The organism is Qipengyuania sp., from assembly GCF_043423005.1.
Lineage (GTDB): Bacteria > Pseudomonadota > Alphaproteobacteria > Sphingomonadales > Sphingomonadaceae > Qipengyuania.
Map to the genome: position 1 here is coordinate 55,978 of NZ_JBHWMI010000011.1, position 56,259 is coordinate 112,236.

General features: G+C 65.8%; 50 protein-coding genes and 1 tRNA gene (2 of these 51 cut by a window edge). 28 read left to right on the plus strand and 23 right to left on the minus strand.

Annotated features, from left to right (window positions below; translation table 11 throughout):
* Positions 1-243, minus strand: partial view of an MATE family efflux transporter gene (locus ACHFFA_RS02350; protein WP_394269225.1) — the start only. 1,149 nt of this gene lie to the left of the window's left edge; 243 of the gene's 1,392 nt are visible here — the first part of the coding sequence; the start codon lies at positions 241-243; its stop codon lies beyond the left edge, outside the window.
* A gap of 233 nt (positions 244-476) precedes the next feature.
* Here ACHFFA_RS02350 and ACHFFA_RS02355 point away from each other — a divergent pair, with 233 nt between their 5' ends.
* Positions 477-1,190, plus strand: a complete 714-nt coding sequence (locus ACHFFA_RS02355; protein ID WP_394269226.1) for a helix-turn-helix domain-containing protein — start codon at positions 477-479, stop codon at positions 1,188-1,190.
* 132 nt (positions 1,191-1,322) lie between these two features.
* Here ACHFFA_RS02355 and rplL read toward each other — a convergent pair whose 3' ends face one another.
* The 5 genes from rplL to ACHFFA_RS02380 all read right to left on the minus strand — a co-directional run bounded on the left by rplL (position 1,323) and on the right by ACHFFA_RS02380 (position 3,699).
* Positions 1,323-1,703, minus strand: a complete 381-nt coding sequence (gene rplL, locus ACHFFA_RS02360) for a 50S ribosomal protein L7/L12 (RefSeq protein ID WP_394269227.1) — start codon at positions 1,701-1,703, stop codon at positions 1,323-1,325.
* Between the two features lie 75 nt (positions 1,704-1,778).
* A complete protein-coding gene (gene rplJ, locus ACHFFA_RS02365) occupies positions 1,779-2,294 on the minus strand; it encodes a 50S ribosomal protein L10 (RefSeq protein WP_394269228.1) in 516 nt (171 codons plus the stop codon).
* 329 nt (positions 2,295-2,623) lie between these two features.
* Positions 2,624-2,911: a hypothetical protein gene (locus tag ACHFFA_RS02370; RefSeq protein ID WP_394269229.1), complete on the minus strand. Its 288-nt coding sequence runs from the start codon at positions 2,909-2,911 to the stop codon at positions 2,624-2,626.
* 76 nt (positions 2,912-2,987) lie between these two features.
* On the minus strand, positions 2,988-3,311 hold the full coding sequence (locus ACHFFA_RS02375; protein WP_394269230.1) for a hypothetical protein: 324 nt from the start codon (positions 3,309-3,311) through the stop codon (positions 2,988-2,990).
* A 103-nt stretch (positions 3,312-3,414) separates the two neighbouring features.
* Complete coding sequence (locus ACHFFA_RS02380; protein WP_394269231.1) at positions 3,415-3,699, minus strand: hypothetical protein; 285 nt, start codon at positions 3,697-3,699, stop codon at positions 3,415-3,417.
* Positions 3,700-4,123: 424 nt separating this feature from the next.
* Here ACHFFA_RS02380 and rpoB point away from each other — a divergent pair, with 424 nt between their 5' ends.
* The 4 genes from rpoB (at position 4,124) to ACHFFA_RS02400 (ending at position 16,724) form a co-directional block, all read left to right on the plus strand.
* Positions 4,124-8,323: a DNA-directed RNA polymerase subunit beta gene (gene rpoB / locus ACHFFA_RS02385; RefSeq protein WP_394269232.1), complete on the plus strand. Its 4,200-nt coding sequence runs from the start codon at positions 4,124-4,126 to the stop codon at positions 8,321-8,323.
* Between the two features lie 140 nt (positions 8,324-8,463).
* Complete coding sequence (gene rpoC / locus ACHFFA_RS02390; protein ID WP_394269233.1) at positions 8,464-12,792, plus strand: DNA-directed RNA polymerase subunit beta'; 4,329 nt, start codon at positions 8,464-8,466, stop codon at positions 12,790-12,792.
* A 181-nt stretch (positions 12,793-12,973) separates the two neighbouring features.
* A complete protein-coding gene (locus tag ACHFFA_RS02395; RefSeq protein WP_394269234.1) occupies positions 12,974-15,313 on the plus strand; it encodes a putative bifunctional diguanylate cyclase/phosphodiesterase in 2,340 nt (779 codons plus the stop codon).
* 43 nt (positions 15,314-15,356) lie between these two features.
* Complete coding sequence (locus ACHFFA_RS02400; protein WP_394269235.1) at positions 15,357-16,724, plus strand: glutamate--tRNA ligase; 1,368 nt, start codon at positions 15,357-15,359, stop codon at positions 16,722-16,724.
* On the opposite strand, the gene ACHFFA_RS02405 is transcribed toward ACHFFA_RS02400, so the two are convergent.
* The gene (locus ACHFFA_RS02405; RefSeq protein ID WP_394269236.1) at positions 16,721-16,957 is read right to left on the minus strand and encodes a GlsB/YeaQ/YmgE family stress response membrane protein; all 237 of its coding nucleotides are present in this window, start codon (positions 16,955-16,957) and stop codon (positions 16,721-16,723) included. The two genes, ACHFFA_RS02400 and ACHFFA_RS02405, sit on opposite strands and share 4 nt — an antisense overlap.
* A 98-nt stretch (positions 16,958-17,055) precedes the next feature.
* Here ACHFFA_RS02405 and ACHFFA_RS02410 point away from each other — a divergent pair, with 98 nt between their 5' ends.
* The 5 genes from ACHFFA_RS02410 to ACHFFA_RS02430 all read left to right on the plus strand — a co-directional run bounded on the left by ACHFFA_RS02410 (position 17,056) and on the right by ACHFFA_RS02430 (position 21,541).
* Positions 17,056-17,952: an alpha/beta fold hydrolase gene (locus ACHFFA_RS02410; protein WP_394269237.1), complete on the plus strand. Its 897-nt coding sequence runs from the start codon at positions 17,056-17,058 to the stop codon at positions 17,950-17,952.
* 367 nt (positions 17,953-18,319) lie between these two features.
* On the plus strand, positions 18,320-20,365 hold the full coding sequence (locus ACHFFA_RS02415) for a ribonucleoside-diphosphate reductase subunit alpha (RefSeq protein WP_394269238.1): 2,046 nt from the start codon (positions 18,320-18,322) through the stop codon (positions 20,363-20,365).
* 30 nt (positions 20,366-20,395) lie between these two features.
* Positions 20,396-20,782, plus strand: coding sequence for a membrane protease subunit (locus ACHFFA_RS02420; protein ID WP_394269239.1), 387 nt, complete (start codon positions 20,396-20,398; stop codon positions 20,780-20,782).
* A gap of 93 nt (positions 20,783-20,875) precedes the next feature.
* On the plus strand, positions 20,876-21,100 hold the full coding sequence (locus ACHFFA_RS02425; protein ID WP_394269240.1) for a hypothetical protein: 225 nt from the start codon (positions 20,876-20,878) through the stop codon (positions 21,098-21,100).
* Positions 21,101-21,169: 69 nt separating this feature from the next.
* On the plus strand, positions 21,170-21,541 hold the full coding sequence (locus ACHFFA_RS02430; protein WP_394269241.1) for a DUF4440 domain-containing protein: 372 nt from the start codon (positions 21,170-21,172) through the stop codon (positions 21,539-21,541).
* A gap of 118 nt (positions 21,542-21,659) precedes the next feature.
* Here ACHFFA_RS02430 and ACHFFA_RS02435 read toward each other — a convergent pair whose 3' ends face one another.
* Entirely contained in the window at positions 21,660-22,046 is a 387-nt protein-coding gene (locus ACHFFA_RS02435) for a hypothetical protein (RefSeq protein WP_394269242.1), read from the minus strand.
* Positions 22,047-22,248: 202 nt separating this feature from the next.
* On the opposite strand from ACHFFA_RS02435, the gene ACHFFA_RS02440 reads away from it, so the two are divergent.
* From ACHFFA_RS02440 to ACHFFA_RS02450, 3 genes are all read left to right on the plus strand, one after another.
* Positions 22,249-23,307: a ribonucleotide-diphosphate reductase subunit beta gene (locus tag ACHFFA_RS02440; RefSeq protein WP_394269243.1), complete on the plus strand. Its 1,059-nt coding sequence runs from the start codon at positions 22,249-22,251 to the stop codon at positions 23,305-23,307.
* Positions 23,308-23,311: 4 nt separating this feature from the next.
* Positions 23,312-24,349, plus strand: coding sequence for a hypothetical protein (locus ACHFFA_RS02445; protein WP_394269244.1), 1,038 nt, complete (start codon positions 23,312-23,314; stop codon positions 24,347-24,349).
* 194 nt (positions 24,350-24,543) lie between these two features.
* Positions 24,544-24,843 (plus strand): DUF1294 domain-containing protein, encoded by a 300-nt coding sequence (locus ACHFFA_RS02450; RefSeq protein ID WP_394269245.1) that lies wholly within the window; start codon positions 24,544-24,546, stop codon positions 24,841-24,843.
* Between the two features lie 6 nt (positions 24,844-24,849).
* Here ACHFFA_RS02450 and ACHFFA_RS02455 read toward each other — a convergent pair whose 3' ends face one another.
* Complete coding sequence (locus tag ACHFFA_RS02455; protein WP_394269246.1) at positions 24,850-25,437, minus strand: hypothetical protein; 588 nt, start codon at positions 25,435-25,437, stop codon at positions 24,850-24,852.
* A 131-nt stretch (positions 25,438-25,568) separates the two neighbouring features.
* On the opposite strand from ACHFFA_RS02455, the gene ACHFFA_RS02460 reads away from it, so the two are divergent.
* From ACHFFA_RS02460 to ACHFFA_RS02495, 8 genes are all read left to right on the plus strand, one after another.
* Complete coding sequence (locus tag ACHFFA_RS02460) at positions 25,569-25,823, plus strand: YdcH family protein (RefSeq protein ID WP_394269247.1); 255 nt, start codon at positions 25,569-25,571, stop codon at positions 25,821-25,823.
* Positions 25,824-25,958: 135 nt separating this feature from the next.
* Positions 25,959-26,240: a hypothetical protein gene (locus ACHFFA_RS02465; protein ID WP_394269248.1), complete on the plus strand. Its 282-nt coding sequence runs from the start codon at positions 25,959-25,961 to the stop codon at positions 26,238-26,240.
* A 69-nt stretch (positions 26,241-26,309) separates the two neighbouring features.
* Entirely contained in the window at positions 26,310-27,215 is a 906-nt protein-coding gene (argB, locus tag ACHFFA_RS02470) for an acetylglutamate kinase (RefSeq protein WP_394269249.1), read from the plus strand.
* A 120-nt stretch (positions 27,216-27,335) separates the two neighbouring features.
* A complete protein-coding gene (locus ACHFFA_RS02475) occupies positions 27,336-27,623 on the plus strand; it encodes a YggT family protein (protein ID WP_394269250.1) in 288 nt (95 codons plus the stop codon).
* The gene (folD, locus tag ACHFFA_RS02480; RefSeq protein WP_394269251.1) at positions 27,623-28,516 is read left to right on the plus strand and encodes a bifunctional methylenetetrahydrofolate dehydrogenase/methenyltetrahydrofolate cyclohydrolase FolD; all 894 of its coding nucleotides are present in this window, start codon (positions 27,623-27,625) and stop codon (positions 28,514-28,516) included. The genes ACHFFA_RS02475 and folD overlap by 1 nt, the downstream gene beginning before the upstream one ends.
* 104 nt (positions 28,517-28,620) lie before the next feature.
* Positions 28,621-29,349, plus strand: a complete 729-nt coding sequence (locus ACHFFA_RS02485) for a DUF4440 domain-containing protein (RefSeq protein WP_394269252.1) — start codon at positions 28,621-28,623, stop codon at positions 29,347-29,349.
* Between the two features lie 76 nt (positions 29,350-29,425).
* Entirely contained in the window at positions 29,426-30,088 is a 663-nt protein-coding gene (locus ACHFFA_RS02490; protein WP_394269253.1) for a hypothetical protein, read from the plus strand.
* Positions 30,089-30,092: 4 nt separating this feature from the next.
* Positions 30,093-30,734 (plus strand): MarC family protein, encoded by a 642-nt coding sequence (locus ACHFFA_RS02495; protein ID WP_394269283.1) that lies wholly within the window; start codon positions 30,093-30,095, stop codon positions 30,732-30,734.
* On the opposite strand, the gene ACHFFA_RS02500 is transcribed toward ACHFFA_RS02495, so the two are convergent.
* Positions 30,721-31,332: an LON peptidase substrate-binding domain-containing protein gene (locus ACHFFA_RS02500; protein WP_394269254.1), complete on the minus strand. Its 612-nt coding sequence runs from the start codon at positions 31,330-31,332 to the stop codon at positions 30,721-30,723. The two genes, ACHFFA_RS02495 and ACHFFA_RS02500, sit on opposite strands and share 14 nt — an antisense overlap.
* 7 nt (positions 31,333-31,339) lie before the next feature.
* Positions 31,340-32,254, minus strand: coding sequence for a tetratricopeptide repeat protein (locus ACHFFA_RS02505; RefSeq protein ID WP_394269284.1), 915 nt, complete (start codon positions 32,252-32,254; stop codon positions 31,340-31,342).
* Between the two features lie 169 nt (positions 32,255-32,423).
* Here ACHFFA_RS02505 and ACHFFA_RS02510 point away from each other — a divergent pair.
* Positions 32,424-32,498 (plus strand) — tRNA-Gly (locus ACHFFA_RS02510).
* Between the two features lie 145 nt (positions 32,499-32,643).
* Positions 32,644-34,791, plus strand: a complete 2,148-nt coding sequence (locus tag ACHFFA_RS02515; protein ID WP_394269255.1) for a TonB-dependent receptor — start codon at positions 32,644-32,646, stop codon at positions 34,789-34,791.
* Between the two features lie 3 nt (positions 34,792-34,794).
* Here ACHFFA_RS02515 and ACHFFA_RS02520 read toward each other — a convergent pair whose 3' ends face one another.
* From ACHFFA_RS02520 to ACHFFA_RS02535, 4 genes are all read right to left on the minus strand, one after another.
* Complete coding sequence (locus ACHFFA_RS02520; protein ID WP_394269256.1) at positions 34,795-35,289, minus strand: DoxX family protein; 495 nt, start codon at positions 35,287-35,289, stop codon at positions 34,795-34,797.
* 64 nt (positions 35,290-35,353) lie between these two features.
* Complete coding sequence (gene dcd / locus ACHFFA_RS02525) at positions 35,354-35,908, minus strand: dCTP deaminase (RefSeq protein ID WP_394269257.1); 555 nt, start codon at positions 35,906-35,908, stop codon at positions 35,354-35,356.
* Between the two features lie 79 nt (positions 35,909-35,987).
* Positions 35,988-37,943, minus strand: a complete 1,956-nt coding sequence (locus ACHFFA_RS02530; RefSeq protein WP_394269258.1) for a hypothetical protein — start codon at positions 37,941-37,943, stop codon at positions 35,988-35,990.
* Positions 37,940-38,389, minus strand: a complete 450-nt coding sequence (locus tag ACHFFA_RS02535; protein ID WP_394269259.1) for a hypothetical protein — start codon at positions 38,387-38,389, stop codon at positions 37,940-37,942. Before ACHFFA_RS02535 ends, ACHFFA_RS02530 begins: the two co-directional genes overlap by 4 nt.
* Positions 38,390-38,456: 67 nt before the next feature.
* Here ACHFFA_RS02535 and ACHFFA_RS02540 point away from each other — a divergent pair, with 67 nt between their 5' ends.
* Entirely contained in the window at positions 38,457-39,728 is a 1,272-nt protein-coding gene (locus ACHFFA_RS02540) for a glycosyltransferase family 4 protein (RefSeq protein ID WP_394269260.1), read from the plus strand.
* Here ACHFFA_RS02540 and ACHFFA_RS02545 read toward each other — a convergent pair.
* The 5 genes from ACHFFA_RS02545 to ACHFFA_RS02565 all read right to left on the minus strand — a co-directional run bounded on the left by ACHFFA_RS02545 (position 39,725) and on the right by ACHFFA_RS02565 (position 44,902).
* Positions 39,725-40,966 (minus strand): WcaI family glycosyltransferase, encoded by a 1,242-nt coding sequence (locus ACHFFA_RS02545; RefSeq protein ID WP_394269261.1) that lies wholly within the window; start codon positions 40,964-40,966, stop codon positions 39,725-39,727. The two genes, ACHFFA_RS02540 and ACHFFA_RS02545, sit on opposite strands and share 4 nt — an antisense overlap.
* A gap of 155 nt (positions 40,967-41,121) precedes the next feature.
* Positions 41,122-41,739, minus strand: a complete 618-nt coding sequence (locus tag ACHFFA_RS02550; RefSeq protein WP_394269262.1) for a hypothetical protein — start codon at positions 41,737-41,739, stop codon at positions 41,122-41,124.
* Positions 41,740-41,818: 79 nt separating this feature from the next.
* The gene (locus ACHFFA_RS02555) at positions 41,819-43,426 is read right to left on the minus strand and encodes a carboxyl transferase domain-containing protein (protein ID WP_394269263.1); all 1,608 of its coding nucleotides are present in this window, start codon (positions 43,424-43,426) and stop codon (positions 41,819-41,821) included.
* A gap of 10 nt (positions 43,427-43,436) precedes the next feature.
* Positions 43,437-43,694 carry an alkylphosphonate utilization protein gene (locus ACHFFA_RS02560; protein ID WP_394269285.1) on the minus strand — a complete coding sequence of 86 codons (258 nt, stop codon included), beginning with the start codon at positions 43,692-43,694 and terminating at the stop codon, positions 43,437-43,439.
* Positions 43,695-43,738: 44 nt separating this feature from the next.
* Complete coding sequence (locus ACHFFA_RS02565; RefSeq protein ID WP_394269264.1) at positions 43,739-44,902, minus strand: acyl-CoA dehydrogenase family protein; 1,164 nt, start codon at positions 44,900-44,902, stop codon at positions 43,739-43,741.
* A 255-nt stretch (positions 44,903-45,157) separates the two neighbouring features.
* On the opposite strand from ACHFFA_RS02565, the gene ACHFFA_RS02570 reads away from it, so the two are divergent.
* Complete coding sequence (locus ACHFFA_RS02570; RefSeq protein ID WP_394269265.1) at positions 45,158-46,609, plus strand: sensor histidine kinase; 1,452 nt, start codon at positions 45,158-45,160, stop codon at positions 46,607-46,609.
* Positions 46,610-46,661: 52 nt separating this feature from the next.
* Here the strand turns inward: ACHFFA_RS02570 and ACHFFA_RS02575 are convergent, their stop codons facing one another.
* A complete protein-coding gene (locus ACHFFA_RS02575) occupies positions 46,662-47,699 on the minus strand; it encodes a class I SAM-dependent methyltransferase (protein ID WP_394269266.1) in 1,038 nt (345 codons plus the stop codon).
* Positions 47,696-48,607, minus strand: a complete 912-nt coding sequence (lgt, locus tag ACHFFA_RS02580) for a prolipoprotein diacylglyceryl transferase (RefSeq protein ID WP_394269267.1) — start codon at positions 48,605-48,607, stop codon at positions 47,696-47,698. Before lgt ends, ACHFFA_RS02575 begins: the two co-directional genes overlap by 4 nt.
* A 182-nt stretch (positions 48,608-48,789) precedes the next feature.
* Here lgt and ACHFFA_RS02585 point away from each other — a divergent pair, with 182 nt between their 5' ends.
* From ACHFFA_RS02585 to ACHFFA_RS02595, 3 genes are all read left to right on the plus strand, one after another.
* Positions 48,790-50,490, plus strand: a complete 1,701-nt coding sequence (locus ACHFFA_RS02585) for a class I adenylate-forming enzyme family protein (protein WP_394269268.1) — start codon at positions 48,790-48,792, stop codon at positions 50,488-50,490.
* A complete protein-coding gene (locus ACHFFA_RS02590) occupies positions 50,487-53,240 on the plus strand; it encodes a [protein-PII] uridylyltransferase (RefSeq protein WP_394269269.1) in 2,754 nt (917 codons plus the stop codon). Before ACHFFA_RS02585 ends, ACHFFA_RS02590 begins: the two co-directional genes overlap by 4 nt.
* A 207-nt stretch (positions 53,241-53,447) precedes the next feature.
* Complete coding sequence (locus ACHFFA_RS02595; RefSeq protein ID WP_394269270.1) at positions 53,448-55,790, plus strand: TonB-dependent receptor; 2,343 nt, start codon at positions 53,448-53,450, stop codon at positions 55,788-55,790.
* Between the two features lie 57 nt (positions 55,791-55,847).
* On the opposite strand, the gene ACHFFA_RS02600 is transcribed toward ACHFFA_RS02595, so the two are convergent.
* Positions 55,848-56,259, minus strand: partial view of a YggS family pyridoxal phosphate-dependent enzyme gene (locus tag ACHFFA_RS02600; protein ID WP_394269271.1) — the 3' portion only. The gene runs 257 nt beyond the window's last position; 412 of the gene's 669 nt are visible here — the last part of the coding sequence; its start codon lies off the right edge, out of view; its stop codon occupies positions 55,848-55,850.

The following is a 56,259-nucleotide window of genomic DNA, read 5'->3' on the forward strand; positions in this document are numbered from 1 at the left end:
GGCGGCGATGACCGGGGCAACGGCACCGGTCATTCCGCTCAGCGCCCAGAGGACGAGGCCGAACAGGGCGACGGTCAGCGCCGAGGCGGCAAGTTCCTGCTCGCCCAGCCGGGCGATGAAGATCACGTCCACCGCATAGGTCAGCATCTGTAACAGGTTCGCGCCGGCAAGCGGCCAGCTCAGCCGAACCGTTTCGCGCAGTTCGCGGCGCCTCAGATGGCGAGTAGGCGGGGGCGCGGGCATCGACGGCGGCGGGGCAGGGTTCTGCGGCATTGCGGCCCGCGCATTAGCGCTGTCTGGTGTACCGGGTAAGGGTCTGCCCGCCAAACGTTCAACATATGTGCAGAAAACGTCCGGAAGCGCAGAAATCCGCCATTTTTTCCGACCAATGACATTGCACCGCCGGGATGCGGCCCCTAGGTCGAAGAGGTGCACACTTATTGAAGGCCCGTATGATGCATGCACCCCAGCCGCAGGTGAAAGACGAAATGCAGATCGTCGTCCCGGCCCGTTTCGATCGCCCGTCCGGCGATGGTTCCCGGCGCGGCGAACCCCGGCGGCGGCTGGCCCTGTCGACCACGGCGCAGCAGGGCGCGGGCGGCCCGGCAGTCGATATCCTCAACCTTTCACCCGGCGGCCTGCTGCTGCGGACGGGCGAGGGACTCGACATGAGCGAGGCGCTGACGGTCGCCCTGCCGGAAGCAGGTGACAAGACGGCGGAGATCGTGTGGCATTCGGGCGATCTTTACGGCTGCCGTTTCGCCGAACCGCTGAGCCGTGGCGAATTCAGTGCCGCCCAGCTCGCCGCCCGCCACGCGGCGCAGGATAACGAGGATGCGGCCGCCGCCGGACCAGCGGGCGAAGGGGAAAGCTTTGGCCAGCGCCTCAAGCGGCTGCGGGTGGGCTCGGGCTATTCGATGGTGCGGCTGGCCGCGGCTGCAGGGGTGACCAAGCCGACCCTGTGGAAATGGGAAACGGGCCGGGTCCATCCGCGCCAGCGGGCGCTGCGGCAGCTGGCGGAGGTACTGGGTGTCAGCGGCTCCTACCTCGTGTTCGGGATCGACGACAACGGACCGCGGATCCAGCCGGGCGGCAGTCTTGCCGAAACCGTGGCCGCCAGCCGGCAGGCGATCGCGGACCAGGCCGGGGTCGGCCCCGAGAAGGTGACGATCGACATCGACTTCGGCTGACGGTCGGGCCGCCGCGCCGCGTGCCGGGCATACGAAAAAGGGCGGCGCCGTTGCGGCACCGCCCTCTTTTCTTGTTCAAGCAGCGCCCCAAGAGAGGCGCATAATCGGCAGGAGCGCGAGGCCCCCGGCCGCTTACTTGAGTTCGACGGTGCCGCCAGCGGCCTCGATCTTGCCCTTGATCTCTTCGGCTTCGGCCTTGTTGACGCCTTCCTTGAGAGCCTTGGGAGCGCCTTCGACCAGCGCTTTGGCTTCGGTGAGGCCGAGGCCGGTGATGGCGCGGACTTCCTTGATGACCTGAATCTTCTTGCCGCCGTCCCCGGTAAGGATGACGTCGAATTCGGTCTGTTCTTCGGCAGCTGCGCCGGCGTCGCCGCCACCCGCACCCGGGGCCGCAACGGCGACCGCGGCAGCGGCGCTCACGCCCCACTCATCTTCGAGCGCCTTGGCAAGCTCGGCGGCTTCCATGACGGTCAGCTTCGACAGTTCTTCAACAAGCTTGGCGATATCGGCCATGATGTTTCACTCCAGATAGGCCGGGGCGGATAATTTTGTGCCCCGATGAATAGGTGTTCGTTTGGTAAAACCGGTTTACGCCGCTTCCTTGGCTCCATAGGCGCCGAAGACGCGGGCAAGCATCGAGGTGGGCTCCAGAATCGTGCGAACGACCTTGGTGGCCGGCGCATTGACGAGGCCCACGATCGTGCCGCGAAGTTCGTCGAGGCTGGGCATCGAGGCGAGCGCCTTGACCCCTGCTTCATCGAGCTTCTGCGCGCCCATCGAACCGCCGACGATCTCGATCTTGTCGGTGGTCTTGGCGAACTCCACCACGGCCTTCGCCGCGGCGACCGGATCGGCGGAATAGCCGAGCGCGGTCGGACCGGTCAGGTACTCGTCGAGCCCTTCGTAGTCGGTGTCCTTGAGGGCGAGCTTGGCGAGACGGTTCTTCGCGACCTTGTAGGACGCACCGGCTTCCCGCATCTTCGTGCGCAGGGCGGTCGACTGCGCGACCGACAGGCCCAGGTTGCGGGTCACGACGACCACGCCAGCCTGGCTGAAGACTTCGGAGAGCTGAGCGACCGCATCGGCTTTCTGCGAACGATCCATGCCATACTCCTTCACTGATGATCGCAGCGGCATGACCGCGGCGACCGGCTGCATGTGTCCGCGCTGCCGCAAGGGCAGTGCGGGCGAGTCCGTACGACAAGGGAAGGAGGCGCCTGCTGGCGTGTAGACGACGGGGCGGCCGGTTGCGGCCGGACCCGTGCGAATCTCTTTTCCCCGCCTCGGCTGGAGATTAAGAACGGCACCAGGCCGGTCACCAGCTGTCTCGGACGGATGACCGGCATGGGCCCAGTGCCAAAAGCAAAGAGGCCCGCCGGTCGGGGCGGGCCTCTACAGAAGCTGGGCGCAAGGTCAAGCCTCAAGTGACGCCATCAAATGCCGTCTGCTGTATCCTCCAGCGTGTCGGCACGCTGTTCGAGGTTGTCGGCGTTCTGTTCCAGCGCCTCGGCCGCGACCGGATTTCCAGCCTCGTCCGCTACGTCGGCGCGTTCCTCGGCCAGATCGGCCTGAGCTTCGACGACACCGGCCTGGGCATCCATGACTTCGCCCTGCATTTCACGAACATCGTCCTGTTCTTCAGCAACCTCTTCGGCGGGACCATCGCACGCCGAGAGGGCGAAGATGGCTGGAAGAGCGGCAAGTGCGATAAGCTTTTTCATGTGCGTTCCCTTATATGTGTCCAAACAAGACATCCGATATCGCAAGGTATGTAAAGCTGCGATTTCAGGTGCCGGCCTAGCGCGCGTCGCGGGCGTCCTGCTTGGCTTCGGCCTTGGCTTCGAGACGGTCGGCGGCGGCGGGATCGGTATCCTCGAGCCGGTCCGCAGCTTCCTCGTCAGCCTCGGCGCTGTTGTCGAGCTGGGTCTCGCTCATCTCGTCGAGCGCCGGCGTGGCAGGCGTCGTCGGGGTGGCAGCAGCGGTAGCCGGGGTCGTCGGGGCAACCGGTTCGGCATTTGCCGTGTCGGCCGGGGCAGTAGCGGTTTCATCGACCTGGTCGCCACATGCGGCCAGCACGAGGGCAAAGGGTAGCGCGGCGGCGGCGGTAACGAACTTCTTCATGGTGATCTCCGGAAAAACGGAAAAACGGGCGCCGCTGCGGCTTGCAGCAGGCACCCGTTCGAAAGCTGCCCGGGGCAGGAATGCCCGCCCCGGACGTAGCTTGTTACATCGGCGTCGAGGTCGGCGCCGGGGTCGCACCGGCAGTCGGCGTCGCCATCGGATCGGCAGCGGTCGTGTCGGTCGCCATCGGATCAGCAGTCATGGTGTCGGTCGCCATCGGATCGGCAGCCATCGTGTCGGTCGCCATCGGATCGGCGGCCATGGTGTCGGTCGCCATCGGGTCGGCAGCCATCGTGTCGGTCACGGCCGGCTCGGTGGTTTCGGCGGCATTGTCGCAAGCGACGACTCCCAGGGCGAGGGGAAGGGCGAGGAATGCAAACTTCTTCATGGGATCGATCCTTTTATGCCACAGCGGCTGCCTTAAAATGGCCGTATTGCCGCCGCCATGCAAACACATTCGTTTTGAGGGCAGAAAAATCTCGCTGCCCACTCGTCGGCAAAGGTAGCGGACAGCACCGGCGGCCTGCCAACACCCTTGACGGGCAGCGGAGGTTTCCCTACTTCCCTACCCGTTCGCCAGCTTCGAGCGAGCCCGATTCATGCGCGGGGATCAGGCACAGGAAGGAAGCGGCGGTTTCAGAACGCGATGCAACGAAGCCAAGCCGCACCAGGCCGCCGATCGGGCTGCCTGTGACGCGGCCTCTTCCTGCGTCTGCGGACTGGCTCTCACGCGGCTGAGATAACTGGATCGTCTCGCGTCACAGCACATGGCGGCGGGCGCGGGGTCCACGACAAGAGGCAAGATCTCCTTTATGGCTACCATGGCGAAGGCACCCCGGGAACTCGCATCGGGCACGGCGAAGCGGCGCATCCGCAAGATCTTCGGCGACATTCACGAAGTCGTCGAGATGCCCAACCTGATCGAGGTGCAGCGCGAAAGCTACGAGCAGTTCCTGCGCTCCGATCGCGAAGCCGGTTATGTCTCGGGCCTCGAAAAGACGCTGCGCTCGGTCTTCCCGCTGCGTGACTTTGCCGGGACCGCAGAACTCGATTTCGTCCATTACGAGCTCGAGCCGCCGAAGTACGACATCGTCGAGTGCCGGCAGCGAGGCATCACCTACGCCGCGCCGATGAAGGTGACCCTGCGCCTGATCGTCTTCGAAGTGGATCAGGAAACCGAAACCCGTTCTGTCCTCGATATCAAGGAGCAGGACGTCTACATGGGCGACATGCCGCTCATGACCGAGAACGGCACTTTCGTCATTAACGGTACCGAGCGCGTGATCGTCAGCCAGATGCACCGTTCGCCGGGCGTGCTGTTCGATCACGATCGCGGCAAGACCCACAGCTCGGGCAAGCTCCTGTTCGCGGCGCGAATCATTCCCTATCGCGGCAGCTGGCTGGATTTCGAATTCGACGCCAAGGACATCGTCAACGTCCGCATCGACCGCAAGCGCAAGATGCCGGTGACCTCTCTGCTGTACGCTTTGGGGCTGAACGGTGAGGATATCCTCTCGCACTTCTACGACACCGTCACCTGGAAGCGCGCCACCGGCAGGACCGGCGGTTCGGGCTGGATCATTCCGTTCTCGCCCGAAAACTGGCGCGGGCAAAAGCCGGCGTTCTCGCTGGTCGATGCCAAGACCGGGGAGGAAGTCTTCCCCGCCGGCCAGAAGATCAGCCCGCGTGCCGCCAACAAGGCCGCCAAGGACGGGCTGGAGACGCTCCTGCTGCCGACCGAGGAAATCTTCGGCCGCTACGCTGCGCGTGACATGATCGACGAGAGCACGGGACGCATCTACATCGAGGCGGGCGACGAAGTGTCGGCCGAGAACCTCGAGGTGCTCGACAACGCAGGTGTCGACGCGCTCGACCTGCTCGACATCGACCACATCAGCACCGGCGCCTGGATGCGCAATACGCTCAAGGTCGACAAGGCGGAGAACCGCGACGAGGGCCTCGAGGCGATCTACAAGGTCATGCGCCCCGGCGAACCGCCGACCAAGGAGACTGCCGAGGCGCTGTTCGAAGGCCTGTTCTTCGACGCCGAGCGGTATGATCTGTCCGCCGTGGGCCGGGTCAAGCTCAACATGCGGCTCGATCTCGACGCCGAGGACACCGTCACCACCCTGCGCAAGGAAGACATCCTCGCGGTGGTCAAGGAACTCGTGAACCTCAAGGACGGCAAGGGCGAAGTCGACGATATCGACAATCTCGGCAACCGCCGCGTCCGCTCGGTGGGCGAGCTGCTGGAAAACCAGTACCGCGTCGGCCTGCTGCGCATGGAGCGCGCGGTGAAGGAGCGCATGAGCTCGGTCGACGTCAGCACGGTGATGCCGAACGACCTCATCAATGCCAAGCCCGCCGTGGCCGCGGTGCGCGAGTTCTTCGGCTCCAGCCAGCTCTCGCAGTTCATGGACCAGACGAACCCGCTCTCGGAAGTCACCCACAAGCGCCGCGTCTCGGCGCTCGGCCCGGGCGGTCTCACCCGCGAGCGCGCCGGCTTCGAAGTGCGCGACGTTCATCCGACGCACTACGGCCGAATCTGCCCGATCGAGACGCCGGAAGGCCCGAACATCGGTCTGATCAACTCGCTCAGCACCTTTGCGCGAGTCAACAAGTACGGCTTCATCGAAACGCCGTATCGCAAGATCGTCGACGGCAAGGTGACCGAGGAGGTCATCTACCTCTCGGCGATGGAAGAGCAGAAGCACACCGTCGCCCAGGCATCGGCCGAGCTGACCGAGGACGGCAGCTTCGTCGAGGAACTGGTTTCCGCACGCCACAACGGCGATAACCTGATGGCCCCGCGCGAGCAGATCACGCTGATGGACGTGAGCCCCAAGCAGCTCGTTTCGGTCGCGGCTTCGCTGATCCCGTTCCTCGAGAACGATGACGCCAACCGCGCGCTGATGGGCTCGAACATGCAGCGCCAGGCGGTCCCGCTGGTCAAGGCCGAGGCACCGTTCGTCGGCACTGGCATGGAAGAGACCGTCGCGCGCGATTCAGGCGCGGCGATCACCGCCCGCCGCGGCGGCGTCGTCGACCAGGTGGACGCGACCCGTATCGTCATCCGCGCGATCGGCGATGTCGAACCCGGGCAGTCGGGCGTTGATATCTACACCTTGCAGAAGTTCCAGCGCTCGAACCAGAACACCTGCATCTACCAGCGTCCGCTGGTGAAGGTGGGCGAGACGATCGAGGCCGGTGACATCATCGCCGACGGTCCGTCGACCGATCTCGGCGAGCTGGCGCTGGGCCGCAACAGCCTCGTCGCCTTCATGCCCTGGAACGGCTATAACTACGAGGACTCGATCCTCATTTCCGAGCGCATCGTGAAGGATGACGTCTTCACCTCGATCCACATCGAGGAGTTCGAGGTCATGGCCCGCGACACCAAGCTCGGGCCGGAAGACATCACCCGCGACATTCCCAATGTCGGCGAGGAAGCCCTGCGCAATCTCGACGAGGCGGGCATCGTCTACATCGGCGCCGAAGTGCACCCCGGTGACATTCTGTGCGGCAAGATCACGCCCAAGGGCGAAAGCCCGATGACGCCGGAAGAAAAGCTGCTCCGCGCAATCTTCGGCGAAAAGGCCAGCGACGTGCGCGACACTTCGCTGCGCCTTCCGCCGGGCGTTGCCGGCACGGTGGTCGAGGTGCGGGTGTTCAACCGGCACGGCATCGAGATCGATGACCGTACCCGGGCGATCCAGAACGAGGAAATCGAGCGCCTGCGCAAGGACGCCGCCGACGAGCGTGCGATCCTCAACCGCGCGACCTACAACCGCCTGCGCGACATGCTGACCGGCCAGACCGCCTCGGCCGCCCCCAAGGGCGTCAAGAAGGGCGCCGAGATCACCGAGGAGGTGCTCGACCAGGTCGAACGGCACGAATGGTTCAAGTTCGCCGTGGCGGACGACAACCGCCAGCAGCAGATCGAAGCGGTAAAGTCGCAATATGACGAAGCCGTGAAGATCATCGACGACAAGTTCGAGGATCGGCGCGAGAAGCTGGAGCGCGGCGACGAGCTGGCTCCGGGCGTCCTCAAGATGGTCAAGGTCTTCGTCGCGGTGAAGCGCAAGCTGCAGCCGGGCGACAAGATGGCCGGCCGTCACGGCAACAAGGGTGTCATCAGCCGCATCCTGCCGGTCGAGGACATGCCGTTCCTGGCCGATGGCACGCCGGTCGATATCGTGCTCAACCCGCTCGGTGTGCCGTCACGCATGAACGTCGGGCAGATCTTCGAAACCCATCTCGGCATGGCGGCGCGCAATCTGGGCCACCAGATCGCCAGCGCACTCGACGAGTGGAAAGACGCCAATCCGAACGCGGCCGAGGATTACGCACAGGCCAAGCCTCCCGAGGCCGTCATCGAGCGGCTGAAGGATGCCTATGGCGAGCAGTACTTCGGCGCGATCGAGGGCCGTTCGACCGAGGAGATCGTCGAACTTGCCGGTAATCTCCGCACCGGCGTTCCGATGGGCACGCCTGTGTTCGACGGCGCGCGCGAAGGCGACGTGACGGTAGAGCTGGAGAAAGCCGGGCTCGACAGTTCGGGCCAGAGCGTCCTCTACGACGGCCGCACCGGCGAGGCGTTCGACCGCAAGGTGACCGTGGGCATCATCTACATGCTCAAGCTGCACCACCTGGTCGACGACAAGATCCACGCGCGCTCGATCGGTCCCTACAGCCTCGTCACCCAGCAGCCGCTGGGCGGCAAGGCGCAGTTCGGCGGCCAGCGCTTCGGCGAGATGGAGGTCTGGGCACTCCAGGCCTACGGCGCGGCGTACACGTTGCTGGAAATCCTGACCGTGAAGTCGGTCGACGTGATCGGGCGGACCAAGGTCTACGAGGCGATCGTCACGGGCGACGACACCTTCGAGGCCGGCATTCCCGAGAGCTTCAACGTGCTCGTCAAGGAAATGCGCAGCCTCGGCCTCAACGTCGAACTCAAGTCGCTCGCCGATGACGAGGACGACGAAGGCGGCCTCGCGATCGCGGCGGAGTAACATTCCTGGCCCCTCTCCCTTGATGGGAGAGGGGTTGGGGAGAGGGTGGAGCGGCCAGCGCCCCCTCTCCCTCCCAGGCTCGGGCGAGCCTGGGCCCCTCCCTCTCCCGCAAGGGGAGAGGGGCTTCAGAGGACCGAAAAATGAACGAACTGACCAAATTCACCAACCAGCTCGCCAAGCCCGAGACCTTCGACGAGATCCAGATCGGGATCGCCAGCCCCGAGCGCATCCGCTCGTGGTCGTTCGGCGAGATCAAGAAGCCCGAGACGATCAACTATCGCACGTTCAAGCCCGAGCGTGACGGGCTGTTCTGCGCGCGCATCTTCGGTCCGGTGAAGGACTACGAGTGCCTGTGCGGCAAGTACAAGCGCATGAAGTACAAGGGCGTCGTCTGCGAGAAGTGCGGCGTCGAGGTCACCGTGACCAAGGTCCGCCGCGAGCGCATGGGCCACATCGAGCTGGCCGCGCCGGTCGCGCATATCTGGTTCCTCAAGAGCCTGCCCAGCCGCATCGGCCTGCTGCTCGACATGCAATTGAAGCAGCTTGAGCGCGTGCTGTATTTCGAGAGCTACATCGTCACCGAGCCCGGCCTGACCGCGCTCGAGAAGTTCCAGCTTCTCACCGAGGATGAACTGCTCGACGCGCAGGACGAGTATGGCGAGGACGCCTTCACCGCCGGCATCGGTGCCGAGGCGGTCAAGATCATGCTGATGGACCTCGACCTCGAACAGGAGCGCGAGGATCTGCTGGAAGAGCTGGCGACCACCAAGTCCAAGCTCAAACCCGCCAAGATCATCAAGCGGCTGAAGGTCGTCGAAAGCTTCATCGAGAGCGGCAACCGCCCCGAATGGATGATCCTCGAGGTCGTGCCGGTCATCCCGCCGGAACTGCGTCCGCTGGTGCCGCTCGACGGCGGCCGGTTTGCCACCTCGGACCTCAACGACCTCTACCGCCGCGTCATCAACCGCAACAACCGCTTGAAGCGCCTGATGGAGCTGCGCGCGCCGGACATCATCGTCCGCAACGAAAAGCGCATGCTGCAGGAAGCGGTCGACGCCCTGTTCGACAACGGTCGCCGCGGCCGGGTCATCACCGGCGCCAACAAGCGTCCGCTGAAGTCGCTCAGCGACATGCTCAAGGGCAAGCAGGGCCGGTTCCGCCAGAACCTGCTCGGCAAGCGCGTCGACTATTCGGGCCGTTCGGTCATCGTGACCGGCCCCGAACTCAAGCTGCACCAGTGCGGCCTGCCGAAGAAGATGGCGCTCGAGCTGTTCAAGCCGTTCATCTACGCCCGCCTCGATGCCAAGGGTCTCTCGATGACCCTCAAGCAGGCGAAGAAGTGGGTCGAGAAGGAGCGCAAGGAAGTCTGGGACATCCTCGACGAGGTGATCCGCGAGCATCCGGTGCTGCTCAACCGCGCGCCGACGCTCCACCGTCTCGGCATCCAGGCGTTCGAGCCGGTGCTGATCGAAGGCAAGGCGATCCAGCTTCACCCGCTGGTCTGCGCCGCGTTCAACGCCGACTTCGACGGTGACCAGATGGCCGTGCACGTCCCGCTGAGCCTCGAGGCGCAGCTGGAAGCGCGCGTGCTGATGATGAGCACCAACAACATCCTCTCGCCCGCCAACGGCAAGCCGATCATCGTGCCGTCGCAGGACATGGTGCTGGGCCTTTATTACCTGTCGATGGAACGGCAGGAGAAGACCCCCGAATATGTCGAGGGCGAGGGCGGCGAGAAGACCGAGAAGCTGCCGATCTTCAGCGACATGGCGGAAGTCCATCAGGCGCTGGAAACCAAGTCGGTTTCGCTTCACACCAAGATCATCGCCCGCGTTCCGCAGGCCGACGAGGCCGGCAACATCTCGATGAAGCGGTTCGAGACCACCGCCGGCCGGATGCTGATCGGCGAGTGCCTGCCCAAGAACCACAAGGTGCCGTTCGACATCGTCAATCGTCTGCTGACGAAGAAGGACATCGCCGACGTGATCGACGAGGTCTATCGTCACACCGGTCAGAAGGACACGGTGCTGTTCGCCGATGCGATCATGAGCCTCGGCTTCCGCCATGCGTTCAAGGCCGGTATCTCGTTCGGCAAGGACGACATGATCATCCCCGACGCGAAGGTGGAACTGGTCGAGCAGACCAAGAACCTCGTCGCCGACTACGAGCAGCAGTATCAGGACGGCCTGATCACCCAGCAGGAAAAATACAACAAGGTGATCGACGCCTGGAGCCGTTGCGGCGACCAGGTGGCCGACGCGATGATGGAGGAAATCCGCTCGCAGCCGATCGACAAGGACGGCAAGGAAGCGCCGATCAACTCGATCTACATGATGAGCCACTCCGGTGCGCGTGGTTCGCCGGCGCAGATGAAGCAGCTGGCCGGGATGCGCGGGCTGATGGCCAAGCCGTCGGGCGAGATCATCGAGAACCCGATCATCTCGAACTTCAAGGAAGGCCTCAACGTCCTTGAATACTTCAACTCGACCCACGGCGCCCGCAAGGGCCTGGCGGATACGGCGTTGAAGACGGCGAACTCGGGCTATCTTACTCGCCGGCTGGTCGACGTGTCGCAGGATTGCGTCATCGTCGAGGAAGACTGCAAGACCGACAACGCGCTTGAGATGCGCGCCATCGTTCAGGGCGGCAGCGTGATCGCCTCGCTCGGCGAGCGTATTCTCGGCCGGACCGTCGCGGAGGATATCACCAACGCCGCCTCGGGTGATGTCATCGCCAAGTCCGGCACACTCGTCGACGAGCCGCTGGTGAAGTCGATCGAGGAAGCCGAAGTGCAGGTGGCGAAGATCCGTTCGCCGCTGGTCTGCGAAGCCAAGCAGGGCGTGTGCGCGACCTGCTATGGCCGCGATCTTGCCCGCGGCACGCCGGTCAACATCGGCGAGGCGGTGGGTGTCATCGCCGCCCAGTCGATCGGCGAACCGGGCACGCAGCTGACGATGCGGACCTTCCACATCGGCGGCGCCGCGCAGATCAACGAGACCAGCCACCTCGAGGCGATCTCGGACGGCAAGGTGGTCTACCGCGACATGCCGACCATCACCGACAAGCGGGGACGCATCCTCAGCCTCGCCCGCAATGGCGAGCTGGCGGTGATCGATGCCGAGGGCCGCGAGCGTGAAATTCACAAGGTGCCCTACGGCACCGTGCTGATGCATGCGGATGGCGAGCAGGTGAAGGAAGGCGAACGTCTGGCTGAATGGGATCCGTTCAGCCTGCCTATCATCACCGAGACCAGCGGCGTGGTGAAGTACCAGGACCTGATCGACGGCACCTCGATGGAGGAACGCGTCGACGAGGCGACCGGTATCGCCCAGCGCGTCGTCACCGAGATCCGCACGGCAGGCCGCAAGAAGGATGACCTGCGCCCGCGGCTCACGCTGCTTGGCGAGGGTCAGAGCGACGAGACCGAGGCGGCGCGCTACATGCTGGCTCCGGGCACCGCGCTCTCGGTCGACGATGGCCAGCAGGTCGAGGCGGGCGACATCCTTGCTCGTGCCAGCCGCGAAGCCGCCAAGACCCGCGACATCACCGGCGGTCTGCCGCGGGTGGCCGAGCTGTTCGAGGCCCGCGTGCCCAAGGACAACGCGATCATTGCCAAGATTTCGGGCAAGATCGAATTCGTCCGCGAGTACAAGGCCAAGCGCAAGATCGCGATCGTTCCGGAAGAGGGCGATCCGGTCGAGTATCTGGTGCCCAAGACCAAGGTGATCGACGTCCAGGAAGGCGACTTCGTCAAGAAGGGCGACACGCTGATCTCGGGTTCGCCCAACCCGCACGACATTCTCGACGTGCTGGGCGTGGAGGCGCTGGCCGAGTACCTCGTGAACGAGATCCAGGAAGTCTACCGGCTCCAGGGCGTGAAGATCAACGACAAGCACATCGAGGTGATCGTTCGCCAGATGCTGCAGAAGGTCGAGATCACCGATGGCGGCGATACCGTGCTGCTGCCGGGCGAACAGGTCGATCTGGAAGAGCTGAACGAGACCAATGCCAAGCTTGCCAAGGGCAAGGATCCGGCAAAGGGCGTTCCGGTGCTGCTGGGCATCACCAAGGCCTCGCTCCAGACCCGGTCGTTCATTTCGGCAGCGTCGTTCCAGGAGACCACCCGGGTACTCACCCAGGCCGCGGTCGAGGGCAAGAAGGACACGCTCATCGGTCTCAAGGAGAACGTGATCGTCGGCCGTCTCATCCCCGCCGGGACCGGTGCGGGCATGAACCGGATGCGGATCACCGCCTCCAGCCGCGATGCCGCCTTGCGCGCCTCGTGGAAGCGGACCCAGGAAGCTCTGATCGCGGCCAATTCGGCCGAGGAAGAGCATGCAGCCGAACTCGCCCAAGGTCCGGAAGCGGCGATCGGCGACGATCCGTTGGCCCGCATGGAAGGCGAGACCCACGGTACCGATGCCGATGCCGGCGATTACCTGATCGAGGACGGTGCCGACGGCGAATAAGCCGCGCCATCAGACCCGACACAAAAGCAGCCCCGCCGGTCCCGGACCGGCGGGGCTTTTCGTGTCAAGCGAGGGTCGGCAAAGGCAACTCCTTGCCCTTCAAGGATTTGCTATACTTTTCCACCGTTGTTTGATTTAAGCTGTCCCGGTCATCCCAGGAATGGGCAAGGTGGGGGCACTGATGACGGCAGACCGGGGCGGTTACGAAACACTCGATGGACTTATGATGCTGCGGCGGCTCCAGTCCGTCGCACGCAATGCGCCGATGGCGGTCGTCGCCACTCTGGCCTCGCTCATCGCGCTGCTCATTGCCTTCCGTAATTCCGACTATCTGCCGTTCATCGCCTCGTGGGCGCTCCTCGCTGGCGCACTGTCGCTCTGGGGCAGCATGCGGCTTGCGCGGATGCGGCAGCGTATCACGCCGGCAAAATTGCCGTTGCACCTGCATGCCGCGGCGGTGTTCCTGGGCGCGGGCAGCATCATCTGGGCGGCGGGTCTGCTCGGGCTTGCGCTGATCGCGCGCGGGACCGAGGTAGCGATGGTCGCGATCATCGGCACCTCGTTGTTCGTGGGCGTGCTGCTGGTCCACCGCGCACTGCCGGCAGTCGCCCATGTCCACATCGCCTCGATGAGCCTGGCGATCGGGGCGGCGTCGTGGGCCGCCTTCGGACCGGCGGGCTGGCCGGTGCTGCTGCTGATCGCCGCCTATGCCGCCACGCTGGTCCTGACCGTGCGGCGCATCGATCGCGGTCTGATCGAATCCGTAAGGCAGGAGGTCGAGCGCGGCGAGGTTTCGCAAAGCGTCCGCCTGCTCCTCGAGGATTATGAGGAGCAATCGTCGGACTGGCTGTGGCGGGTGGATGCCGAAGGGCGCCTGCACAATATCGGCGGGCGGTTTGCGGGGGCGAGCGGGCGCGATGCCAGTACGCTCGAAGGCCTGCCCTTTACGGACCTTTTCGAAAGCGGCGAGGCGCGCGACCGGCTGGCCGCCAGCCTGGCCCAGCGTGCTCCGTTCACGGATCTGGTAGTACATCTGACGATCGATGGCGAGACCCGGCACTGGCGCCTGTCGGGCCGTGCCCATCAGGATGGCGGGATGCGCGGCGTGGCGCGCGACATCACGGTCGACCGCCAGAACGAGACCCGCGCCGCCCGCATGGCGCATTACGACCACCTCACCGGCCTCGCCAATCGCTATCTCTTCAACGAGCGGCTGCGTCATGCGACCGGAGCCGATGGCGGACCGCCGGGCAGTGTGGCGCTGTTCTACATCGATCTTGACGATTTCAAATCGGTCAACGACACCCGCGGCCATCTGGTGGGCGATCGCCTGCTGCGCGAGGTTGCCGACCGGCTCCAGGCCCAGGTCCGCAGCGACGATCTGGTGGCCCGTCTTGGCGGCGACGAATTTGCCGTGCTGATGGAAACCCGGGCGGGCGAAAGCCTGCTGATCGAACGCGGGCACCGCTTTCTTTCGGTCGTCCGCCAGCCATTCGAGATCGACGGACAGAGCTATCGTATCTCGACCAGCGTTGGCGTCGCCCGCTGCGTCAATGGCGATTGCGATGCCGAGGAACTGATGCGCCGGGCCGATCTGGCGCTATATGCCGCAAAGTCCAAGGGGCGCGACAATTTCGCCCTGTTCGAGCCGCAGCTCGACCGGGCGGCGCGGGCGCGGCGCGAAATGGAGATCGACCTCGCCGATGCCCTCGCCAATGGCGAGTTCCGCCTGCATTACCAGCCGATCATCGATCTCGGCAGTGGCCGGGTCACCGCGCTCGAGGCGTTGCTGCGCTGGCATCATCCGCGGCGGGGGCTGGTCTCGCCGGCGAACTTCCTTCCGGTGGCAGAGAAGACCGGCCTCATCGTGCCGATCGGGGAATGGGTCATCCGCCAGGCCCTGCACGAAATGTCGACCCGCGGCTCCGACCTGCGGCTGGCGGTCAACCTTTCTCCGACGCAGGTCAAGGATCCCGGGCTGGTGGCGGTGATCGCGCAGGCTCTCTATGCCAGCGACATCAGCCCTGCGCAGGTCGAATTCGAAATCACCGAACACGTGGTGATGGAGGCGGGCGAGCAGAACCTGACGACGCTGGAGAAACTGCACGAACTCGGCGTCAGCATCGCGCTCGACGATTTCGGCACCGGCTATTCCTCGCTGAGCTACCTGCGGCGGTTCCCGTTCGACCGGATCAAGATCGACCGGCACTTCGTCGAAAACGTGGTTCAGGACGCCGATAGCCGGGCGATCGTCGCCAGCGTGGCACAGCTGGCGCAGGCGCTGGGCATGCAGACCACCGCCGAAGGGGTGGAGCGTCTGGACCAGCTGGAGGCGCTGAGGAGCCTCGGCGTCGAAGAGGCGCAGGGCTTCTTCATCGGCAAGCCCGAGCCGGGCGAGCGGATCGACCTTTCCCTGATCGAACAGGCCGGGCGCCGCAGCGCAGCGGACGAAAGCGTGCTCGACTATCGCCAGGCGCGGGCCCAGGCATTGCGCCGGCGGAGCAACGGCGGCAACGGCTGAGCCCCTCTCGCCAGCGAGGCGGCGCTACGCTATCGGCGCCCCCATGACGAACCCCGGTACCCCGCCCATCACGACCCGCTTTGCCCCGTCGCCCACGGGCCGGCTGCATGTGGGCAATATCCGTACCGCGCTGCACAACTGGATGCTCGCCCGCAAGCACGGCGGCCGGTTCTTTCTGCGGATCGACGATACCGATGCCGAACGCAGCCGCGAGGACTATGTCGAGGCGATCCGCGACGATCTGAACTGGCTGGGTCTCGCCCCCGATGCCGAGGCGCGGCAGTCGGCCCGGCTCGAAACCTATCGGGCGGCGTTCGACGCCCTGCGCGCGGCAGGCCGCATCTATCCCGCGTTCGAGACGGCGCAGGAACTCGAACTGAAGCGCAAGATCGCGCTCGGCCGCGGGTTGCCGCCCATCTACGACCGCGCTGCCCTGGCGCTGAGCGACGACGAGATCGCGGCGCGGAAAAACGCGGGAGAGACCCCGCACTGGCGTTTCCGGCTCGACCACGAAACGCCGATCGTCTGGGAGGACGGCATCAGGGGGCGACAGACGTTCGACCCCGCGCAATTGTCCGATCCGGTCGTCCGCCGGGCCGATGGCAGCTGGCTCTACATGCTGCCCAGCGCGGTCGACGATCTCGATATGGGGGTCACCGATGTCCTGCGGGGCGAGGATCACGTGTCGAACACCGCGGTGCAGTTGCAGATCTTCACCGCGCTTATCGATGCCTGCTACCCCGGGCGGCAGATACCGCGATTCGCGCACGAGGCCCTGCTGGTGGGCACCGAGGGCAAGCTGTCCAAGCGGCTCGGCTCGCTCGGCTGCGACGCCTTTCGCGAACGCGGGATCGAGCCCCAGGCTCTGATTGCGCTGCTGGCGCGGCTTGGAACGTCATTGCCGGTGGAGCCCGATGCCGAACTGGATGCGCTTACCGGCAGCTTCGATCTTGCGACCTTCGGGCGCGCACCGGCACGCTTCGACGAAGCCGAGCTTGCGCGGGTGAATGCCGCGATCGTCCACCGGCTGCCATTCGCCGCGGTCGCCGACCGATTGCCCGAGGGGATGGACGAGGCCGGCTGGCATGCGATCCGGCCGAATCTGGCCACCGTGGCCGAGGCGGCTGATTGGTGGAGGCTCGTCACCGGGCCGATCGCCGCGCCCGCTCTCGACGAAGCCGACCGGGGCTATGTCGCGCGGGCGGAGGAGGTGTTGGTGTGGTCCGAAACACCGTGGCAGGCGCTGACTTCAGCGCTCAAGAACGAGACGGGGCGCAAGGGACGCGCGCTGTTCCTGCCGCTGCGCCAGGCGCTGACCGGCATGGAGCATGGCCCTGACATGGCCGAACTGCTGCCGTTGATCGGCGAGGCCGCGGCCCGCGCCCGCCTTCGCCGGGCGGCGGAAGGCTAGAGGAACACCCGCCCGATCAGGATCAGCGCCATCGCGCCGAGCACGCTGGCAAGGCAGCCCGCCCGGTTGACGCCCGGGCGGCCCCGGTGGACGATCAGCCCTGCGAGCAGGGAGCCGCCCGCGCCCAGCAGGATGGTGGTAAGCAGCCCCATGTCGACCGCCCCGGGATAGAAGAACCGCGCCAGAGCGCCCACGAACAGCCCGGTGACAAGGGCCCCGATGATATTCCACATGAAGCGCCGCATCCTTTGCGCTGGTATAGGGTGGCCCAGGCGCTAGCGAGTTTGGCGCCGCAAGGCCAGTCGAGGACGCTGCAAAGGGGAGAGCACGGATGCCGGCAATCAAAGCTAACGGGATCGATATTCATTACGAGGAGGCAGGCGCGCCGGATGCGCCGGCCATGCTGCTGGTGATGGGCTTCGGCGCGCAGCTGACGTTGTGGCCGGACGAACTGGTCAGCGCCTTGGCGGACGAGGGCTTTCGCGTCATCCGCTATGACAACCGCGACGTCGGGCTCAGCCACAAGTTCGACGGTGCGAAGGCACCCGGGGTGGTCAAGCTGACGCTGCTGGCCAAACTCGGCATCAGGCCGCGGGTGCCCTATACGCTGGCCGACATGGCGGCCGACGGGATCGGGCTGCTCGACGCGCTGGAGATCGGGCAGGCACATATCGTCGGCGCCAGCATGGGCGGAATGATCGGGCAGCACATGGCGGCGCGTTATCCGCAGCGGTGCCTGAGCTTCACGCAGATCTTCTCGACCACCGGCAACCCGCGTCTGCCCGCCGCCCGCAAGGAAGCGCTGGCCGCGCTGGTCAAGCGCCCGGCATCGACCGACGAGGCGGTTCTGGTGGATCACGGCATGATGCTCGCCCGCACGATCGGCAGCCCGGCTTATCCGGCGGAGGAGGAGCGACTGCGCGAGCGCGTGACCGCGGGCCTTCGGCGCAGCTTCTACCCCGAGGGCGCCACCCGCCACCTGTCGGCAGTGGTGGCCGATGGCGACAGGCGGTCGATGATTCGCCGCATCACGGTGCCCACCCTCGTCCTGCATGGCGAGGACGATCCGCTCGTCCCTTGCGAGGGCGGACGCGACACCGCCGCCACCATTCCCGGCGCCCGGATTCGCACGATCCCCGGATGGGGCCATGACCTGCCCCCGGAACTGATCGACGAGATTGCCGGCGAGATCGCAGGCCATGCGAAGGGCGCGGCAATCGCCAGATAGTTTTCCACCGTTCACATTAGCGCTTGCAATCCGCCGGCCCACGCGGAGCCCGCGAGTCAGCCGGCTCGCCGGCAGCGGGCCCCCGCAACCTGCTGCTTAAATTTCCGTAAGCAGGGCTTGCCTGAAAGCGTCCTATGATTCACTATCTAGTGGTCGTTCGGGATTGCGACACAAGACCTAGAGGTTTTGCGGGAGCATCCCATATTGGACCGGAGGGGCGGATACAGTGTTGGCCGATGCCGGGTGCGGACTTTCAGTCCACGCCGGAGCTTGGCATGATGGCGCTGGCAGCTGCCGGGACGAGTCGAACACAGACGGAACATTCCGGCCTCGGCGGTCGGCGAACAGGGAAAGCGGCGAGGGGCAGATGGATTTCAAGAGCGGAGACGAGACGGCCATGGCCTACCACCCCGAGGGCGTTGACGACGCGGTCGATACGGCGACCGCGCGCACTGAGGGCGAGCAGGATCGAAAGGCCGTGACCATGGATGTCGCCGATCCGGCGAGCAAGGATCTGGTCGGCGATGCGGCCGGCAAGGCACTGGCGGGTGCCATGGCCGAAGCCGTCCGTACCGTGGCCGAACCGGTCGACAGCAAGAAGATCCTTGCCCGCCGGTTCGACGTGCGGACCGACAGCACCCGTGACGACCTGCTGACCGATTTCGGCAAGGACACGCTGACCGATCGCTATCTGCTGCCGGGCGAGACCTATCAGGACCTGTTCGCCCGCGTCGCCGACTATTACGCCGACGATGCCGAACACGCGCAGCGGCTCTACGACTATATCTCGAAGCTGTGGTTCATGCCGGCCACCCCGGTGCTGTCGAACGGCGGCACCACTCGCGGCCTGCCGATCTCGTGCTATCTCAACAGCGTCGAGGACAGCCTCGAGGGCATCGTCGGCACCTGGAACGAGAATGTCTGGCTGGCCAGCCGCGGCGGCGGTATCGGCACCTACTGGGGCCATGTCCGCGGTATCGGCGAGCCCGTCGGCCTCAACGGCAAGACCAGCGGCATCATCCCCTTCGTACGCGTGATGGACAGCCTGACGCTGGCGATCAGCCAGGGCTCGCTGCGGCGCGGATCGGCGGCCTGCTATCTCGATGTCAGCCATCCGGAAATCGAGGAGTTCCTCGAAATCCGCAAGCCCAGCGGCGATTTCAACCGCAAGGCGCTGAACCTCCATCACGGCGTCCTGCTGACCGACGAGTTCATGGAAAAGGTCCGTAGCGGCGAAGACTTCGATCTCGTATCCCCGCGCGACGGCAGCGTGCGCAAGACCGTCGATGCGCGCAGCCTGTTCCAGAAGCTGGTCGAAACCCGGCTGGCCACGGGCGAGCCCTACATCGTCTTTTCCGACACCGTGAACCGGATGATGCCCAAGCATCACCGCGACCTCGGGCTCAAGGTTTCGACCTCGAACCTGTGCAGCGAGATCACCCTGCCCACGGGGCGCGATCACCTCGGCAACGACCGGACGGCGGTATGCTGCCTGTCCTCGCTGAACCTCGAGACCTGGGAGGAATGGGCCGGCGACAAGCGCTTCATCGAAGACGTGATGCGCTTCCTCGACAACGTGCTGCAGGATTACATCGACCGCGCGCCGCCGGAAATGGACCGCGCCCGCTATTCCGCCATGCGCGAACGCTCGGTCGGGCTGGGGGTGATGGGCTTCCACTCCTTCCTCCAGGCAAAGAACATCGGCTTCGAAAGCCCGATGGCGAAGGTCTGGAACCTCAAGATGTTCAAGCACATCCAGGCCCGCGCCAGCGAAGCCTCGATGCTGCTCGCGCAGGAACGCGGCGCCTGTCCCGATGCCGAGGACATGGGTGCGATGGAGCGGTTCAGCTGCAAGATGGCGATCGCGCCGACCGCGTCGATCAGCATCATCTGCGGCGGCACCAGCGCCTGCATCGAGCCGATCCCGGCCAACATCTATACCCACAAGACCCTGTCGGGCAGCTTCGTGGTCAAGAACCCGTATCTGGAAAAACTGCTCAAGAAGAAGAGCAAGGATTCGGTCGCGGTGTGGAACTCGATCCTCGAAAAGGGCGGCAGCGTCCAGCACCTCGACTTCCTGACGCCGGACGAGAAGGCGACCTTCAAGACCAGCTTCGAGATCGACCAGCGCTGGCTACTCGAATTTGCTGCCGATCGGTCGCCCTATATCGACCAGGCGCAGAGCCTCAACCTGTTCATCCCCGCCGATGTCGACAAGTGGGATCTGATGATGCTGCACTTCCAGGCGTGGGAGAAAGGCATCAAGTCGCTCTATTACCTGCGTTCCAAGAGCGTCCAGCGGGCCGGCTTCGCCGGCGGCGTCGAGGCCGACAACACCGCCGATGCTCCGCGGATCGAACTGAGCGCGACCGGCGAGCAGACCGATTACGAGGAATGTCTCGCCTGCCAGTAAAAGGCGCGGTGTGACGAAGGGGGGGCGGCAGTGCGTTATCCGATTGTCTGGCTGTTCCTGATGGTCCTGCTGGTCCTGCTGATCCCATTGGCCATGTGGGGAATGCCGCAATACCGCCTGTATTCGCAGCGGCTGGCAGGCGAGGCGGCATTGGCCGAGGCGCAATCGTCGCGCCGGATCGCCATTCTCGAAGCCGAAGCCCGGCGCGAAAGCGCGGGCGCGCTGGCCGAGGCAGAGGTTCTGCGCGCGCAAGGTGCGGCACGGGCAAACCGTATCCTGCAGGATTCTTTGGGCGGCCCGGACGGATATCTGCGTTATCTGCAAATCCAGGCGCTGGAAGAAACTCGCGCGGCGCTGGTCTATGTACCGACCGAGGCGGGGCTGCCGGTAACAGAATCCCGCCGCATCGCCGATTAGCAGGGACCTTTTTCGCAAGTTTCCGGGGGCACGACACTGCGGCGAGGCGTTGACCCTTCGACCGCCGATGCCGGGGTGCCTCAGGAACCGCTCATGACTTCATCGACCTTTGTCTGGATCGCGCTGATCTTCGCGGCCATCTGCCTGTGGCAAATGCTTGCGGGGCTGGCCAAGATGCGCCGGGCAAAGGCCGACCCCCGCGCGCCGGAGGCACCGATCCTGCGGCGCTTCGGGCAGATCCAGGCAATTGCCGGCGGGGCGATGCTGCTGCTCAACATCCTCTTCAATCTCCCGCTCCTGCGGCTCATCGCAAGTTAGGGCCGGCCACGGATCGCCCCGAACGATTCCCGCCTTCGCGCGTATCCCAACCGAAGGAGATACATGCTGATGGACGATCAACGCCTGTGGGATTTCGAGCGCGACCTGTGGATCGGCGGCGCCGACACCTACGAAACCAAGGTTGCCGACGATGTGGTGATGGTGCTTCCCGCCGCCCCCTTCCTCTACGATCGTCGCGCCGCGATCGAGGCGGTCAAGGCAACGCCGCGCTGGGAAACGGTGGAGTTCGAAGACACCCGCGTCGAGCGGCACCAGGAAGGGCTGATTTCGATCGCCTACCGCGTACGCGCGGCAAAGGGCGAGCAATCATATCATGCCGTCTGCACCAGCACCATCCTGCGGCTTGGCCATGAAAACTGGGTGGTGATCCAGCATCAGCAGACGCCGCTCGGCGTCGAGATTGCCGATCACGAGGGCTGATCCGCCCATTGCAAGCGCCATTACAAACGCCCCGCCTCGTTCAAGACGAGACGGGGCGTATTCATGCAAGGCCCTGCGGCAAGGGCGCGATGGCCCCTGACGTCATGCCGCCACGATGTCAGTCCTTGCCTAGCGGGCGGGCCGCATCCGCCGCGGCCTGCGCGGAAGGGTCGGACGATGCGGCACCGGGCCGCGCCTGTGCCATGCCGCCGCCCGCGGCGCCCTCACCGGTCCCGGCGTGCCGGGCCTCGTCCTGCTCGGCCTGGCCGTCCTCGTCGCGTTCGCTGCCATAGCCCATCTGCGCGCCGCCTTGGCCCGGGCTGCCGGTGGCGGGCTTGCCCTGCGCCGAACCGCCTGTCTGCTCTCCGCTGCGCCAGCTGTCGTCCTTGCGGGTCTGCTGTTCGCGGGTTTCGCCCTCGCGCGGGCCGGTCCGCTCGATCCCGCCGGGCTCGTGGCCGGGGTTGAGGGTGACGTCGCGGCTGTCGTCGGGTTCGTATTCGCCCATGGTCTCTCTCCTCTGTGGGTTTTACAGGAAACGGGGAGTGGCCCCGGCGTGTTCCGGCGCCGGCCGCGTCCGGGCGCACGCCGCGCCCGGCATGGCGCAGGCGGCCAGCGCGATTATCCCCGCCGAAATCCACACCCGCCGCTTCGACTTTGGCGCGCCAGGGCCTATATGAGTCGCTCGCACCCAGACGGAGATACACAAGATGTCGTTGCTCGAAGCCCGCAAGACCTACAAGCCCTTCGAGTATCCCTGGGCCTACGAGTTCTGGAAGCGGCAGCAGCAGATCCACTGGATGCCCGAGGAAGTGCCCCTGGGCGAGGATTGCCGCGACTGGGCGCAAAAGATTTCCGAGCACGAGCGCAACCTGCTCACGCAGATTTTCCGCTTCTTCACCCAGGCCGATGTCGAGGTGCAGAACTGCTATCACGAGCATTACGGCCGGGTCTTCAAGCCGACCGAGATCAAGATGATGCTCGCCGCCTTCTCCAACATGGAGACGGTGCACATCGCCGCCTACAGCCACCTGCTCGACACCATCGGGATGCCCGAACAGGAATACAGCGCCTTCCTCGAATACGAGGAAATGAAGGACAAGCACGACTATCTGCAGCAGTTCGGCGTCGATACCGACGAGGACATCGCCCGCACGCTGGCGGTGTTCGGCGGCTTTACCGAAGGGATGCAGCTGTTCGCCAGCTTCGCCATGCTGATGAACTTCCCGCGCTTCAACAAGATGAAGGGCATGGGGCAGATCGTCAGCTGGTCGGTCCGGGACGAATCACTGCACTGCGAAGGCATCGTGAGGCTGTTCCACGAGTTCGTGCGCGAGCGGGACTGCTTCACCAAGTCGGTCAAGGAAGACATCATCGACATCTGCCAGAAGACCGTGCGGCTGGAGGACAATTTCATCGACCTCGCCTTCGAGATGGGCCCGGTGAGCGGGATGACCGCCAAGGACATCAAGAAGTACATCCGCTACATCGCCGACTGGCGGCTGGGCCAGCTGGGCCTGCAGCCGATCTACATGGTCGAGGACCACCCGCTGCCCTGGCTGACGCCGCTTCTGAACGGGGTGGAGCACGCCAACTTCTTCGAAACCCGCGCCACCGAATATTCCAAGGGCGCCACCCGCGGCAACTGGAACGACGTCTGGGCAAGCTTCGACAAGCGCCAGAAGGCCAAGGTGGCGAACGAGGTCGAGGCGGAGGACGAGGGGCCGGGTCTGTTCGGGGATGCGAGCGGGGTTGAGGCGGCGGAGTGAGTTCTTGACCAAAGCTATAAGCAGAGGAAATTCGAAAGAAGCTGCACTGTATTTTGATCAGGTGCTTCCTGACGACTTTTTTGCCAGCCTTAAGGCTGGTTCCGATGATGAAATTAAAAACCTCATTATTCACATCGTCGAGGATTACGAAGAGTCTAAGGCTCTTTTCGAAAAGCTTGTGGGTTCTCAATGCAGAAACGATGACTTCGATTACTTGACGTCTTTGAACCGGGCGAGAACTGCGGCTTTCTCCAAGTATCTTATAGACGTCGAGGGCGCGCGAGATCCTGCATTTACGGACAGAGTGATGAAAGGATTGCAAAAGGCGCAACAACTTTGTGAATTGGATGGCATCGAATTTAAAGGAGACTACTCGACGTCGGAACTTATCGAATTTCGCCGAAAATCGTTTCTCCTCCAACAAAAACTTTTCGAAAGACTAGGGTATGAGGCTGCTCCTGTTTGGACACACCCAAAAGTTTTTCCAAGTTTATCATCGGACTCTTTCGGAGAGAACGCCTCCAGCGTATTTGAGTTTTCCTTACGTGATCTGCAACTTGTCGATGCTACGAAGCTTTCGTGGCGGCAAATCATGGAGTTTCGTGAAGATGAAGACAACGCGCGACGTCTTAGGGGGCTGAGGTTATTCTTTCACGAAAACCTAAAGGGGAAGGATAAAAGTTTCATCACTGATAAGATGATGTCGTTGCAGGAGGAACACGTTGCAGCGGCCCATTTTTGGGGAATGGAGACGAAGCGGAAAAGCTTCTCAGCAATTTTTGATCAAAAGACTAGTTTGATTCCCAGTGGAATAGCCGCGTTGCTCAGCCTCGCTGGAACTATACCACCAGCGATAAGTATCGGATTGATAACCTCTATATCTTTTGGACATATTCTCTTAGAGGTTGCGAGAAGAAATATAGAATATAATGAGGCCAAGTTAAACGACCAAGGAGTCTATCTTACACGGCTGAAAAAGCTTGGCGAGAGTGGCAAGGGTGGACCTTTTGATGTCGCTCCTTCAAACACCTCCCACTCCTAAAACCCGCTCCAATACCTTCGCGCGCCGCCGCTTTGGGTCATGTAGCCCGCCAGCCGCTCTTCGGTGCCGTCGCCGCGCAATCGTTTGACGATCATCCATTCGCGGGCGCAGCGGTCGGCGAAACGGTCGAAGCGGAATGCTTGGCAACGACGCCTCAACCATAAACTAATCTGCCTTGGATTATGCCGATCTCCATGAATGATTCGGACCTATCATTTATCGGTACCGCAGCGCTTGCCTTTATGGCGATAAATGTCGCCTCTTTCGCCGCGTTCGGCATCGACAAGAGGCTTGCTGAAACCCGGCAGCGGCGGATTTCCGAGGCGACGCTTTTGCAACTCGCGTTCTTTGGCGGCTCGATCGGAGCTTATGCAGGGCGGCAGGTGTTTCGTCACAAGACGCGCAAGCAGCCGTTCTCCAACCAGCTTTTTGCGATTGTCGTGATGCAGGTCATGGCGGTTGGGGGCGGCGTCACCTGGCTGCTCACGGGCTGATCGCCCTCAACACCACCCACCCCTGAGCCCGCCCCAATAGCTTCGCGCGCCGCCGCTCTGGGTCATGTAGTCCGCCAGCCTTTCCTCGCTGCCGTCTGGCCGTACCCGTTTCACGATCATCAGTTCGCGGCCGTAGCGGTCGGTGGGTTCGTCGAGGCGGGCCTGCATGGTGAAGGGGCCGCGGCTGAGCCAGGATTGCAGGCTGCGGGTCGAGGCTTCGGCCTGCGCCGCCTCGGCGGGGCACGCGGCGTCTGCCTCGGCGGTGTCGATCCCGACCACGCGGATCGTGCGTGTCCCCAGCTTGAAGGTGTCGCCGTCGATCACGCAGAACGCGCCGCGCCCCGGCCCGCAGCGGGTGAACCCGCCCTCGGCCCGCTGCGCGTCGCTCAACAGGAACGCCGGCGGCTCGAACGCCCCGTCCTCCACCGTATAGGCCAACGCCAACAGCACCGCCGCCAGCATCACGGCTCGCCAGCGCCGCCAGCCCGCCCTGCGCCAACCGTGCCGAGGCGGGCGCCCGAAGCGTGCCGGGGGGATGCGCGACGGGCGGCGGGGCCGGCGGGGGCGGCGCTCGAAGCGAAGGGGGCCGGGCATCGCAGCCGGCGTTAGCAGCGGCGCGCCATCGCGCAATCGGCAGGGGCGCCGTGGCCGAGTTTGATCCAGCGCAATGCGCGGCGCTCGGCTCTCTGCCACGGCAGCGGGCAAGCGCAAAAGGAGCCATCCGCATGTCCCAGCATACGCCCAACGAACTGTCCGAAATCTTCAAGCGCGACCGCGAACTGGTCACCCGCCTCAAGCAGGAGGACGGCCGCTTCGCCCGGCTGGCCGACGACTATCACGAGGTGAACCGCGAGGTGCACCGGATCGCGGCCGAAACCGAAGCGGCGAGCGACGATCGCACCGAAGAGCTGAAGAAGCGCCGGCTCGCCCTCCTCGACGAGCTGACGGCGATCGTCTCGGCCGCGCGCACGCCGGGCTGATCCGCGCGGCAGGCGGGGCGCCGGATTGCCGCCGCCCGCTTGCCGCTGCGCCTTCGATAAGGCAGGTTGGCGGCCTTTCGGGCGCCGCACCGTGCCCGGCTCGCCATCGACCAGTCCGCCATCAAGGAGCATGTCATGACCTTCACCATCACCCGCCGGCTCCGTGCCGCCGCCGCGCTCGTCCCGCTGGCCGCGCTGGTCGCTTGCAATGCCGAGCCCGAGCCCGAACCCCAGTACGAGGCGGACGTCGAGGTGCCATCGGGAAGCGAACTGATCGTCACCGAACAGGATCCCGCTGCCGTTGACGTCGAAGTACCCGACAGCCCGATGACCCCGGTGCCCGAAGGCACGGCAAGCGATGCGGAGACGGCGGCGGAGCCCGCCCCGCCGCCGGCCAGCGCCACGCCCGGGATGTAGTCCGCCAGCCGCTGTTCGCCGCGCGCCTCCTGCGCTAGGGGCCTCCCCCATGCGAAGGAAGGACGCGCGATGACCGCCAGCCCAGTGACGCCCCCCGACAGCCGCGCCAAGGCCGAAACGCTGATCGAGGCGCTGCCCTATTTCCAGCGCTATGCCGGGCGCACCTTCGTGGTGAAATACGGCGGCAACGCCATGGGCGACGAGCAGGCCGCGCGCGATTTTGCCGAGGATGTGGTGCTGCTGAAAGCGGTCGGCATCAATCCTGTGGTGGTGCACGGAGGCGGCCCGCAGATCGGCGAGATGCTCGGCCGGCTGGGGGTCGAGAGCCGCTTCGTCGACGGCTTGCGGGTGACCGACAAGGCAACGGCCGAAGTGGCCGAGATGGTCCTGTCGGGCGCGATCAACAAGGCCATCGTCGCCTCGATCGCCGGGGCCGGGGGGCGGGCCGTCGGCCTCTCGGGCAAGGATGCGGGTCTGGTCACCGCGCGCAAGGTCGCCCGCACCACCCGGACCGAGGACAGCGCGATCGAACAGGCGGTCGATCTGGGCTTCGTCGGCGAACCCTGCGCGGTCGATATCGCGGTGATCGAGACGATGACGTCCGCCGGATTGATCCCGGTGGTCGCGCCGATCGCCGCGGGCGAGGACGGGGCGACCTACAACATCAATGCCGATACCATGGCCGGCGCGCTGGCGGCGGCGCTGGGCGCGGCGCGCCTGCTGCTGTTGACCGACGTGCCCGGCGTGCTCGACGAAGGCGGCGCCCTGCTTCCCGAACTGACCCCCTCCCGCATCGCGGAATTGCGGACCGCGGGAATCGTGCGGGGCGGCATGATCCCCAAGCTCGAGACCTGCGTCGCGGCACTTGCGGCAGGGTGCGAGGCGGCGGTGGTACTGGACGGGCGGGTGCCGCACGCCCTGCTGCTCGAATTCTTCACCGCGCGCGGGGCGGGCACGCTGATCAGGGCCGATTGATCGCAGGCTGGCGGAAACGGTGCCGGCGGTGGGGAGGCGCGCAATCGGGGTTGGCGCTTTGTCGGCCCCGCGTGTAGGAGGCCGCCAACCATTCATGCAGGACAAAACGGACCGACCCCGATGCAGGCCCTGATCGTGCTTTACCAGATCGTTTCGATGATCGTGAACGTCTTGATTATGCTGATAATCATTCAGTTCGTCATCGGTCTGTTGTTCGCCTTCAACGTGATCGGGCGCAACGAATTCCTCGCCAGTTTCTATGACGGGATCAATCGCCTGCTCGATCCGGTGCTGCGCCCGATCCGGCGGTTGCTGCCCGATACCGGATCGATCGATTTCTCGCCGATCGTCCTCATCCTGCTGATGAACATCCTGCTCACCATCCTGTCGAGCGTGATTGCCGCCTGATGCCGGCCGCGCTTATCGACGGCAAGGCGTTCGCGGCAAAGCTGCGCGAACAGGTGGGCGCGGCGGCCGCCGGGTTCGCCGCCGCCGCCGGGCGCCGCCCCGGTCTGGCGGTGGTACTGGTGGGCGAGGATGCGGCCAGCCAGGTCTATGTCGGCGCCAAGCACCGGGCCACGATAGCCGCGGGAATGGAAAGCTTCGAGCATCGGCTTCCGGCCGCAACCGGCGAGGGCGAGCTGCTGGCGCTGATCGCGCAGCTCAATGCGGACGAGCGGGTCGACGGGATCCTCGTCCAGCTGCCGCTGCCCGCGGGGCTCGATGAACAGGCGGTCATCGCCGCGATCAGCCCCGACAAGGACGTGGACGGATTTCATGTCATCAACGCCGGCCGGCTGGCGGTGGGGCAGGACGGTTTCGTCCCCTGCACCCCCCTTGGCTGCATGATGCTGTTGCAGGACCGGCTGGGCGATCTGGCGGGGCTTGAAGCGGTCGTCGTCGGGCGCTCAAATATCGTCGGCAAGCCGATGGCGCAGCTGCTGTTGGCCGCCAATGCCACGGTTACCATCGCCCACAGCCGCACCCGCGATCTGCCCGAAGTCGTCCGCCGAGCGGATATCGTCGTGGCGGCCGTCGGGCGGCCCGAGATGATCCGGGGCGACTGGATCAAGCCCGGCGCGACGGTGATCGATGTCGGCATCAACCGCCTGCCGCCGGCCGCTGGGGCCGACAAGGGGCGGCTGGTCGGCGATGTCGAGATTGCCGGCGCCATGACGGTGGCGGGCGCCATCACCCCGGTGCCCGGCGGGGTTGGCCCGATGACCATCGCGGTCCTTCTGCGCAACACGCTGATCGCTGCCCATCGCAACGCAGGATTGCCCGCTCCCGCTTCGCTATAGCCGGTTGCCGGCCGTGCTTTTGCGGAACCGCAGGGCCGCCCCGGGGCTTATCCCTTCCGATGCTAGACCGTCCGCCGTGGGGCCGGGCTTTGGAGAATGATTCCATGAAGGATTGTGCCCGCGCCCTTGGCGCCGCGTTTCTCGCCGCGCTGATGTCCGGTTGCGCCGCCCCCAGCGACAGTCCGTTCGACGCGCAGGGGCGTTACCTGTCGACCTTGGCCCAGCCCGAGACCCTGATAGCGACCGACCGGGCGTTCGCCGCGGCGGCGCAGGAAAGGGGACAGTTCACCGCCTACCGCGAATATGCCGCGCCCGAAGCGGTCATGTTCGTTCCGCAGGCCGTCAACGCACAGGAATGGCTCGCCCAGCGCACCGATCCGGCGCAATCGCTCCGCTGGCAGCCGCAAGGTGTGTGGTCGAGCTGCGACGGCACGCTCGCCGTCACGCTGGGGGCCTGGCAGGGCGCGAACGGCCGGCAGGGGGATTACCTGACGGTCTGGCGGCGGCAGGAGGATGGCGGCTACAAATGGGTGCTGACCCAGGCTGATATCACCGATGCACCGCGCCCGGCGCCGGCAGAACCGGCCAGGATAGTCGCCGAATGCGCGACCGGGGCGGAAGCGCCCAGTCTGGCGATCCAGGCGGCCAATGCCGCGGCCCGCGATCCGCGCATGAAGGGGGCAGGCCAGGCCTATGACAATTCCTCGCGCGACAATACGCTCTACCTCAACATCGTCAGCGACAGCGACGCCTCGCGGGCATGGGCGCTCTATGCGCTGCGCGGCGGGGAACTGGCCGAAGTGCTGCGGGGCGAGGTCGGCGCGGCACGCTGACCCGGCGGGATAGGGGCTCGACTGCCGCATTATCTGGGCTATGCAGGCGCGTCGCCGTTACGTGGGGAGAACCGGCATGCAGCGCCCGATTGTGTTTCTTGCGGTCCTTGCCGCCGCACTTGGGGGATGCGCCGCCGGCAATCAGGATCAGCGCCCCGGCGCGCTGGCCCGTGTCGCCGACCCCGGGGCGGTCGTCGCCACCGAGATCGCCTTTGCCCGCGCCGTGCAGCAGGATGGCCAGTGGACCGCGTTCCGACGCTTCGCGACCGAGGATGCGTGGATGTTCGTGCCCGAGCCTGTGCAGGCGCAGGCGTGGCTGAAGGATCGGGCGGACCCGGAACAGCCGGTTCGCTGGCAGGCGCACAAGGTCTGGACGAGCTGCGATGGCAGCCTCGCCATCACCAGCGGCGCGGCGCAATGGCCGGGCGGGGCCAATGGCACCTTCCTCACCGTGTGGGAGCGCCAGCAGGACGGCACCTATCGCTGGGAGGCGGATCTGGGCGGGATGGTTGCCACGCCCGATTCCGTCCCCGAATCTGTGACGACGCAGGTCGCCAGCTGCACCGCGATGCCAGCACACCTGCCGGGCGCGCTTCCCGCCGCCCAGGTTGAAGGGCATTCACGCGACAGGACGCTCCACTATGTCATCCAGCCGCACGAAGGGGGGCGCGCCGTGCGTCTTGCCTTGTGGGATGGCACCCGGCTCGCCCCGCTCGCGCCGCTGACCTTTGCCGACTGACATGCTGGCCCAGCTGTTCCTCTCGGCCTTTGTCACCCTGTTCGTCGTGATCGACCCGCCGGGCTGCGCGCCGATCTATGCCGGGCTGACCAAGGGGGCGAGTTCGGCGCAGCGCCGCTCTATGGCGATCCGGGCGACCATGATCGCCGGGGCGATTCTCGTCGTCTTCGCGCTGTTCGGCGAGGATTTGCTGGGCGCGCTCCATATCCAGCTCGACAGCTTCCGCATCGCCGGCGGGCTGATGCTGTTCTGGATCGCTTTCGAGATGGTGTTCGAGAAACGCACCCAGCGGCGCGAGGAGCGCGCCGAGAAGGTCGCCGCCACGCCCGAGGTCGAGGATGTCTCCGTGTTCCCCATGGCGATTCCGATGCTGGCCGGGCCGGGGGCGATTGCCGCGATCATGCTGCTGGTGAACGAGGCGAAGGGCACGCAGGGCACGCTGACCGTGCTTGCGGCGCTCGCCAGCGTGCTGCTGCTCACGATGCTGGCACTGATGGCGGCGGGGCCGATCATGCGCTTGTTCGGCGACAAGGTCGAAGCGGCGATCACCCGCGTTCTTGGCGTGTTGCTGGCGGCGCTGGCGGCGCAATATGTCATCGACGGCTTGCGCAATTCGTTCGGGATCATGGCGCCTATTGCAGCGTGACGATTTCGTCTCCGTCGTCGCGCAGCGAGAAGAACTGCATCAGCTGGATCATCAGCTCGCACCGTTCCGACAGCGTGCCCGCCTCGAGCAAGGCCTGCTTCGATGCGCTGTCGAACGGGGCGATCTGCGAGACGCCGTTGATCAGCGTCTCGTCGTCGAGCCGTGACACCGAGTCCCAGTCGACCGAATAGCCCTGCATGTCGGCAAACCGCCGGGCCTCGGCCTCGAACCCGGCGCGCTCCACTGCCGAGAGATAGGCTTCGGCCGGCTCCGCGATCGGTTCGGCTTCGATCTGGCGAAAGGCGGTCGACACGGAAAGCTCGCGGATCAGGCGAAACCGGTGCTGGCCTTCGAGCACGATGTTGTACCGCCCGTCCTCCAGCGCCTCGACATCGCCGATCTTGCCGACGCAGCCCACCGTATAAAGCGGCGCTCCTGCCTCGGCGCGCTGCGGCTGGATCATCCCGATCCGGCCATCCTTGGCCAGCGCACTGCCCACCAGTTCGCGATAGCGCGGCTCGAAGATGTGCAACGGCAGTTGCAGGCCGGGAAACAGGATCGCCCCCGGCAACGGAAAGATCGACAGCCGCTCGCTCATGTTCCGGTCAACCGAACAGGATGCGCGACAGCTTGCGCCGCTGGTCGACGACCCAGGGATCCTCGAGGCCGACCACGCTGAACATGTCGAGCAGCTTCGTCCGTGCCGCGCCGTCGTTCCATTCGCGGTCCGCCTCGATCATGGCGAGAAGTTCGGCTGCCGCCTCGTCCCGCGCGCCGGCGGCAAAGGCGGCCTGGGCGTAGGCCAGCCGCGCGTCCATATCCGCCGGGTCCTTCGCTGCCCGATCGCGCAAGGCGGCCAGTTCGCCATCGTCGACCCGCTGCCCATGAAGGGCGAGCGCCTTGCGCGCCGCGTCGAGCTGCGGATCGGCAGCGAGCCCCGGTATGCCCTCTGCCGCGGCGAGCGCATCCTGCGCCTCCGCGATCCGGCCGGCATCGATCAGGCTGCGGACCAGCCCGGCGTGCGCCGCCGCGTTGTCGGGCGCCATGGCGACGACTTGGGAATAGATGCCCGCGGCGCGTTCGGCATCGCCGCCAGCGGCGATCTCGTCGGCCATGGCGAGGAATTGCGCAATGTCCTGTGCCCCGCCGCCCTGGCCGCCACCGGCGTCGATCGGCAGCTGCGCCAGCAACTGGTCGAGCATCTGCCGCATCTGCGATTCGCCGCGCGCGCTGCTGAGATCGGCCACCGGCTGGCCCTGGAAAAGGGCATAGACCGTGGGGATCGACTGGACCTGGAACTGCGCCGCGATGAACTGTTCGGCGTCGACATCGATCTTGCGCAGGACAACGCCCTTGTCGGCATAGTCCGCGGCGACCTTTTCCAGCATCGGGGCCAGGGCCTTGCACGGCCCGCACCACTCGGCATGAAAGTCCAGAATGACGAGCTGGGACATCGACGGGTCCACGACATCCTTGCGGAACCGCTCGACCGCCTTCTGTTCCTCGATACTCAAACCCATGCTCGCCACGCGCGCCACCTTCGTTCCGGAATAGAGCGTGGGATGTGGGCCTTTTGCGGCTGCTTGTGAAGGGCGCGCGACGCGCTCAAGTTTCGGCTTGCGAGAGGTATAAAGCGCTGCTAGTTGCGCGCCTCTCCACCGGATGCCTCGCGTCCGGTAGCGCCAGTGAGCGGGCGTAGCTCAGGGGTAGAGCACAACCTTGCCAAGGTTGGGGTCGAGAGTTCGAATCTCTTCGCCCGCTCCATTTTCACCATCATCTTGAATAGTCAGGCCCGCCCGGTTCCTGCCGCGATCCGGCGAGCGAGGCTTGACCTACGACGCACTCGCCGTATGGCCGCGTTATGTTGTATCATGGACAGCGCCGGGATGCGGCGATAGTTTCGGTTTTCGTGCTCGCCCTGGTTTCGCCCGCTGCTGCGTTGGCCCAGGAGGTTCCGGTTGCGGAGCCGGCCCCGCAAGAGGGCAGTGTCGACGAGCCGGCGGATGTCGACCTTCATGACCGGCGGGTCGATTACCAAGGCCGGATCGTGGTGACTGCGGCGGGGCTGCGGCAGCTCGACCTGCTGGCCGGCACAAGCGTGATCGAAGGTGCGGAATTGCAGCGCAATCTCGATGGCCAGCTGGGCGAGGTGCTCGCGGGCGAGGCCGGGGTTTCCGCCTCGGGCTTTGCGCCGGGAGCCTCGCGCCCGATCCTGCGAGGGTTCTCGGGCGAACGGGTGAAGGTGCTGGTCGATGGAATCGGCGCGATCGATGCCTCGAACACCTCGGACGACCACGCGGTCTCGATCGATCCGCTCACCGCCGAAAGCATCGAGGTGCTGCGCGGCCCGGCAGTGCTGCTCTACGGCAGCCAGGCGATCGGCGGCGCGGTCAACGTCATCGACAAGCGCATTCCGCGGCGGATGCCCGCCGATGGCGCGGCGCATTTCGATCTGCTTGCCGGGGCCGATACGGCGAGCGACATGCGCGAGATCGGCGCCTCGGCGGACGTGCCGCTCGCCGATGGCCTCGTCGGCCATGTCGATGGTGCCTGGCGCAAGACCGACGATCTGGAGATACCGGGATATGCCGTCTCGCCGTTGCTGCGCGCCGATCTGCTGGCGGACGCCGCGCAAGAGGAGGCGGAGGGCCATCCCGACGAGCCGGCGGAACTGCGCGAGGCCGCCGGAGCGCGCGGCATCCTCTCCAACAGCGCCAGTGAAACCTGGAGCACGAATGCCGGCGTCGCGTTGTTCCGGGGCGATAGCAACATGGGGGTGTCGTTCGGCATCTACGATACGTTCTACGGCGTCCCCGCCCGGCCCGGTGCGGGACACGCCCATGGCGAGGAAGAAGACGAAGCAGGCGGCGAGGAGGAGCATGGCGGCGAGGATGTGCGGATCGGCCTGCGCCAGTATCGCGCGGACTTCCGCGGCGACATCGATCTTGGCGCCGGCCTGTTCGACCGGCTGAACCTGCGCGCCGGTTACTCCGACTACACCCACACCGAATTCGAAGGTGACGAGATCGGCACGGTATTCGACGTGTCGGGCATCGAGGCGCGGATGCAACTCGTCCAGAACCCGCTCGGGGCGCTGCGCGGTTCGGTGGGGGCGCAGTATTATGCCCGCGATTTCGATGCGGTCGGGGCGGAAGCCTTCATCGCGCCCAACCGGACCGAACAGATCGCCCTGTTCGCATTGCAGGAATACGGCAACGGGCCGATCCAGATCGAGGGATCGCTTCGGTTCGAGGATACGGCGGTCGATGCGCCCTCGCTCGGCCTCGAGCGGCAGTTCACCATCTGGTCCTTTGCCGGCGGTCTCGCGTGGGAAGGGCGGCGGACCTTCCGTGCCGGCGTCAACCTGTCGCGCGTGGCGCGGGCGCCGGCGGCGGAAGAGCTGTTTTCAAACGGCCCCCACATCGCCACGCAGGCGTTCGAGATCGGCAACCCCGATCTGGTCGCCGAACGCTCGTGGGGCGCGGAAGCCTATGCGCGCGGGCGGCTTGGTGACACGGAATTCAGTGTTGCTGCCTTCCGGAACTGGTTCGACGATTACATCTATCTCGCCCGCACCGGCGGGGAAGCGGACGGACTACCCGTGTTCGCCTTTCGCCAGCAGGATGCGACCTACACCGGGTTCGAAGCAGCGCTGACCCATGGCCTGCATGATGATGGCGCGCTGCGGATCGAAACCGACCTCAAGGCGGAATATGTCCGCGCGCGGCTGGCCGATGGCAGCAACGTGCCGCGGATCCCCCCGCTCGGCCTGTCCGCCGCACTCTCGGCGGAGACGCGGCAGTTCGACCTGCGCGGCGAAATCGAATGGTATGACGCGCAGAACAGGACCGCGGCGTTCGAGACCCCGACCGATGGCTATGCGCTGGTCAATGCGTCTCTGGTCTTCCGCCCGTGGGAAGGGAACGATGCAGTGCGTCTGATGCTCAAGGCCGACAACTTGTTCGACGTGACCGCCCGGCGCGCTACCAGTTTCACCAAGGACTATATCCCGCTGGCGGGCCGCAACGTGACCATCAGCCTGCGGGCGAGCATCTAGGCGCTAGCGCCGCGGATCGCCCGGACGTTCGGGCGCATGGACGGTGCGCGCGGCTTCTTCATGGCCGGCGACCTTCCCTTCGGCCCGGGCAGCGCGGATTTCCGCCTCGTTGGCCCGGTCGCGTTCGCGCCAGGTGCCGATTTTCCCGCGCACCTGGCCATAGGCATAGACCATCAGCAGCCCTCCCATGATCGCCAGGTTCTTGAGCGCCATGGTGGACTGCACCGGATCGGTGATCTCGCGGTGGAAGAACAGCGTGGCCAACGCAGTAAAGCCGAGCAGCAGCAGCGCCGCCAGCCGGGTCATCAGTCCGCTGGCAAGCAACAGGCCGGCAGCAAGCTCGAAAACGCCCACGCCCATCGCCCACGAACCGGGGAAGGGCGACTGCGCCGCCATCATCTGCGCCGCAGGCGTGGGATCGAGCAGCTTGCCGAGCCCCGACAGGACGAACAGCGCGGCGATGAGGATACGCCCCGCGATTGCCGCCAATGTTGCCATGTCCGCCCTTTCGCCTCAGTTGCCAGGGTAAAGCGCGTTCGGCGCGAGAGGGTTCCGCACGCAATCAGAGACGGGGCAGGGTCACTCCGCGCTGGCCCATGTATTTGCCCGCCCGGTCGGCATAGGTGACCTCGGGCCGTTCGTTGCCTTGCAGGAACAGGAACTGGCACGCGCCTTCGTTGGCATAGATCTTTGCCGGCAGCGGCGTGGTGTTGGAGAACTCGAGCGTGACGTGCCCCTCCCAACCCGGTTCGAGCGGAGTGACGTTCACGATGATGCCGCAGCGCGCATAGGTGCTCTTGCCGAGGCAGATGACCAGCACATCGTCGGGCACGCGAAAATATTCGACCGTGCGCGCAAGCGCAAAGCTGTTGGGCGGGATGGTGCAGATATCGGTTTGCCGGTCGACGAAGCTGGTGGCGGCGAAATCCTTGGGATCGACCACCGCATTATCCACATTGGTGAAGATCTTGAACTCGTCCGCCACCCGCGCGTCATAGCCATAGGACGACAGGCCATAGCTGATCGTGCCGTCGCGCCGCTGGCTTTCGACGAAGGGTTCGATCATTCCCCGGTTGCGTGCCGCCTCGCGAATCCATTTGTCGGAAAGTATCGCCATCGCTTCGGCATGGCCGATCCCGGGGCCGGCGGGCAAGCGGGAGAGACATCCTATCCCCCTCCGCCTGCCGCGCACGCTTTCAGGCCCCGGTGAAAAAGCCCCTTTCCTCCCAGCGCTGCCAATCGCGATTGTAGGTGAATTCGATCCAGTCGTAGGACGATGCCAGCACCCGTGTCGCGATGACGGCGGTGCCGTCGGCCGCCCCCTTGACGAAGCGCAATGTGCCGTTGCCGCCCTGCTTGACGAACCGGATGCGCTGACCATCGGCATAGCCGAACGCCGCCCCGCCGGCGGGCGTGCGGGCGAGGGTCAGGTCCGCGGCGATCTCGCCCGCTGCCTCGATCGTCATCAGCGGCGCGGCGGGTGCGATTTCGCCCGAAGCGCCGATCGTAGGCAGCCGGAACCAGCCCCTGGGCCATGACTGACTGGTCGCCTCGCCGTCCGAATAGGTGACCCGCGGCATCGACAGCGGGGCGACGCCGCCATTGGGCAGCCGACCGCCCGCGACATTGCCGCTGACGGCAATCGAACAGGTGCGCGCGATGTAGCCCGTCCAGTAGCAGCCCAGCCATTCGCGGCCCGCCTCTTCGGCAAGGGCGGTGCGGTGATGGGCGATACGCACGCGAACCTGCGTCGGCGGAAGGCGGAAAGTCCCCTCCGGCGCTCCGGGCACGGGATCGGTCAGGCTGTCGGGCCCGACCAGCGCCAGCGCATGAATTCCCGCTTTGCGATCAAGCCACGCCTCGACTGCCAAGTCGGTATCGCGCAGCGCCATGGCGTTCTTTCCATCCAGCGTCACGGTGGTGTCGATCGTGCGGATCGACCCGCGCACCCAGCTGGCGAAGGCCAGCGAACGGATATTGCTGAACTCGCAGCCGTCGAGCAGCGTCTGCGGCACGGGGCGCAGCGGATCGCGGGTGGGATATTGGCTGTTATGAAGCACGCCGTCGCACGGCCCGCTGCCGAGCCCCATATGATCGCAATCGAACCAGGTGCAATCGCGGTAATGGGCTGCGGTCTTGGCGACATCCTCCTGCGCCTGGAAACAGTCGCCGAAGCGGCAGTCGCGGGCCACGATCCGCGCATCGACCGACGGATTGAAGGCGCTGGCATTGCCGGTCTCGAAGCGGCAGCGATCGAGCCTTACCTCCTCCACGGCGTTGGCGGCCCCGGCGAGGTAGAAGATTTCGCCCTTCCAGCCGATCATCGCGACGTCGCGGCAGACGATGGTCCCGGCATAGCAATCCTGCAACCACAGCGCCTTGTCGGTAATATCCCAGCCATCGCCGGTCGCAGGGTCGGCGGGGAAGGCATAGCGCCCGGTGTGGCGGCGATTGCCCTGCAAGATCAATCGGTGCAGTTCGAGCCGCGCAATCCTGCGGGGCGCCGCGCCGGGATCGGCCAGTTCGCCGAGCACGAACAGCCCGCCCCCGCGCCAGACGGCCTGGCTGGCGCCGGGAGAAGCCGTTGCGGGAACCGTCTGCCAGTTCGTCTCCGGGTCCGCTCCGCCCTGCGCCCGGAAATCGAGCACGGTCGGCACGGCCGAGCTGCCGCGCAGGATCAGGGAACGGCGCACGACCAAGGGGTGGCCATCCGCGGCATGGGTGCGATCCGCTGGCGAGGCGCGGGCGGGGCAATCGATCCGGTAGGCGGGCGAGCCGAACCGGACCTCGCTTGCCCCGATGGCCTCGGCATAGTCGATCGCCGCCTGCACCGCGCCCTGATCGTCCGTTTCACCGTCCCCCGCTGCGCCGCCCTGTTCGACCGCGACCGATCCGCCCTCCGGCAGCAGACGGAAGATGCGCCCGCCTGCATCGCGAAAGGCGAAGCGCGGATGCTCCGCTGCGAGTGCCGGTGTCGAGAGCGCGTCGCAGACGTAACTTGCTGCGCCGCATCCGGCCCGGGCGTGGCCGATGCTTTCGATGCGCTGGCAGGCGGGCGGGATGACGCGTCCGTGAAGGTCGGCGAACAGGGCCGGCATCGCCTGGATCGCCTGTTGCGCCAGACCGAGGGCTGGAAGGGCGAGCCCGGTCATTGCGCCACCCGATAGGAAAGGGTGCCCTGCGTTACCGAACATTCGAGCCACAGCGTCGCCGCCTCCTCGTTCTCGGTCCATACAGGCTCGCACGCGTTGGCGGCGTATTGGCCCCATGGCGCCCCGGCCAAGGTTAGCGGATGGCAGGTGACCCCGTTATCGACCGAACGTAGCAGGCGCACGGTCCCCTCCCATTCACCCGACAGGGTCAGGACGATCGTGCGGCCGGGCGCGGGGGCGAACGGCCCGACGCGCACGCTGACAGAAGTTTCCCCTGCCAGCGGCTGCGGTGCAGCAGCGGGTCCGGAATTGCTCGCACTCAGCGACATCACCGGCAACGGGCGCGCATCGCTGACCAGCGCGAGATGTCCCGTGCCATCGTCGAGCCCCAGGGCGAAGGCCGGCGCAAACCCCGCGGGGGTCTGCAAGGGAATAGAGTCGCTCATGTTTTCGGTTACTCCTGTGACCCGGAATGTGCCGCAGCGGTTAGGAGAGGGATGGCTCTGTAGGAAAATGCTTTTTGCCACCGGCCCCCTGCTGGGGCAGGGCGATGGGATGCAGATCGCCGTGTTTCATCCGGGAACCCAGCACAGCAGACAGGTCGCGCTGGCGCTCGACCAGCTCGGGCGGCTGGCGTTTCTCGCCACCGGGCTGTTTACCGCGGGCCCAGCGCGAAACCTGCCGCTGCCGGCGGCGCTATGCTCAGCGATCGAGCGTGAGCGGGCGCGCTTTGCCTTTCCGCCCCTCGAGCGCGCCCGCGTGCGGACCTTCGCGCTCACCGAACTGCCCGAACGGCTGGCGGCCCGAGCCGGGCAGCACGATCTCGCCCGCTGGCTCGATACTCGGGGCAATGCCTTGATGGGGCGCCGGATCGCCGGGATCGCTGCGCGCGAGGGCCCGCTGGGGCTCTGGGGCTTCGACGGATCGTCCTTCGCCGCCTTCGCCGATCCGCGTACTTCCGGAATGCCGCGCATCCTCGACCGTACCATCGCGCACGGAGAGCACTGGAACGCCGAGCTTGCCCTCTTGCGGGAGAGCCATGGCGACTGGCTCGATCCGTCGGTCCGCCCGTGGAGCGAGCCGCGCCTTGCCCGCGACCAGAGCGAATATGCGCACGCAACCCACATCCTGTGCGGCAGCCGCTTCGCCGCGCGAACGCTCCATCGCCATGCCGCCGTGCAGGGCCTTGCCGACAAGCTGCATGTCCTGCCCTATCCGTTCGACAAGGCGCTGTTCGGCGGCGCAGGCGAGCCGCAAGCCGCCTCCGCGCGCGAACCGGTGCGTTTCCTGTTCGTCGGCGAGGTGGGGGTGCGAAAGGGCATGCACCTCCTGCTCGACGCGATAGCGCGCCTCCCTTCGTCTGACGCGGCGCTCACGGTTGCCGGCCCGCAGGCGGTGCCCGATTCGGTTCTGGCGCCCTTCGCCGGGCGGGTGCGCTTTACCGGCCCCATGCCCCGGGCCAGCATCCCGGCGCTGATGCGCGCGCACCACGTGCTAGTCCTGCCCAGCCTGTTCGAAGGATCGGCCATTGTCCTTCCCGAAGCGATGGCCTCGGGACTTGCGCTGATCCACACCGAAGCCAGCGGCGAGGGGGCGAGCGGGGAGAGCGGCATCGTCCTGCCGCGCCCCGATGCCGCTGCGCTGGCCGAGGCGATGGCCCGCCTCTGTGCCGGGCGGGACCTGCTGCAATCGATGCGGGTCGCTGCGTGGCGCGAAAGCGCGGGCCGCAGTTTCGCCGTCTATCGCGACCGGATCGGGGCGCTGCTGCCGCGACTGGGGCTTTAACCGAGCAGCGCCTGCATCCGGCTTTCGAACAGGTCGACCACCGCGGTTTTCGACCAGCGCCCCGCGGCTCGCTCTGCCCCCAAGGTGCCGAGTGCGGTCCGCCGTGCGGGATCGTCCGCCAGATCGGCGATCGCCCGGGCGAGGGCATCCGCATTGCCCGGCGGAACGATGATGCCGCAGCCATCGAGCTCTTGCGCGATGCCCGAACCCGGGCGGGTGGTGGCGATCACCGGACGTGCCGAGGCAAGGATGTTGCCGATCTTGCTCGGCAGGACGAGATCGGCAGCGCCGTCGATCTGCGGCAGCAGGTGGATGTCTGCCAGCCGCAGGAGCGCGCCGATGGCCGCATCGTCCTGCAAGGGCTGCATCATGACATTGCCCAGCGGTTCGGCCAGCGCGGCGATCGCATCGCGGCATGGCCCCTTGCCCGCCACCACGAAAGCGATGTCCGCGCGCCCGGCAAGCTGGCGGGCCGCACCCATGACAACCTCGAGCCCCTGCTTGCGGGCGATATTGCCCGAGTAGAGCACCACCGTCCGTCCTTCGAGCTTCCACTTCCGGCGCAGCGCAGCCCCGTCGCCCGCACGGACGGCATCGGCATGATTGGCCCAGTTGCGCAGTTCGATGACGCGGGCCGCGGGCATTCCCTTGGCGATCAGCATCGCGCGCATCGCCGGGCTGATGGTGGACACCATATCGGCGCCCTCGAGCATCCGCCGTTCGAACCGCAACGCCGCGTTGGCCCGCCGCCCGCCGCCCGCCAGCAGCCCGGTGGCCATGGCGGCGCCGACCTCGAAATCCTGGACGTGGAGCCAGAACGGCACGCCAAGCCGGCGTGCGGTCCGCCGCGCTGCCGGCACGCTGATCATCGACGGCGCGACCGCCATGACGAAATCGGGACGGCTGGTTTTCACCGCCTTGCGGATCGCCGCCTCTGCCGTTGCGGCGAAGCTGGCATGATGAGCCAGCCGCCGGGCGCCGGTAGGATTGGCCGGCACATAATGCGGACAGCGGGTCACGGTGACCCCGCTCTCGACCGTGCTGGCCCAGCGCTGCGCATGGCCTTCGAACAGCTGCCAATCGGGGTAATAGGGCTGGCCTGCGATACAGTGGACCGCGTGACCGCGTGCGGCCAGCGCCTCGGCAAGGCCCGAGGTATAGGGGCCGATCCCGATCGGTTCGGGCCTGTAATTGAGGCCGACGATCAGCAGCCGGCGGCGCGGCGCCAAAGTCGGCATCGGCCCGGCCAGCGGACTTTCGTGCAGGGTCTTGAGCAGCGCCGGATCCGATCGCGCAAGGAGGGAATGTCCTTGCCGGCTATGCCAGATCGATGGCGAGGAAAAGAGGGGGCGGCGTCAGTATGCCCCGCAAGACACAGGAAGTTGCCGCGAGCCTAGTGCAGCGGGCGACCGGTTGCCGGCGGCTCGGAGGATTGCGACTGCGACTGGCTGGCCATGGTGTCGTCCCCGTGTCCGGCCGCGCCGCGATCCTCGACCAGTTCGTGGAACAGCTTCTCGTAATGATTGATCGCGCGGCGCAATTCCTCGGTCGTCGCCTCGCCCGAACGGCGGGCGATCTCCTGCCCCTCGAGATAATGCCGGGCCACTTCCTGATGCTGAACGGTGAGGTCGCCATGCCGCCGTTCGAAATCGCCCATCGGATAGCCGCGCGCGCCCATCATCTCGCCAATGATCCGGTCGCCGCGCGCGACCGCCTCGACCGGGCTGTCGACGAACAGGGCCTTGGCTTCCTGCCATTGCGCGGTGAACCTCATCCGCTGATTGTCGTCGAGCGGATGGATTTCGAGCTGCTTGACCCGCGCCTCACGCTCGCGCAACTCGGCTTCGGCCTCGCTCCGCCGGCCCTTGGCTTCGAGCGTCCGGTCGTATTCATCGCCGAACTTGTCGCGCAGGACCTGTGTCTGACGGCGCCGGTTCAGGAACCATAGCAGCAAGGCAAGCAAGACCAGCGCGATCGCGATGATGGCGACAGTCGTTTCCTGGTCTTGCACGGCGCACTCCCTGTTGTTCGATGAGGTTCCGGCCTTTCAATGCTTTGCCGCATCCCCTGTTCCGAACGAAGGGGTTGGCTTACATGCGGAAGACGCCGAAGGCGGGGCGCTCGGGGATTGGCGCTTCGAGCGCTGCTGCAAGCGCGAGGCCCAGCACGTCGCGGGTCTGCACCGGGTCGATCACGCCATCGTCCCACAGCCGGGCGGTGGCGTAGTAGGGATTGCCCTCGTCCTCGTATTTCTGGCGGATCGGCGCCTTGAATGCTTCGGCCTCGTCGGGTGTCCAGCTGTCGGCATCGCGGTGGACGGTGGCGAGTACGGAGGCCGCCTGTTCGCCGCCCATCACGCTGATGCGGGCATTGGGCCAGGTGAACAGGAAGCGCGGGCTGTAGGCGCGGCCGCACATGCCGTAATTTCCCGCCCCGAAACTGCCGCCGATGACGACCGTTACCTTGGGCACCGTCGCCGTGGCGACCGCGGTGACCAGCTTGGCGCCATGCTTGGCGATGCCTTCCGCCTCGTACTTGCCGCCGACCATGAAACCCGAGATGTTCTGCAGGAACAACAGCGGCACGCGGCGCTGGCAGGCAAGCTCGATGAAGTGAGCGCCCTTCTGTGCGCTTTCGGAAAACAGCACGCCGTTGTTGGCGAGAATGGCCACCGGCATGCCCCAGATATGCGCGAACCCGCAGACCAGCGTGCTGCCGTAAAGCGCCTTGAACTCGTGAAATTCGCTCCCGTCGACGATGCGGGCGATGACTTCGTGCACGTCATAGGGCGCGCGCACGTCGTCGGGGATGATGGCGTAGAGATCGTCGGCGTCGAATTTCGGCGGGCGGGGGTCGCGCAGCGCCACATCCTTCGCCGCCCCTGGGTTGGCGCCGAGATGGCTGACGATGTCGCGCACGATGGTGAGCGCGTGCTCGTCGTTTTCCGCGAGGTGATCGACTACGCCGGATTTGCGCGCATGAAGGTCGCCCCCGCCGAGATCCTCGGCGCTGATCTCCTCGCCCGTCGCGGCCTTCACCAGCGGCGGACCGGCAAGGAAGATCGTGCCCTGTTCGCGCACGATCACCGTCTCGTCCGACATCGCGGGGACATAGGCGCCGCCCGCGGTGCAGCTGCCCATCACGCAGGCGATCTGCGGAATGCCCAGCGCACTCATGTTGGCCTGATTGTAGAAGATGCGCCCGAAATGATCGCGATCAGGAAAGACCTCGGCCTGGTAGGGCAGGTTCGCCCCGCCGCTGTCGACGAGGTAGATGCACGGCAGCCGGTTCTCCTGCGCGATCTCCTGGGCGCGCAGGTGCTTCTTGACCGTCAGCGGATAATAGCTGCCGCCCTTCACCGTGGGGTCGTTGGCGGCGATCATCACCTGCCGCCCGCTGACCCGCCCGATCCCGGCGATCATGCTCGCGCCCGAAACATCGCCTTCGTACATCCCGTTCGCGGCGAGCTGACCGATCTCGAGGAACGGCGAGCCTGGATCGAGCAGCCGCTCCACCCGCTCGCGGGGCAGCAGCTTGCCGCGGCTGACGTGCCGCTCGCGATGCTTCTCCGGCCCGCCCAGCGCGGCCTCGGCAACCTTTGCGCGCAGTTCGTCGGCAAGCGCCTTGTTGTGCGTGAACCGCGACTTCGCCTCGGCACTTTGGCGGTCGAGCTTGGTAGTGAGGATGGGGGCGGTCATTTCGGCATACTCAGCGCTTCCTGACGAATTCGGCGCGCAGGACCAGGCCCTTGATGCCGGGATATCTGCAATCAATCTCCTGCGGGTCGCCGGTGAGGCGGATCGACTTGATCAGCGTGCCCTGCTTGAGCGTCTGGCCTGCGCCCTTGAGCTCGAGGTCCTTAATCAAGGTCACCTGATCGCCGTCGGCCAGCAAATTGCCCACCGCATCGCGCACCTCGACCGTGTTCGCCGCCGCCTGTTTTGCTGCGAGTTCGGACGCCGGCATCCATTCGCCGCTGTCCTCGTCGTATACGTATTCGTCTTCGCCGCTCACCCCGCCGCCCCGATCAGCTCGCGCCCGATCAGCATGCGCCTGATCTCGTTGGTGCCTGCCCCGATGTCGAGCAGCTTGGCATCGCGCATGTAGCGTTCCACCGGCCAGTCGAGCGTGTAGCCAGCGCCGCCCAGCGCCTGGACGCTTTCGGCCGCCACGCGGAAGGCGTTCTCGCTGGCGAGGAGGATCGTTCCTGCCGCATCGAAGCGGGTGGTCTGCCCGGCATCGCATGCCTTTGCCACGGCATAGGTATAGGCGCGTGCCGATTGCAGCGCGACATACATGTCGGCAACCTTGGCCTGCATCAGCTGGAAGCTGCCGATGGGTTTGCCGAACTGGGTTCTCTCGCGAAGATACGGGATGACGGTGTCGAGGCACGCCTGCATCACGCCAAGCTGCAAGCCGGCGAGCACCACGCGCTCGTAATCGAGCCCGCTCATCAGCACGCCGACCCCGCCGTTTTCGGGGCCCATCACATTGTCCTCGGGCACAAAGCAGTTATCGAACACCAGCTCTGCCGTGGGCGAGCCGCGCATCCCGACCTTCTCGATCTTCTGGCCGATGGAAAACCCGTCGAACCCCTTTTCGATCAGGAAGGTGGTGATCCCGCGCGAACCCTCGCCGGTCTTGGCATAGACCACCAGCGTATCGGCATAGGTCGCGTTGGTGATCCAGAACTTGGTGCCGTTAAGGACATAGCCGCCGTCGACCCGCTCTGCCCGCGCCTTCATCGAGACAACGTCAGATCCGGCGCCGGCTTCGCTAATCGCGAGGCTGCCGACATGCTCGCCGCTGATCAGCTTGGGCAGGTATTTCGCCTTCTGCGCCTCGTTCCCCCAGCGCGCGATCTGGTTGACGCACAGGTTCGAGTGCGCGCCGTAGCTGAGGCCGACCGAGGCGCTGGCCCGGCTGACCTCCTCGACCGCAACGACATGCTCGAGATAGCCGAGGCCCAAGCCGCCGTCCGCCTCCGCCACGGTAATGCCGTGAAGCCCAAGTTCGCCCATGGCCGGCCACAATTCCGCGCGCGGGAACCAGTCCTCGCGATCGACCTTCGCGGCGAGCGGTTCGATCTGCTCGTCGGCGAAGCGGCCGACGCTGTCGCGGATCATGTCCGCCGCCTCGCCAAGCTGGAAATCGAAATCGGGAGTGGCGCGCATCGTCGTTCCTGAAGGCTGCGGATAAAAAGGGCCGGCGGGCCGAGGCGATAGCGAAGCGGGCGGGCGCGGGCAAATGTCCTTTTCCGGCACGCGCGGGACAGGGCCAAGCGATTCAAACCGCAGCTTTTATTTGGCGAAAGGCGGCGGTTGCTTTACGATTGGCTGAGGGACATGCTTTACCAACCGCAACTCTTGTGGCCTGCCCGTCAGGGCCCGGACCCTGCCATGTGCGGCGAAGGCGACCGGCTGTCGGTCATGGCGGCCTACGGACTCGATCGGCTGACCGAAGACGACGAGCTTCAGCGCACGGTGGAGTTCGCCGCAAGGCTGTGCGATGCGCCGATCGCGCTGGCCAGCCTTGTCGAGGAAGAGCGGCAACGCTTCATCGCCCGCAGCGGGCTTGAAGTGGACGAAACGCCGCGTTCGTGCAGCCTGTGCGCTGATGCGATGCTGGGAACGGCCACGATGGTCATTCCCGATACCCACGCCGACCCCCGCTTTGCCGACAATTTGCTGGTGACGGGCGATCCGCATATCCGCTTCTATGCCGGTGCCCCGCTGGTTTCGGTCGAGGGCGCGCCGTTGGGCGCATTGTGCGTGATCGACATCAAGCCGCGGCCCGAAGGGCTGACCTTGCTCCAGCAGGAGGGTCTCGAACTTCTTGCGCGCAGCGTGATGCAACGCCTCCAGACCCGCCGTCAGGACCTCTATGCGATGGGGGCCATCCGCCAGCGCGAACAGGAACTGCGCCACATGCTCGACAGTGTGCCGGGCATCGCCTGGTCGGCACGCGCCGATGGCCTGTTCGACATGTTCAACGCCCGCTGGGGCGAGATCACCGGGGCCATGCCCCCCGCCACCGTCGAAGGGTGGGAGCCCTTCGTCCATCCCGACGACTGGCCGACCCTGCGCAAGCACTGGAAGGGCGCGTTCGAAGGCAACCTCCTTCACGCCGAGGAATGGCGGATGCGGCAGGCGGACGGCAGCTATCGCTGGGTGCTGGCCCGCGCGGTGCCGGTGATGGACGAAGGCGAAACGGTGCCCCGCTGGTTCGGCACGACCGTCGATATCGACGACAATCACCGCCTGTCGGAGGCGCGCGACCTGCTGGCGAGCGAATTGTCTCACCGGATCAAGAACATCTTCGCGGTCGTCGCGAGCCTGATCACCATGCGGGCGCGCAACGAGGGCGAGGCGGTGCAGAGCTTCGCTTCCGACATCACCGATACGATCCGCGCGCTGGGCACCGCTCATGATTACGTCCGCCCGATCGATACCCGCAGCAACGACAGCCTCAAGGAAATGCTGCGCGAGCTTCTGGCGCCCTATCAGGACAGTTCGGGCGAGCGGATCGTCGTCGAAGGGGATTCGGTGGCAATCGGATCGCGGGCGGCGACGCCGCTGGCACTGATCTTTCACGAACTGGCGACCAATGCGGCGAAATATGGCGCGTTCGACAAGCCGGGCGGGCGCGCGATCGTCCGCATCGGGACCGAGGGTGAGGCACCGGAGCAATGGCTGTGCCTGTCATGGATCGAACAAGTGCCGGATTTCGTGCCGCCGCAGGGCGAGCCCAAGCCGGGCTTCGGATCGCGCCTGATCCAGATGGCCGTGACCAGCCAGCTGCGCGGGACCTTCGCGCGCGAATATCTGGCCGATGGGCTGCGGATGGACATGCGGGTTCCGGTCGACGCACTGACCGAATAGGGCAGGCGGTATTCCCTCCAAGGGCAAGGGCGGCCTGTAAACGCGTAGCGAGTCAGGCAAAACCGGCGGGCGAAGGCCAGTCGGCCCCTTGAATTGCCATCACCTTGAACAACGCGCCCATCTCGTCCGCATCGGTCAGCCGGCGGCGGGCGTCGGCAACGGCCTCAGCCGCTGCGGGCGACTGGCGCGAAAGCTGCGCCGCCCGTACGTCGAGCCCCAGCGCGCGGAGCCACTCGCCCTGCGTGGCGGCGTGAACCGTGCAGCCTGCTTCGCGGGCAATGTCGCCGAGAGTCGCAAAGTCGACATGCGCGGTGAGATCCATGTCGCCCGGCGCATCGAACACGCCGATCTTGCGATGCGCCCTTACCGCCTGCAGCGTCGATCCCGGGCGCGGTTCGAGATAGCCATAATCGATTGCCAGCAGGGCGCCGCCCCGCTGCCGGACCCGGTCGGCAAGATCGCGCCAGATCGCCGCCGTGGCCGGTGATGTCTCGATGATCGTTCCCGGTTCGCTGTCCTGCAACAAGGGCGGCACGGCGGCGTCCATCGGGGTGTTGCCGGCCATGAAAGCCAGCTCTTCGCCATCGAGGCCGACCATCCGTTCGCGCCAGCCCGCCGGCGTGCGGATCAGCTGACGCACGGCGAGCGCATCGAAGAATTCGTTGGCAACGATGAACAACGGGGCATCGCAGAGGGTGTCGATGTTTTCGTGAAACCGGGCTGCCGGCACGGCGCGGGCCTGTGCGCGGCGCAGCGCGGGCGAACTTTCCACCAGATGGACGTCAGGGCGAAAACCCTGCGCGGCCATCGCCCGCAAGGCATCGGCGGCCAGCGTTCCGCGGCCCGGCCCAAGCTCCGCCCAGCCCATGCCGGGCGGTGCGCCGGCCCGGTGCCACAGATCGGCGCACCACAGGCCGATCAGTTCGCCGAACATCTGGCTGATCTCGGGCGCGGTCACGAAGTCCCCGCCCGCGCCGAGCGGATCGCGCGAGGCGTAGTAGAGCGCGTTGCTCTCGGCCATGTACTGCGCGACCGGGATCGGCCCGTGGGCGCGGATAAGGCGTTTGAAGCGCTCCGCCGAAGCGGTCATGCCGGTTGCGGGGCTGCGGTCCTTGCCCCGCCTACCGGCGGGCGGGTCAGCGCATAGGCCATGACGGCGAGCCCGACCGCGATCATCGGCAGGCTGAGCCATTGCCCCATCGACAGCCCGGTCTGGCGAGCGAACTCGGCCAGCTGGGCATCCGGTTCGCGGAAGAACTCGTTGACGAAGCGGCCGATGCCCATGCCGACGGTGAAGATGCCGACCAGCAGCCCCGGGCGATAGCGCGCGCGGGTCTTCCAGAACAGCGTCAGAACCAGCACGGCCAGCAGCAGGCCTTCGAGCCCCGCCTGATAGAGCTGGCTGGGATGGCGCGCCACCTCGCCGCCGCCGGGAAACACCATGCCCCACGAAACGTCGGTCGCCCGGCCCCACAGCTCGCCATTGATGAAGTTGGCGATGCGGCCGAGCATATAGGCCATCGGCACGTTGACCGAGACATAGTCGCACACCCGCAGCCAGTTCAGCCCGCCCCGCCATGCGACCCAGGTGATCGCCAGCAGCACGCCGATGACCCCGCCGTGGAAACTCATCCCCCCGTCCCACAGCCGCAACAGATCCCAGCTGACCGCTTCGCCGGGAGTGAAATTGGTGAACAGGCTGGGCTTGCCGGTATCGCCGCCGGTATAGAAGGCCGCGTAACCCAGGCGCCCGCCGATGATGACGCCCAGCGTGCAGTAGAAGAACAGATCGTCCGCATGGCGCTGCGCCAGCGGTGCGCCGGGGGCCTTGATCATGCGCGACAGGTGCCAGTAGGCCAGCAGGATGCCCACCAGATAGGCGAGCGAATAATAGCGCAGCTCGAACCCGCCGGCACGGAACAGATAAGGGCTGAGCCCCAGTTCCGACCAGTAGATCGGATCGCTCGCCGCTGCGCTTGCAGCCAGTAGTGACAGCAAGGGTCGTTCTCCTTAGAAAATCGGCGCCCGGGAAGTCCGCCGGCCGCACCGGACCGGATCGGCGGGCGGCTTTTGGCATAGCGGGGCCTTCGGGGAAAGCCCGTCGCGCATCCGCTTGCAGCCATCGTGCAGGACGGGCACGATGCGCGAAAGAACAACGGAAGAAGAGGATAGCCACCCCAATGCCCACCCAACTCGATCTTGATATCGATCGCATCGTTACCGCCGTCACTGGACCGGGCCAGATGTTCGAGCTGACCGAGGGGGACCGCGGCGGCATCGCGATGCCGGCATTCAAGAACGCGCCGCCGACGCTGGCGCATTATTTCGCCCATTTCTGCAACGAGAAACGCGACACCCTGTTTCTGGTCGATGGCGACCTTCGCCTGACCTTCGGCGAGGTCTATGCCGCGGCCGCCAGCGTCGCCCACGGTTTGGCGACCCGGCATGGGGTCGGGAAAGGCGACCGCGTCGGCATTGCCGCGCGCAATTCCGCCAACTGGATCATCGCCTACATGGGCACGCTGATGGCGGGGGGCTGCGCGACGCTGCTCAACGGCTGGTGGACGGGCGAGGAACTGGCCTACGGGATCGAGCTGTGCGAATGCTCGCTGGTGCTGGCCGATGCCCAGCGCGCCGCGCGGATGGAAGGCACCAGCACCGGCGCACGGATCGTCACCTTCGGTCACGGGCGGCCTGCCGAAGGGCTGGAGCCGCTGTGGGCCGAGGGCGATACCGCGATGCGGATGCTGGGCGAACTGGGGCCGCGCGATCTTGCCACCATTCTCTACACCTCGGGCAGCACGGGTTCGCCCAAGGGCGCCTATTCCGATCATCTCGGCGTCATTTCGGGCACGATGAACTACATCTGCCAGACCGCGCTCATCCTTCAGGTGCTGACCGAACGGGGCGAGGCGCCCGAGGTCCAGCCCTCGGCGCTGGTCGCGGTGCCGCTGTTCCACGTGACCGGCGAAATCCCGCTGTTCCTGCAAAGCTTTGCGCTGGGCCGCAAGCTGGTGATGATGCCCAAGTGGGACGCTCTGGAGGCGCTGCGGCTGCTCGAGCAGGAACAGGTGACCTATTTCGTCGGCGTGCCCCTGATGAGCTATGAGCTTGCCACCCATCCCGAGCGCGACCGCTTCGACCTGACCGCCTGCAAGAGCTTCGCTGCCGGCGGCGCGCCGCGCCCGCTCGAGCATGTGACGAAGATCAAGGACGCCTTTCCCCACGGCAATCCGCTGCTCGGCTATGGTCTGACGGAAACCAACGCGGTCGGCTGCGGCAATTTGAACGAGAACTACCTCGCCAAGCCCGGCTCGACCGGAGCGCCGTCGCGCCCGCTGGTCGATCTCGCCATCCTCGACGACGACGGCAAGGCGGTCGCCCAGGGCGAGATGGGCGAAATCGGTATCCGCTCGATCGCCAATTTCCTCGGCTACTGGCGCAACGATGAGGCGACCGCCGAAGCCTTTACCGCCGACGGCTACTTCCGCACCGGCGATCTTGGTTACCTCGACGAGGACAATTACCTTTTCATCGTCGATCGCAAGAAGGACATCATCATCCGCGGGGGCGAGAACATTTCCTGCATCGAGGTCGAAGAGGCGATCTACGCCCATCCCGACGTCGCCGAATGCTCGGTCTTCGGCTTGCCCGACGATCGCCTGGGCGAAGTGCCGGCGGCGGTTTACCTGCCGCACCCCGGCAAGACCTTGGCGGAGGACGATTTGCGCGAATTTCTCGCCGAACACATCGCGCATTACAAGGTGCCGCAATACCTCTGGATCGCCAGCGAAACCCTGCCGCGCCTGGGTACGCAGAAGGTCGACAAGCGCAGTCTGAAGGCACGCTACGCCAAGGAGGCGATGCCGGCTGCGCAATGATGCAGGTTCCCGATCAGCGCGCCATCATCGATCGCCGTGCCCTGTCGGCGGCGATCGGCGAGGTGGCGGCGCAAGCGAATGGGGAGCAACGCCCGGCAATCGTCGGCCTGCTGCGCGATGCCCTCACCCGCGGGCGCGAGGAAATGGGCCGCCGCCTGCTGGCCGCCCCGGCCGCCGGCCACGAAATCGCCGCGGGCTATACTTTCCTGGTCGACCAGCTGGTTCGCGCGATCCACGAACATGTGATCACCCATCTCTATCCCGCGGCGAATCCCACCGCGCAGGAACGGCTCGCCATCGTCGCGGTCGGGGGATACGGGCGATCCGAGCTGGCCCCCCATTCCGATATCGACATCGCCTTCCTCGTCGGCGACCGGCGCAACAGCTGGTGCGAGCAGGTGGTGGAGGCGATGCTCTACCTGCTGTGGGATCTGGGCCTCAAGACCGGCCATTCCACCCGCACGATCGACGAACTGATCCGCCTCTCGCACGATGACCTGACGATCCGCACATCTTTGCTGGAGGCGCGCTTCGTCTGGGGTGACCGCGCGCTTTACGATGCCGCAATGGCGCGTTTCGATGCCGAGGTCCGGCGCGGGGCGGAACGGCGCTTCTTCCTCGACAAGCTGGCCGAACGCCGCGCCCGCCACAAGCGCATGGGCGACAGCCGTTATGTCGTCGAACCCAACGTCAAGGACGGGAAAGGCGGCCTTCGCGACCTGCAGACGCTGTTCTGGATCGGCAAGTTCATCCATAACGTGCGCCGCGCCGCCGAACTGGTGCCCGCGGGGCTGATGACCACGGCCGAATATCGCAGCTTTCGCCGGGCCGAACGGTTCATGCTGGCGGTGCGCAGCCATATGCACGTGCTGACGGGGCGGGCGGAAGACCGGCTGACCTTCGACCTGCAGCGGCAGGTCGCCGAACGGATGAACTTCGCCGACCGGCCGGGGCAGAGCGCGGTCGAACGGTTCATGCGCTTCTACTTCCTCCAGGCCAAGCGGGTCGGCAGCCTGACCGGGGTGTTCCTGGCGCATATCGAGGAAGAGTTTTCGCACAAGGCTTCGCAAGCCGGGTTCTTCGCCGGCTTTCGTTCGCCCCCGCGCAGCATTGCCGGCTACCGCGTCGCCGGGGGCAAGATCGCCGCCCCGCGCGACGACTGGTTCCGCGAGGATCCGGTGCGCCTCGTCGAACTGTTCGCGATCGCCGAAGGGCACCAGCTCGAAATCCATCCGGAAACCATGCGTCAGGCGGGGCGCGACAAGGCGCTGATCGACGAGCGCGTGCGCCGCGATCCGCGCGCGAACGCCTTGTTTCTGGACGTCCTCGCCGGTCGCAACGATCCCGAACCGGTCCTGCGATGGATGAACGAGACCGGGGTATTCGGCCGCTTCGTTCCGGATTTCGGCAAGGTCAACGCGCAGATGCAGTTCGACATGTACCACCACTATACGGTCGACGAGCATACCATCCGCGCCATCGGGCTACTGTCGCAGATCGAACGGGGCCTCCTCAAGGACGACCACCCACGAGCCACACGGCTGATCGGCCGTGTGGCCTCGCGCCGGGTCGCCTATGTCGCCGCCCTGCTGCACGATATCGCCAAGGGGCGCGGCGGCGATCATTCGGTGCTGGGGGCCGAGATCGCGCGGCGGCTGTGCCCGCGCTTCGGACTATCTTCGCAGGAAACGGAACTGGTCGAATGGCTGGTCCTCAACCATCTGTTGATGAGCCACACCGCGCAAAAGCGCGATCTGGCGGATCCCAAGACAATCGAGGATTTCTGCGCCCGGGTGCAGAGCATCGAACGCTTGCGACAGCTCGAGATCCTCACCGTCGTCGATACCCGGGCGGTGGGGCCGGGGGTCTGGAACAACTGGAAGGGCCAGCTCTTGGGCGAACTCTACGATGCCGCTCAGGAACGGCTGCGGCTCGGCCACCTGCGGCATGGGCGCGAGCACCGGATGGCGCGCAAGCAGGCCGAGGTGCGCGAGGCGCTGGGCGAGCGCGCCGCCCTGGTCGACCGGTTCGCACCGCTGTTCGACGATGCCTACTGGATTGCCGAGCCGGTCGACATCATCGCGCTCAATCTGCGCCATCACGAGGCCGCGCTGGCAGCGCAGGAGGCTTTGCGCGTCCACTGCGAAGCCTATCCGGCGCTCGGCGCGACGCTGGTGACGGTCATCGCCGAAGACATCCCCGGGCTGTTCTACCGCATCGTCGGCGGCATCCATCTGGCCGGGGCCAACATCATCGATGCGCGCATCCACACCACGCGCGATGGCTGGGCGGTGGACAATTTCCTCGTGCAGGACCCCCACGGGGCGCCGTTCATGGAAGATCGCCAGCTTGCCCGCATCCGGCGGATGATCGCCGATGCGCTGGCCAATCGCGTTGAACTCACACCGCGGCTGGCGCGCCGTCCGCTGCCGCATCGGGGATCGAAGGTCTTCGAGGTTTCCCCTCGGGTCGAGTTCGACAACAAGGCGTCCAATCGCTTCACGGTGATCGAGGTCAACGCCCGCGACCGTCCGGCGCTGCTCCACCGGCTCGCCGGAGTGATGTTCGAATGCGGGCTCGAGGTGCATTCGGCCCATGTCACCAATTACGGCGAGAGGGCGGCCGATACCTTCTACGTCACCGACGCGCAGGGGGCAAAGCTGCTGCCGGGCGCGGTGCAGGACAAAGTCGCCGCGCGTCTCGCCGAAGCGGCCAGCGACGCGTTGCAGGCCAAGCTGGAAGACGCCTGAACCGACCCGCGGCCATGGGCTGTCCTAACCGTCCGGCACGGCTCGAAGCGCGTTCGGATGAAGGCGAAAACGACGCAAGGCGGGTTCGCAGGTGATGCTTTCTTGGCACGTTGCGGCAGGTCTATCGGTCAAATCGACAAATATTCTTGTGCCCCCGCCGATTTTGCGCCTTTTGTCGGCCATACAAATCGAAATGGGAGAGCTGGAATGACGATCTTCGGAGCTTCGCTGCGAACGCTCGCGTTTATGGGGGCGGGCTTCGCCCTCGTCCCGCACGCGGCGCTGGCACAGACGCAGACGGACGAGGACACCGATGCCACGGTAACGCAGGCCGAGGAAACGGAGTCGCAACAGGGCGGCGGCACGATCGACGCGTTCGACACCATCGTCGTCAGCGGCACCAAGACCCGGAACGCTGAAAACGTCCAGGACGTGCCCGTGGCGGTCACCGCGTTCAACTCGGAAAGCCTCGAGGCGCTGAAGATCCGCGATATCCAGTCGCTCACCTACAGCGCCCCGAACGTCAGTCTCGACCAGATCGGCACCAGCCGCGGCAATGCCAACTTCTCGATCCGCGGGCTGGGCGTCAATAGCTCGATCCCCTCGATCGATCCCACCGTGGGCGTCATCGTCGACGGGGTCTATCTGGGCTTCAACGGCGGCGTGGTGTTCGACCTGTTCGACCTCGACAGCATCGAAATCCTGCGCGGCCCCCAAGGCGTGCTCTTCGGCCGCAACGTGACCGGCGGCGCGGTGCTGATCAACACCGGCAACCCGACCGAGGAGTTCCGCGGCAAGTTCCGCGCGGCGGTCGACGGGCCGTGGGTCGATGATCGTGGCGGTTCGAACTACACCGTCTCTGGCGTCATTTCCGGCCCGGTGATCGAGGATACGCTGCTCTTCAAGGTCGGCGCCTATTACAACAAGGACGAAGGCTACTTCATCAATTCCTTCGACGATTCCAACCACGGCGAGGCGGAAACCAAGATCCTGCGCGGCGCGCTCGAGGGGCGCTTCGGCGCACTGATGATCCGCGGCAAGCTCGACTACTTTACCAGCGAGGGCGATGGACCTTCGGGCCAGAACGGCAACCGTTACGGCCGCGACACCTTCGATTTCTCGATCGACAATCCGGGCAGCTACGACAACGAGATCTGGACCGGATCGGTCACCGCCGAACTCGATGTCGGGCCCGGCACGCTGACCAACATCTTCGGCTATCGCAAATATTCCGGCACCACGGCGGGCGACATCGATGCCTCCCCCTTCTTCCTGTTCCATTCCGATACTGAAACCGAGCAGGAGCAGTACTCGAACGAACTTCGCTATGCGATGGACCTCGATCCCATCGAACTGACGGTCGGCGGGTTCTGGATGGATTCGAACATCGCCTATACCGAGGTGCGCGATCTTCCGCCGAGCAGCCCGCTCACCTTCTACGGCGGCGGTTTTCAGGATCACAAGGTGCTGGGCGTCTTTGCCAATGCCAACATCAGCCTGACCGACCGGTTCAGCGTGATCGCCGGCCTGCGTTGGAGCCAGGAAGAAAAGGACGGCGGGGTGACCTATATCCGCCCGCGGCCGGCCTGTTCGGTGGTTGACGGCACCTGCCCGACATCGGGTACCAACCCCTTCATCCCGAGCGAGAACAACGGTTTTGCCGAAGACGTCAAATGGACCAACTGGTCGCCCAAGCTGGGCGTGCAGTACGAGTTCGACCGTGGGCAGATCTATGCCCACTGGACGCGCGGCTATCGTTCGGGCGGTTTCAACTTCCGCGTGACCAATCCGGCGGTGTTCGAAACCGTCGTCATCCCGGCCTCGGACGGCAACCCGTATTTCGACGAGGAGAAGGTCGACAATTACGAGATCGGCGGCAAGTTCCAGACCGACGATCGCGCCTTCACCCTGAATGGGGCGGCCTATATCACCAAGATCACCGACATGCAGCGCGAGGTGAACCAGTCGAGCCCCACCGCCGGGGTCAGCCAGTTCATCCTCAACACCGCCGATGCCTCAATCTTCGGCGTGGAAGCCGAAGCCCGCATGCGGGTGAGCACCGGCCTGCTGTTCACCGCCAATGCCGGCTACATCGATGCCTCCTACGATCGCATCCTGTTCGACATTTCGGGTGACGGCGTGGTGTCGGATGCCGACCTGGAGCTCGATCTGCCGCGCGTGCCCGAATTCACCTTCGGCGCGGGCGTGATCAGCGACATCGACATTGGCGCGGGCTCGGTGGTGACGCGCGCGAACCTCCAGTACCGCGATCGCTTCGCCTATACCGACAGCAATTTCGGCTGGATCCAGGACAGCATCAGCGTGGATGCCAACATCACCTGGAACACTCCGATGGAGGGGCTGTCGTTCTCGCTTTACGGCAAGAACCTGCTCGACGAGGTCCAGTACGGCGGGGACACCCAGCTGCCGTTCCCGGGCCCCAACTCGACCGGGGTCAACCGCCCCTATGCCTACTACCCGGCTGCCGGTTCCTTCCGGCCGCTGAGCAAGGGCCGGCAGATCGGCGTCGAGGCTTCGTTTGAGTTCTGACGCAGCGTCGCAAGGCCGTTTTGGAGAGGGGCTGCCGCAAGGCGGCCCCTTTTCGCGTCAGGCCGGGTCGCGCTCGCCAAACAGCGCCGTGCCCACCCGCACATGCGTCGCCCCCAGCATGATCGCGGTTTCATAGTCGCCGCTCATCCCCATGCTGCGCCCGGCAAGCCCGTGCTCGCGCGCCAGCTTGTCGAGCAAGGCGAAGAAGGGGGCAGGCTCGATCCCGTTGGGGGGCAGGCACATTAACCCGGCGAGCGGGATGCCCGCCCCGCGCGCACGTGCCAGCAAGGTGCCGAGCGACCCGACCGGGCACCCTCCCTTCTGCGGCTCCTCACCGACATCCACCTGGACGAAGCAGGGCACCCGGCGCCCGGTCTTGTCGAACGCCTTCGCAAGTGCGCCCACAAGGCTCGGCCGGTCAAGCGAGTGGATGACGTCGAAGAGGCGCACGGCGTCCTCTGCCTTGTTC

What these genes read in the sequence shown, in the direction of transcription:
- rplL (WP_394269227.1), bottom strand. Translation starts at nt 1,703, where the DNA reads ATGGCCGATATCGCCAAGCTTGTTGAAGAACTGTCGAAGCTGACCGTC.
- rplJ (WP_394269228.1), bottom strand. Translation starts at nt 2,294, where the DNA reads ATGGATCGTTCGCAGAAAGCCGATGCGGTCGCTCAGCTCTCCGAAGTC.
- ACHFFA_RS02370 (WP_394269229.1), bottom strand. Translation starts at nt 2,911, where the DNA reads ATGAAAAAGCTTATCGCACTTGCCGCTCTTCCAGCCATCTTCGCCCTC.
- ACHFFA_RS02375 (WP_394269230.1), bottom strand. Translation starts at nt 3,311, where the DNA reads ATGAAGAAGTTCGTTACCGCCGCCGCCGCGCTACCCTTTGCCCTCGTG.
- ACHFFA_RS02380 (WP_394269231.1), bottom strand. Translation starts at nt 3,699, where the DNA reads ATGAAGAAGTTTGCATTCCTCGCCCTTCCCCTCGCCCTGGGAGTCGTC.
- rpoB (WP_394269232.1), top strand. Translation starts at nt 4,124, where the DNA reads ATGGCTACCATGGCGAAGGCACCCCGGGAACTCGCATCGGGCACGGCG.
- rpoC (WP_394269233.1), top strand. Translation starts at nt 8,464, where the DNA reads ATGAACGAACTGACCAAATTCACCAACCAGCTCGCCAAGCCCGAGACC.
- ACHFFA_RS02395 (WP_394269234.1), top strand. Translation starts at nt 12,974, where the DNA reads ATGACGGCAGACCGGGGCGGTTACGAAACACTCGATGGACTTATGATG.
- ACHFFA_RS02400 (WP_394269235.1), top strand. Translation starts at nt 15,357, where the DNA reads ATGACGAACCCCGGTACCCCGCCCATCACGACCCGCTTTGCCCCGTCG.
- ACHFFA_RS02405 (WP_394269236.1), bottom strand. Translation starts at nt 16,957, where the DNA reads ATGTGGAATATCATCGGGGCCCTTGTCACCGGGCTGTTCGTGGGCGCT.
- ACHFFA_RS02410 (WP_394269237.1), top strand. Translation starts at nt 17,056, where the DNA reads ATGCCGGCAATCAAAGCTAACGGGATCGATATTCATTACGAGGAGGCA.
- ACHFFA_RS02415 (WP_394269238.1), top strand. Translation starts at nt 18,320, where the DNA reads ATGGATTTCAAGAGCGGAGACGAGACGGCCATGGCCTACCACCCCGAG.
- ACHFFA_RS02425 (WP_394269240.1), top strand. Translation starts at nt 20,876, where the DNA reads ATGACTTCATCGACCTTTGTCTGGATCGCGCTGATCTTCGCGGCCATC.
- ACHFFA_RS02430 (WP_394269241.1), top strand. Translation starts at nt 21,170, where the DNA reads ATGGACGATCAACGCCTGTGGGATTTCGAGCGCGACCTGTGGATCGGC.
- ACHFFA_RS02435 (WP_394269242.1), bottom strand. Translation starts at nt 22,046, where the DNA reads ATGGGCGAATACGAACCCGACGACAGCCGCGACGTCACCCTCAACCCC.
- ACHFFA_RS02440 (WP_394269243.1), top strand. Translation starts at nt 22,249, where the DNA reads ATGTCGTTGCTCGAAGCCCGCAAGACCTACAAGCCCTTCGAGTATCCC.
- ACHFFA_RS02450 (WP_394269245.1), top strand. Translation starts at nt 24,544, where the DNA reads ATGAATGATTCGGACCTATCATTTATCGGTACCGCAGCGCTTGCCTTT.
- ACHFFA_RS02455 (WP_394269246.1), bottom strand. Translation starts at nt 25,437, where the DNA reads ATGCCCGGCCCCCTTCGCTTCGAGCGCCGCCCCCGCCGGCCCCGCCGC.
- ACHFFA_RS02460 (WP_394269247.1), top strand. Translation starts at nt 25,569, where the DNA reads ATGTCCCAGCATACGCCCAACGAACTGTCCGAAATCTTCAAGCGCGAC.
- ACHFFA_RS02465 (WP_394269248.1), top strand. Translation starts at nt 25,959, where the DNA reads ATGACCTTCACCATCACCCGCCGGCTCCGTGCCGCCGCCGCGCTCGTC.
- argB (WP_394269249.1), top strand. Translation starts at nt 26,310, where the DNA reads ATGACCGCCAGCCCAGTGACGCCCCCCGACAGCCGCGCCAAGGCCGAA.
- ACHFFA_RS02475 (WP_394269250.1), top strand. Translation starts at nt 27,336, where the DNA reads ATGCAGGCCCTGATCGTGCTTTACCAGATCGTTTCGATGATCGTGAAC.
- folD (WP_394269251.1), top strand. Translation starts at nt 27,623, where the DNA reads ATGCCGGCCGCGCTTATCGACGGCAAGGCGTTCGCGGCAAAGCTGCGC.
- ACHFFA_RS02485 (WP_394269252.1), top strand. Translation starts at nt 28,621, where the DNA reads ATGAAGGATTGTGCCCGCGCCCTTGGCGCCGCGTTTCTCGCCGCGCTG.
- ACHFFA_RS02490 (WP_394269253.1), top strand. Translation starts at nt 29,426, where the DNA reads ATGCAGCGCCCGATTGTGTTTCTTGCGGTCCTTGCCGCCGCACTTGGG.
- ACHFFA_RS02500 (WP_394269254.1), bottom strand. Translation starts at nt 31,332, where the DNA reads ATGAGCGAGCGGCTGTCGATCTTTCCGTTGCCGGGGGCGATCCTGTTT.
- ACHFFA_RS02505 (WP_394269284.1), bottom strand. Translation starts at nt 32,254, where the DNA reads ATGGGTTTGAGTATCGAGGAACAGAAGGCGGTCGAGCGGTTCCGCAAG.
- ACHFFA_RS02520 (WP_394269256.1), bottom strand. Translation starts at nt 35,289, where the DNA reads ATGGCAACATTGGCGGCAATCGCGGGGCGTATCCTCATCGCCGCGCTG.
- dcd (WP_394269257.1), bottom strand. Translation starts at nt 35,908, where the DNA reads ATGGCGATACTTTCCGACAAATGGATTCGCGAGGCGGCACGCAACCGG.
- ACHFFA_RS02530 (WP_394269258.1), bottom strand. Translation starts at nt 37,943, where the DNA reads ATGACCGGGCTCGCCCTTCCAGCCCTCGGTCTGGCGCAACAGGCGATC.
- ACHFFA_RS02535 (WP_394269259.1), bottom strand. Translation starts at nt 38,389, where the DNA reads ATGAGCGACTCTATTCCCTTGCAGACCCCCGCGGGGTTTGCGCCGGCC.
- ACHFFA_RS02540 (WP_394269260.1), top strand. Translation starts at nt 38,457, where the DNA reads ATGCTTTTTGCCACCGGCCCCCTGCTGGGGCAGGGCGATGGGATGCAG.
- ACHFFA_RS02545 (WP_394269261.1), bottom strand. Translation starts at nt 40,966, where the DNA reads ATGCCGACTTTGGCGCCGCGCCGCCGGCTGCTGATCGTCGGCCTCAAT.
- ACHFFA_RS02555 (WP_394269263.1), bottom strand. Translation starts at nt 43,426, where the DNA reads ATGACCGCCCCCATCCTCACTACCAAGCTCGACCGCCAAAGTGCCGAG.
- ACHFFA_RS02560 (WP_394269285.1), bottom strand. Translation starts at nt 43,694, where the DNA reads ATGCCGGCGTCCGAACTCGCAGCAAAACAGGCGGCGGCGAACACGGTC.
- ACHFFA_RS02565 (WP_394269264.1), bottom strand. Translation starts at nt 44,902, where the DNA reads ATGCGCGCCACTCCCGATTTCGATTTCCAGCTTGGCGAGGCGGCGGAC.
- ACHFFA_RS02570 (WP_394269265.1), top strand. Translation starts at nt 45,158, where the DNA reads ATGGCGGCCTACGGACTCGATCGGCTGACCGAAGACGACGAGCTTCAG.
- ACHFFA_RS02575 (WP_394269266.1), bottom strand. Translation starts at nt 47,699, where the DNA reads ATGACCGCTTCGGCGGAGCGCTTCAAACGCCTTATCCGCGCCCACGGG.
- ACHFFA_RS02585 (WP_394269268.1), top strand. Translation starts at nt 48,790, where the DNA reads ATGCCCACCCAACTCGATCTTGATATCGATCGCATCGTTACCGCCGTC.
- ACHFFA_RS02590 (WP_394269269.1), top strand. Translation starts at nt 50,487, where the DNA reads ATGATGCAGGTTCCCGATCAGCGCGCCATCATCGATCGCCGTGCCCTG.
- ACHFFA_RS02595 (WP_394269270.1), top strand. Translation starts at nt 53,448, where the DNA reads ATGACGATCTTCGGAGCTTCGCTGCGAACGCTCGCGTTTATGGGGGCG.